Below are 56,962 nucleotides of genomic sequence, written 5' to 3'. Positions count from 1 at the left end.
CAGATTATCAGCGAAATCAGTAATTTAAGAGAAATTCGCCGGAGCTGGCAAATCGAAGGCAAAGTCATTGGCTTCGTGCCGACCATGGGCAATTTGCATCAGGGGCACCTGACCCTGGTACAAGAAGCCAGAAAAGTTGCGGATATTGTGGTGGTCTCTATTTTTGTGAACCCGCTGCAATTTGGTCCGGATGAAGATCTTGAGGCCTATCCGCGGACCATGGCACAGGACACTCAAGCGCTACAAGAGTTGGGTGTGGATGTGCTGTTCACTCCAAAGGCGCAAGATATTTATCCCCGTGGTCTTGAGCAACAGACCTTTGTGGAAGTCCCCGGCATTTCCTACATGATCTGTGGCGCCAGCCGTCCCGGGCATTTCCGTGGTGTGGCCACCATTGTCTGTAAGTTATTTAACATGGTGCAGCCTAACCATGCCTTCTTTGGTGAAAAAGACTTTCAGCAATTGCAGGTGATTAAGGCCATGGTGACCGACCTCTCCATGAACCTGCACATCCACGGGGTGCCTACGGTAAGGGACGCCGATGGCCTGGCCATGAGTTCGCGCAATCAATATTTGAAGCCTAACGAGCGTGCACTAGCACCGCTGCTTTATCAGACTCTTAAAGACATTGCTGACCTGATCCAGCTGGGGCGTCGTGATTATTCCAAGATCATTATCGAGAAAAAGCAAAAGCTGGCTGAGGCCGGTCTGAAGCCCGACTATATCGAGATCCGGGCGGCAGATACCTTGCTAATGCCTGGCCACGAAGACATGCGCCTGGTGGTGATGGTGGCGGCATTCTTAGGCAGAGCCAGGCTTATCGATAATATTCAGGTTACGCTAAAAGACTGATTTTAAGAAAGCCGGGAATGCCCGGCTTTTTTATGCGAGTTCCATCAGTTGCTGCCAGATATCCGTCTTTCTGGCTATCAACAGCTGCTCATCCAGAATATCCATTAAATCTTGTTCGCTGGTCAGCGGGTTGGCCAGTACCACCCGAAACACGTTAATAGCCTGCTCTGGATAAGGCGCCACCTGCAAACGGGTGCGCGAAACAAAGGAATGTCCTGCCTCCCTTTGCAGTTTTTGTACTATCACCGTCAGTTCATCGAGCAGAGGATTGAGCTCTTCAGCTCGCTGTGGTGATTGTGCCAGCAAGGTCTGAATGGGCGCCGGACATAAGCGGTAGGTCAGCAGGCATAAGGTTGGCTCGGTGGTCAGTTCAAAATCCGGCTGCGCCTTTAACATGGCGGCAAATTGTCTGGCCTTGGCCAGACTTTGATCAATCAACAGTTCGTAACCTTCACGGCCGAAAATATGCAGCGCAGCATACAGCATCATGGCCATGCCGTTACGAGACCCTTCCAGACTGGTCGCACCCAAATCCTTCGAACCTTCGCGCAGAATATACTGGGCATGATGACGCACTGCATTGCTGGCCTCTGGATCGCGAAACAGCACCATACCTGCGCCCATAGGCACATACATCTGCTTGTGGGCATCCAAGGTTACCGAATCGGCGCGCTCAATACCTTTTAGTAATCCGGCATGTTGGGTGGAAAAGAGTGTTGCACCGCCCCAGGCGGCGTCCACATGAAAATGGCAGCCGAGTTCTTCAGCCACATCGGCCAATTCATCGAGCGGATCAATATGGCCCGTTTCGGTGGTACCGGCGATACCGACGATGGCCATGGTACGGATCCCACGCTCTGCCAACGCTTTAGCCTGCTCACGAACCAATTGCGGCTGCAAGCGCTGCTCTGGGCAAGGAAGGGTAACCAGGGACTCCCTGCCAAGGCCCAGCAAATCCACCGCTTTACCCAGGGAATAATGGCCACGTTTGGAGCTGATCACTGCCAGGCCATTTAAATTCATGTGCTTTAAGCCGGCCATTAGCCCGTCACGGCCCACGCCACGGTATGTTCCCTGTGCACAAAGCAGGCGATTTCTGGCCACCCACAAGGCACTGATATTGGCAATGGTGCCGCCACTGCAAAAGGCGCCAAGGGCATGATGGGCACTATGTAAATGCGTGTCGTAGAAAGCATCATCGCCTTTGAAAATCAGGCGATGCATGATCCCCAGTACCTGGCGCTCCAATGGTGTAAAGGCTTTGGAGGTCTCTATCTTTACCAGATTTTGATTCAGCCCCACCATCAACTTGGCCAGTGATAAGTGGAAGTAGGGCAGAGCCGAGGTCATATGGCCGATAAAGCGCGGCGAATAAGTGTTTACCGAATGGGCGACCAGCTTATCCAACAGGTGCTGTGCATGCTCGGATACAAATTGCGGGTGCTCTGGTACCGCTGTGCGCTGAAAGTCTTGCTCAATCTGCTCCAAAGAGGTTTCGCTGGCCACTACATGACGGGACAGGAAGTCGGCCAGATTGTCAGACAAATGCTGCTCCAATTGGACAAGCTTGGAATCTTTTCCTTCGGGTTTGGTAAAGACTTTATGCAGATGGGCCAGGCTGGCTTCGGCTTTACTCACTTAAGCGCCTTGTGATCGGACAAAGGTAAATTTTACACTAGCCAAGCATTCACACAAAGTCTGCTTGTATCAAAGAGATACATGGCATTTACGGCGTTGTCGCTGCTATAGTGACAATGTTGTCCTGAAGAGATGTGCAGCATGAAAGTCAAAGAAATCCTCGACAATATCGATATCGATCGGGTGGTGCCCTATTTCCAGCCCATTATGGACCTGGAACACCATTCGGTATGGAGCTATGAGTGCCTGGCCCGCCTTGTCACGGAAAAGGAACAAACCTTCTTGCCCAGTGATTTTTTGTTTCTGGTAGAGCGAGAGCACAGCTTCGGTGAACTCACCCGCCGGGTATTTCATGCCAGCTCTGAGTATTTTCGTGACAACAACCTGGCCTGGAGCATCAATATCAGCCAGCAGGATATTATCGAGCCGACCTTAACCAAGTTTCTGAACGAGTTTGTGAAGCATTACCCCAATCCAAACCGCATTACTCTGGAGATCATGGCCTCCACTGCGTTAAATCATCGAGCGGAGTTTCAGTCATTTTTACAGGTGTGTAAGGCTTTGGATATCCGCTTACTGGTCGATCATTTTGGTGGGGTATCCGGCAATATTCTGACGATTCTGGATATGCCGGTGGATGGCATCAAAATTGACGGCTCCCTGGTCAAGCAGATGGCCAAAAGCCAGGAAGCCGCAGACTTTGTAGATCACCTCAATCAGCTGGCTAGCGAGCGTAATATTGCTGTTATTGCCGAGCATATTGAAGACAAATCCTGCCTGGATGCAGTGCGCAGTCTGGGTATTCGCTACGGTCAGGGATTCTACTTCAGCAAACCCCAGGCTTACCTTAACTGAGCCTCCAGCTGCCAGCTTTGCTGGCCGCTGGCCCAGTATTTACGCTCAAATGGGGTGATGGCTTCACTGCTGGCGTAAGGCTTTACCTCTGTATCGATGCCGGCAATGGCTAAGGCCAGGGCAAACTCCTCCACATACAACTGCCAGTTACTGCGCAGCGTCAGATGCCCTCCCAGTTTCAGCAGATCGGCAAAGGCAGCACTACCGTGCCAACGCCTTTTTACATGCATGGATTTAGGCCAGGGGTTGGGATACAGCAGATAGTGTTTTTGTAACTGCCAACCTGCCTGATGGGCCAGTCGCCAAAAATCTTTTAAGTCGGCGCGCAGCACCAGGTAGTTGGCATTGCTATTAGCGTAGTTGGCTTCATGTTTACCGGTACGCAGGGCGGATTTATCAACACCGATAACCCTGGCATCCGGGTAAAGTGCTGCCAGATTAGCCGTGCTTTCTCCCACCCCGCAGCAAGAATCGAGAATCAGCGGTCCTTGCCAGCCGTGAAGCCAAGCTTGCGCTTGCTCAAAAGCGGTGAGGGTATGCTCACTAAAAGGTTTTTGCGAAGGGCTGGCTAAATGCCGCTGCACCAATTCAGGTAGTTTTTCGTGCGGGCCATTTTGGTTGGAGGTGACCCATTTCGAGTTGCCTGTGTTCATCGATAACCCTAACTACGGATCCCAACGCCGCGCTTGAGCAGTTGCCAAGCCACGGTGAAGAGCGCAAGGTTGAACCCTATTAACACGGCTACTGACGTGGCGATACCCACATCGGAAATGCCCAGAAAGCCATATCTGAAGCCATCTACCATATACACCACCGGATTGAGCTTGCTGACTGCCTGCCAAAAGTCCGGTAGCAAGGAAAGTGAATAAAACACCCCGCCCAAATAGGTTAACGGGGTTAACACAAAAGTGGGGATCACGCTGACATCGTCAAAGCTTTTGGCAAATACTCCGTTTACCAGGCCCGCTACCGAAAACAAGGTAGCGGTCAGTACTAACGTTAGCACCAGCATCACCGGATGGTGGATGTTTAAATCTACAAAAAACAGGGAAACCACAGTGACAATGCTGCCTACCAGAAGCGCGCGCGCCACGCCACCGCCCACGTAGCCCAGGATAATAATCCAGGTAGACACCGGCGCGACCAACAACTCTTCTACGTTACGCTGGAATTTGGCACTGAAAAAAGACGAAGACACATTGGCATAGGCGTTGGTGATCACCGACATCATAATCAGGCCTGGGACAATAAACTCCATATAGCTGAAGCCACCCATCTGACCAATGCGGCTGCCAATCAGATTGCCGAAGATCACAAAATAGAGGCTCATGGTAATGGCCGGTGGCACCAGAGTTTGCACCCAGATGCGCATAAAACGAGTGCACTCTTTAATCCAGATAGTGCGCAGGGCAACAACGCTTAAACTACTCATTTCTTCTCTCCCCGCTCGCTATTGGCTCGGCCATCTTCGACCAGACGCACAAAGAGTTCCTCCAAGCGATTGGCTTTATTGCGCATGCTCAGCACCTGCACGCCTTGCTCTGATAACTGGCTGAAGACCGCATTGAGGCTGGCTGATTTGGGCACATCCACCTCCAGGCTGTGATCATCTATCATCCGGTACACAAAACCATCCAGCGTCGGCTTGACACTATTGGGGGGAAGGTCGAGCACGAAGGTTTCAATATTCAGCTTGGTCAGCAGGCCCTTCATGGTGGTGTTTTCGACGATGCGGCCCTTATCGATAATGGCGATATTTCGACACAGCATTTCCGCCTCTTCCAAATAATGGGTGGTGAGGATAATGGTGATGCCCTGCTGGTTAATTTCTTTGAGGAAGGTCCACATGGAGCGGCGGATCTCAATATCCACGCCTGCGGTGGGCTCATCCAAAATCAGCATCTTGGGTTCATGCATCAGCGCACGGGCAATCATCAAGCGCCTTTTCATCCCCCCTGACAGGGTGCGCGCTGGCACATTGCGTTTTTCCCAAAGATCCAACTGCTTGAGGTATTTCTCTGCACGTTCTTTGGCAATGCCCCTTGGCACGCCGTAGTAACCGGCCTGATTAACCACAATCTGCAACAAGGTTTCAAACTGGTTGAAATTAAATTCCTGGGGCACCAGACCGATATGGGATTTGGCTTTCACCAGATCCTGGTCAATATCATCACCGAATACCTTGACGGTGCCGCCGCTTTTGTTGACCAGGCTGCTGATGATACCGATGGTAGTGGACTTGCCGGCACCGTTGGGACCAAGCAGGGCGAAGAAATCCCCTTGGTTTACGCTGAGATCTATGCCTTTCAGTGCTTCCACGCCACCTTTGTAGGTTTTGCGCAGATCGCGAATTTCCAATGCATTCATGATGTTATTGTATTTAACCAGTAAGCAGACTAGGTTGGGATCCTTGCATCCAATTTCAAGGCAGATAAGAGGAAAACACAAAATGGCCCATATGGCTCCACTGGACAAAGACTTAAATCCAGAGCTTAAAGATGACTTCGCACTCTTTGAGCGCATTCTTGGTTTTGTGCCCAATAGTTTGCTGACCATGCAGCGCAAGCCCGAGATCGTCAAAGCATTTGGTACTCTGACCCGCGCTGTTATGGCGGAAGATGGCGAAGTGGACCCCGGCTTTAAACGTATCCTCGCTCATTTTGCCAGTCGCGCTGCCGGGTGCCGTTATTGTGAGGCCCATTCGCTTATTGCAGCCGGCTTACATGGCATCAGTCAGGAGAAAATTGATGCGGTGTGGGAGTATCAAAGCTGTCCGCTATATTCAGAGGCCGAGCGTGCCGCGCTGGATTTTGCGTTGGCTGCCGGGGCGGTGCCCAATGCTGTAGATCAAAAGCTGATGGAGAGAGTCAAACGCCACTGGAGTGAAAATCAAATAGTGGAAATGCTGGCAGCCGTCAGTCTGTACGGCTTTTTAAACCGCTGGAATGATTCGATGGCCACCGACCTTGAGAGTGCGCCGCAACAACTAGGTGACAGAGTGTTGGCAAAAGGAGGCTGGACAGCCGGTAAGCACGGTGCAAACTAGAGAAAAAACAACATAAAACCAATAACCTGACGCAAAGTGCTATAAGTATTGCTGGAACCGTAAAGGCCGCTTACATAGGAAGCCATGAAAACAGTTATTAACAGATTGACGCTGATGGGCTGGCTTGCGGTAGCGGCGGTCGTGATCTTGTGCTTGCTGGTGGCTTTTCTTAGCGGACGAATAGAACGAACCAAGGGCATCATAGAATACGATGCTTTGCTGGACAGCCAGATAGCTGTCAAATCTGATGCCTTGGTAGATGAGTTGGAAGACCTGCGTCGGGATATTAGCTTACTGGCGTCTGTTCCGCCGACCATAGGTATCGCCAGGGCTGTAGACTCCGGGATGGATCATGCCGATGGCAGCAGCCTGCCGCAGTGGTTGGGACGCTTGGAGGCCATCTTTGCGGCCTATTTGGAAGTGCATCCTAAAAGTAGTCGCGTTGACTACATCGCCTTATACGACCAGCCTAAGCTGATGTTGAGCCTGGAGAGTGAGAACGGCAAAGTCATCAATAATCCTGACCGTGGTCTATTGAATCCCAGACATATGCATATCATCAACGGTGGGGCTGATATGGCAAAGGGCGAAGTATTTATATCCCGCCCATTTTTGCAGCGAAATAGTGATGGTCCATTAAAGCCCACCAGGCCGATGATTTGGCTTTCCACACCAATATATGACGATAAGGGCAAAATCTTTGGTGTCGTTTTACTGCATTATGACGCTAGCTCTCTGTTGGCGGAGTTAAAAGCAAAGCTCCCTGCCGGATTTCTACTTTATCTCACGGACCAAAATGGTGACTTCTACATTCATCCGCGACTAGAAAAAACCTTCGCTTTCGAATGGGATCAACCCTGGCGCTGGCAGGATGAATTCTCCCCAACCACCAGTGATATCCTCCCAGAGTTAAATGACAGACTCTATGCCAGTGGTGCTGAGCAGATTGTGGTTAGTGAATATCTCTATCCCTTGTCCGGCGGAAAATTGCCCAGAGCGCTTTATTTACGCATCAGTTTCCCCAAATCGCTGTTAGATGGCAGGGTACAGAGGACCCAATACAACGTTTTGCTGACCATGGTGCTATGTCTAAGCCTGGTTGGTGCATTCTATTACCTATACAGGAAAAGCAGTAAATCCCAACATCGGGCAGAAAAGGAAATGGCTTTGCGCTCTGCCATTGTGGATAGTTCGCAGGATGCCATCATCGGGGAGGACTTAGAGGGAAATATCACCCAATGGAATCATGGTGCGGAGGAGATGTTTGGGTACTCAGCAGAGCAGGCGCTTGGTCAGAACCTGGCTCAATTGCTGGTCCCCTCAGAATACCAGGCACAATACCAGGAAGTACGAAGTGGGTTAGCAAATGGACAATCCCTTCCGCACTATGTAACGAAGCGAAGACGCGTGGACGGCCAGCTGCTGGATGTATCGATTTCCGTGGCTCCCCTTAGGGATGCAGATGGAAAGCATATTGGCAGCGCTAAAACCATCCGCGATATCAGCGAACAGATTCAAGTTCAGCATCGCATTGAAGACTTAAATGAGAATCTGGAGAAACAGGTTCAGGAGCGCACCGACCAGCTCAGTCAATCCCTGAGCATATTGCAAGCTATCACCGGCCAAGCGGGTAGTGCCATTGTTGCCACCGACACACAAGGCATTATCACCTTTTTTAACCCGGCGGCAGAACAGATGTTGGGCTACCGGGCCAGCGATATTATTGGCGTTGAAACCCCGGCCCTTTTCCATTTACAGGATGAGGTTGCCGAGCGCGCCATCGAGTTTTCTCAGGAAATCGGCAAGCGGGTAAAGCCGGGGTTTGAAACCTTTATTGTCAAATCCAAACTCGGTATGCCCAATGCCCATGAGTGGACCTATGTGTGCAAAGATGGCTCGCTGATACCTGTTTATTTGCAAGTCACGGCCTTGCGCAATGATAACAAGGACATCGTCGGTTACATGGGCATGGCCTCGGATATTACCGAGCAGAAAAAAGGCAGGGATAAGCTGGTGGCGATGCGTGATCAGATGCTTAAAGCGGCGGATTTAGCTGGCTTGGGTGTCTGGACGTGGGATGTGAAAACCGGAAAACTCAACTGGAACCGTCAGATGTTTACTATTTACCAGTTGCCAGCGGAACTGGGTAAGCAGGGCCTGAACATCGATCATTGGCGCAACTGCCTGCATCCGGACGATCTAACGGAGACGTCCAAACGGCTAGAAAGCGCCATGGATGGGCTGGATGTGTTTAATCTGGTATTTCGTATTTTGCGGCCTAACGGTGAAGTGCGCTACGTACAGGCCGGCGCCATGGTGGAAAGGGATGCAGAGGGTGTTCCAGAGCAGGTGCTGGGTATTAATCAGGATGTCACGGAACAGAGAGAGTATGAAAAGCGTTTGCAGGAAGCAAAGCAATACGCAGACCAAGCCAATCAGGCCAAATCTCTGTTCCTGGCCAACATGAGCCACGAAATTCGTACCCCTATGAATGCCGTGCTAGGCATGCTGCAGCTACTTGGGCAAACGGATATGGCTATGCAGCAGCATGATTATGTTAAGAAGGCCGAGGCAGCGGCCAGGGCCCTGCTGGGGATCCTTAATGACATTCTGGATTTCTCCAAGGTGGAAGCCGGCAAACTGGTGTTGGACCCGCAGCCCTGTGAGATAGAGAGAATTGTTCGCGATGTGGGCGATATTATTTCGGTAAACCTTGGCGACAGGAATATCGAAGTCTTGTTCGATGTGGAACCCGGCATCCCTCAGCGGATACGTCTAGATGGCATGCGATTACAGCAAATCCTGATCAATCTGTGCGGCAATGCCATCAAGTTCACCCATGAGGGTGAGGTGATGTTGTCGGTTAAAGTGGCAGAGCGTGAAGAGCAGCACCTGATATTGGAGTTTACCGTCAGCGATACCGGTATCGGTATTAGCGAAGAGCATCTGCAACGTATCTTCGATGGCTTTAATCAGGCTGAGGCCTCCACTGCCCGTCGTTATGGCGGTACGGGACTAGGTCTGGTGATTTGCAAGAGATTGATTAGCTTGATGGGCGGTCAGATGCGTGTCAAAAGTGAGGTGGGTAAGGGCAGTGAGTTCTCCTTTACCTTGCCTTGCATAGAAGAACAGGCTGAAACTGATAATTTGTATAGCTTGCCGAAAAATTTGCGCGTGTTGGTAGTGGATGATCATCGCGGTGCCAGGGATATTCTGGCCTCACTATGCACTTCCTTTGGCTGGAAAGTGGAGAAGCTGGAAAGTGGTGAGCAGGCGGTGGCGCGCTTAAGAAGCCAAGTGCAACCGGTGGACCTGGTGCTGATGGATTGGAATATGCCGGGGCTGGATGGCTGGAGGGCCAGCAAAATGATCCGCCAATCTCACGGCATGGAAACCATGCCTATGATTATTTTGGTAACAGGTACCAGCCGTGAAAAGCTTAACCGTGAGCAATCCAATTCTCCGCATTTAATTAATGGCTTTTTGGTTAAACCGGTCACGGCGTCGACGCTCTTTGATGCCGTTGCCGATGCCTTATTGTTAAAAGACAAAAAGCCCCCCCAGCCGGCTTCCAAACTGGCTCGATTGGATGGGGTCTCTATTTTGCTGGTAGAAGATAATCTTACCAACCAGCAGGTGGCCGGCGAATTGCTGAGAATGGAAGGTGCCGAAGTCAGCGTGGCGGAAAATGGGGCAGTGGCCGTAGAAATGTTACGCACTGCCAAGCCGCAGTTTGACTTGGTGTTAATGGATATCCAGATGCCGGTACTGGATGGCTATGGCGCTACCCGCGAGATTCGCACCAACCTTGGTCTGACAGACTTGCCAATAGTAGCTATGACAGCCAATGCCATGGTTTCTGATCGGGAAGCGGCCTTTGCCGTGGGCATGAACGACCATATCGGTAAGCCCTTTGAATTGGCTCATTTGATTTCCGTGATCCGAAAACATGTGTTTGCAGACGCGGAGCAGAAAGCGCCAGAACCCATAAAGTCAGAAGCTTCGCCGCCCACGGCAATCCAACCAACACAAACTCAGGGGACTGAGCCGTTGCTGGATTATCGTGATGCCATGCTGCGCTTTGGGGGCAGTGAACAAGTGTTTCAGCGGGCTACCCAAAGTTTTTTACGTGATGCACCGCCACTGATGCTGTCCTTACCGAGCAGTTGGGTACCAGAACTGGTACCCCAGGCTGTAGCCGCATTGCATAGCCTGAAAGGTATGTCTGCTACCCTTGGTGCCAAGGCGGTGGCGGTGTTATGTGCTGACTTGGAACATGATGTACGGACCGGTATTGAGCCTCTTTCCTATGCCAGTCGTGTTGAACGCTTAGGGCAAACGCTGCAACTGACCTACGTGGAAATCCAAGGTCGGCTTGAAAAGCCCACGGCAGTTCAGAATAAACCAGAAGAGACCAATTATTTTCAGCCACAGGAACTAGATGTCTTGGCGGGTTTGCTTGAACAGTCTAATCTGGAAGCGTTGAACCAATTTGAGCGTCTGAAGGAGTCCTTGTCAGCGGAGCATCCGAAGTTGGCTGTAGCGCTGTCAGATGCGATCACGCGTATGGATTTTCAGAATGCCCTGCTTCAGATAAGGGAATTCAAACAGGAGACACAGTAGTTTGACCTCTGCAATTGAACAGATTTCACTCGCTCAGAGTACCGAAGTTCGAAATCGGCGTGGACGTATATTGGTGGTGGATGATCAACCCATCAATATTCAGGCTATTCATCAGATTTTTATAAACGAACATGAACTCTTTGTTGCCACCAGTGGCCAACAAGCGTTGGACTTTTGCCAAAGTACGCCACCCGACCTGCTATTGCTCGATGTGATGATGCCACAAATGAGTGGCCTGGAAGTCTGCCGCCGCCTCAAGCAGCAAGATGCCACGGCGGATATTCCGGTTATCTTTGTGACAGGCGCTGATAGCCAGGAAGATGAAAACTCATGCTGGGAGGCCGGCGGTGTGGATTTCGTCTCAAAGCCAGTCAATGCTCAAACCCTGAAAAACCGGGTCAGAGCGCATCTTACGCTTAAGTTTCAGGCTGACTTGCTCAAGGAAATGGCCTTTCGGGATGGGCTGACCGGCGTTGCCAATCGCCGCTTTTTTGATGAAACCCTGCAGCAGGAATGGCGTCGTTGTAGTCGCTCTAACCAACCCATATCGCTAATCCTGCTGGATATCGATTTTTTTAAAAAATACAACGACACCTACGGCCATTTAGACGGTGACGAGTGCCTCAAGCATGTGGCCGCAATCATCTCTCATCAGGTCAGGCGACCTGGCGACTTAGTGGCGCGCTACGGTGGTGAAGAATTTGCAGTGATTTTGCCTAACACCCCCCTGCGCGGCGCCGTTGAGGTGGCCATGAAAATAGAAGAAGCAGTGCGGGATATGTCCATGCCTCATGAGCAGGGCGTAAATGAAAAAGTGGTCAGCGTGAGCGTGGGGGTGGCTACCTGGCACATGGACGCTGATCTTGGCCCCGATCAGTTGATAGAGCTGGCTGATCGCCAGCTCTATCGTGCCAAAGAGCAGGGCCGTGCAAGGGTCTGTTTTGAAGAGACCTAGTAGGGGCTGATACTCGACAGGGGCAGTCGCTGCCCCATTACGTCATTGCCTTTTTCATCTCTCAGGCCGAAACGAATAATTGGATCGGCCTGTTGCCAGTCTATCTCCAGATAACCGTAGTTTACATTGTGTGTGTGGTTTCCTACCCGGTGCTGGTTAGGACTCACGTCTTTCCATTCTTCAGTCAAGCCAGAGCTGGTGATTTCCCAAATTGGGTAATCCATGCCCTTTTCCAACTTGGAAAGCTCGCCCCAATGGGTATCGCCGCTGATAACGATCACGCCGTTAAGTTGGGCTTCTTTGATCAGCTTAAGCAGACGATTGCGATCGGCAGGATAATTGGCCCAGGCTTCCCAGCCGCTAAACTCAGGCAACAACTGCAAGCTGCTGGCAATAATTCGAATGGCCGCCGGCTTCTTTAGCTCCTGTTCCAGCCATTGCCACTGGGTTTCACCCAGCATACTGGCATTGGGATCCTCGCTTACCTCGTATGGCCCCATATTATGGGGGCGACGAGAGAACAGATAACCAAGTTTGCCAACGCTGGACAAGGGGGGGCGGTTCCAGCGTAAGTCCGGCATAATCACCCTTATCAGCTGCTCTCCTTCGCCATAGGTATAGGAGGTGTAGATGCCGTCGGGGCGTTGACGCCTGGCCGAATCCTGTGGTTCACCCCAAAAATCCAGCATGATTTGGCGGGACGCTTCTTTTTGTGGATATTCGGCGCCGGCATCATCTTCACCAAAATCATGGTCGTCCCAAATAGCAATTAATGGGGTTGAAGCCTTCAGGCTTCGAAAGCCGGGATTCGTCGCCAGTTTTTGATATTTGGCGGCCAACAGCGTCATGTCTTCGGTATCACCGTAGATATTGTCGCCCAGAAAGGCGAATAGATCAGGCTGCTCGGCATTGATGGCGTTGAGTATGGGCATCTGGTGATCTTGATGGGCGCAGGAGCCAAACAGGATTTTCTGTTGTGCTGCTAAGGCACCGGTACACAGAAGCAGGCTGCTGACTAAAGACAAAGCTCGGTTCATGGCATTAACTCCTTAATGGGGGCAGCGGCCTGGGCATTGAATTTGTTGGGATCTTCTCCCAACAAGGTTAGGGCGGTTGCCGCGATTTGTGCCTGGGTAGGCTCCTTTTCCGGTCTCAGTAGGCCTTGTGCCTTGATACCGGGGCCGATAGCCGCCAACCAAATCTGCTCTGAGCCCAGGATTCCCTCGGGAAAATGAGCAAGGGCCTCTGGGCTTTTCTTAGCCAGTGCCTGCCTGGATGAATGGTGCTGCCAATCGGCTACACCTTGGCCCCTGCCATGGTCGGTAGTTACCATCATCAGGGTATTGTCCTTGTAGCCTGGGGTGGATTGCAGGGTCGCCCACAGGTCGGCAATCAGGCTGTCTGCCCGGTGAATGCCATGGAGGTACTCATCGTAATTACCATCATGGGCAAAATCGTCGGGCTCTCCTAATGCCAGCATCATTACCCTGGGTTTTTGGCGTAGCAAATAGTCTTTGGAATAGTGATAAGTAAAAGCATCCAGACGTACGCTATCCCAGGGGCTCGGGATCTGTGTTTGTAACTGATTGAGAAATTGAATCTGGGCTGGCGTTTGTTTCCCCTCAGCGGTTTCAAATCCGGCATTGATATACAGACCGCTGCGCTCCCGGTTAAAAATAGCGGGAAACACATCCCAACTGGCGAATACAGCGGGGGGCGCCTCATAGCCCGGTTGGTCTTTCAAGTATTCCAGAAATGAGCGTTGAGGATTAGGGAACTTGTCATTGCTATTGATCTGCTCATCCACCACACCAGTGACCATTTCGCTGTAGCCTGGGTAGGAAAAATACCAAGGATTGGCCACCCGCATGTTGGAGCCTTGATTGCGATCACCCATATAGCTGCCTTGAGTGGCAATAGTCTCCCAGAAAAAGGGCATTAAAGCCTGACGACGGGCTTGTGCACTGCCTCGCCAGTAAGCCGCCTTTAATGTCTCTTTGTGCTTGCTGAAATCCGAATCCAACAGGGCGGCATCGGCGCCGTTAAACACCTCCTGCCAGCGTACACCGTCGATAGTCACTAAAATCAGGTTCTTGGGGGGATTGGCTTTGACCGAAAAGGCGGCCACTGCTAACAGCAGCAATAGCATTCTCATGATTTTTCCTTCTTAAACAAAAAAGGCGTGGCCAAGGCCACACCCAATCAAACGCAATGCTTCATCTTAGAAGTTAGCGGTCAGGGTCAGGGCAGCGGTACGGGGCCCGCCAATGTAGTAGCTAAAGCCATTGCCGGTGCCAGAGGACAGGTAGCGCTTGTCCATCAGGTTATTGACCACAAAGGCAATATCCACTGAATCGATCATGTTGTCGCTGTACTCCAGGGTATAGCCAACATTGATATCGATAATGGTGTAATCCTCTACCTGATTGCGCAGGCCAGGGTTGTTGAGGATATCCAGGTAGCCACCTTGACGCTCACCGGTGTATTTGGCAGAGATGCCGCCACGCAGGTTGCCGCTGTAGTAGTCCAGAGACAGGGTGATCATGTCTTCTACCGCATCGATAACGTCGGTATCGGCAACCACTTCGACGTTACGCACGCCTTCGATAACCGTCTCGATGGTATCGGTGTACTCGGACTGGTTCATGGTGTACGCCGCATAGACGCTCCATTTGTCGTCCAGGCGGTAGGTAGCGGAAAGCTCCAAGCCCTGTGACTGAATGCCGCCTTCGTTACGATAAGTACCATCGCCCTGGTCATAGACGATACCGTCCACTTCTGCGCCTGGGGCAATCAGGGTAATGCGGTCGTTGAACTGAATGTCATACAAGGTCGCTGACAGCATCAGGTCATCGGCGCGATAACGCAGACCGAAGTCGATATTTTCGGCGGTTTCCGGCTTCAGGCTGTCGACGTTAGAACCGGCGTTTTCCAATACCAGATCTTTAATGGCGGCGAAGTTTTCGCTGTAACCGGCGAAGATTTCGAGTTCAGGATTAATCTGGTAAACCGCACCAGCGCTTAACAGCACATCGGAGTCACTGTCCACTTTCTTGGTCACTGCGTTGGCGAAGCGATCAAACTTCTCAAGCTCCACCAGGTACTGTTGAGCACCCAGGTTCAGGGTCAGGTCGCCCAAGGCGATAGTGTCCTGCAGATACCATTTAAAGGTGTCGGTGGTGAAGTTGTTGTCAAACTGTGTCCAGTAAGGTGTTTGGTCGAAATGATGATAAACGCGGGCATCGATCACTTTGTGCCAATCGCGAGACTCATCACGATCGGTATTTTCCAGCCAGAATCCGGCCAGTAAATCATGGCTGCCAAGGGTCAGCTCATAGCTACCGGTGGCGCCCATACGCTCCTTACCATAGTGAGTATGGCGATAAGACATTACCGGGATAGCATCATCGGGATAGCAGGATGGGTGCAGGCCAGGGCCGGAAGACCAGGGCCAGTCAAAGCTGGCCGTGCAACCGGCGGCAGGTGCCAGGGGGGTGCCTTGCTGATCGGTAAAACCATAACGAATATTGCTGCCACCTTTATTGGTGGGGTTACCGTTGGCATCAAACACCAGGTTCAGGTATGGCGGGATCCAGTCTCCACGGCCTTTCATCTTGTGGAAATAAGGTGTGAAAGTCAGGGCGGAATCGGCGGACAGCTGATAATCAAATTTCAGATAGGCCAGGGTGTTTTCACGCAAGGTGGACCAGCCTTCGGCATACATCTGGTCGAAATGCGGAATGCCGGTCCAGTTCCAGGTCAGGCGATCCCAATCAGGGTTTTGTTCGAATTCACCAACGCTAACGGCATTGTAGTTATCTTCTTCCACATCGTCGTAGGAAATTCGGCCGGTCAGGGTCAGGGCGCCCAGTTCAGAAACAAACTTGGCTTCTATATGCTGACGATCGGCGCCACCGTTTGCACCTTCACCAATCCAGCGCTTGTTGGATGTTTGCGAATAGCTCGCGTAAGCATAGGTATTGGTGAATATCTCACCGCTTTCGTGACGGATAAAATAGCGGCTGGCGTCATGATCGCCGTTGCTGTAGGCAAAGGTGGTGGCCTGTTCGCGGGCAGGATCGCGACTGACAAAGTTGAACGTTCCGCCCAGAGCATCCAAAGACGCAGAACGAATATCTGAGGTGCCCTGAGCCACTTCCACCGTGGCCATGTTCTCGGCATCCATATAACGGTTGGCTTTGGAGCCGCCACCGTAGTTAGAGCCGCCGTTGGGCAGGCCGTCGATGGTCATACCCAATTGCTGTTGGCTGCCGTCGATACTGAAACCACGCATGCTGATGCTGGTGGACCAATCGTCACCGCCGAAGGCATCGCCTTCATTAATGCTGATACCTGGCAGGTTATCCATCACCGCCAGCACGCTGGTGATAGGTGCCTGCTGCTGGATCATGGAGGCGTCCACCAGGTTGTTAGCATAGGAAATCTTCTTGCCAACCACTGATACTTCTTCAATGGCTTTGTCGGTGGCGGCATCGTCGGCCAGCACCGGTGCGCTGATGGCGCTGCTTACCGCCAGGGCGATAAGGTTAAATCTTGTTATCTTGTTCATGGGCGTTCCGTGTTATGTGTGTTTTTGTCAGATCCAGGGAGAGGGCTGGAGCCCACAAGGGCCGCAAAAGTATGGAAAGCCAATGTGACAGTTGGATTAACGTTAATTGAACGTTCAATTAAAATAAAATGACAGTTTGGTTATCGGACCAATCGGCCATTGCCGTTGTCGTTTAAGTGGGGCTATGCTGTGCGGCTGATGTAAATTGGATCCTTGATATGCCCAAAATCGGAATGGAAGAAGTGCGTCGCCAGCAGTTGATTGATGCCACCTTAGCATCGGTAGAAGAGCACGGTCTGCAAGGCACTACCATCAGCACTATCAGCAAATTGGCGGGAGTTTCCTCCGGTATTATCAGCCATTATTTTGGTGGCAAGCAGGCTTTGTTGGAAGCCACGGTGCGCTACCTGCTTGAACAATTACGACAAGATTTGCTGGCGCAGGTTGCTCAGGGGGCAAGCCCGAAAGAGCGCTTGATGATGATAGTGGAAGCCAACTTTACCCGCCTGCAAAGCAGTGGTCGCGCCGCTAAGACCTGGCTGGCGTTTTGGGCGCAGTCTATGCACAGCGAGGATCTAGCCAGGCTGCAAAGAGTGAATGCGGCAAGGCTTGAAGCTAACTTGCGTTACTCCTTTAAAGCGCTGATCGATCCCTTCGCCGTGAAAATGGCTGCGCAGCGCACGGCCGCTATGATTGATGGATTTTGGCTTCGCAGCGCTCTTAATCGCTGCGAGGAACAGGGCTTTGATCTTGCCCGAGAGAGCTGTAAAGCCTTTATCCAGGATATGTTAAGCAAGTACGCCAAAGGAAAGCGGTGCTAAGTCAGGTTTGGCTCATTTTAGGCCTGGCGCTGGTTGGTATTGCCAGCCTGTGGGCTCTGCTGCGCTGGCACAATCGTGCTTGTTGGGGCGAGCATCCTGTGGGCTTGTTTAGCCTGATCGCTATCTTGTTTACCACTGGACTGGATATCGGCTTGATAATGCTGCCGCTGACGGAGTTTAAAGGCTATACAGACCAACCGCACTTCGCTTTCACCAATCCCCTGGCCCTGGAATTCGGATTCTGGGGTTTTCTTAATTGGGGATTGTATTTTCTCAGCTGTCTGTATTTTTGTCTGCTGGAGCCGAAACTGAAGTTTTTCAGTATTGTGTGGGTCAAGTGGCTCAATAGCCTTGTTATTATCGGCACCTGTGCCTTTACCCTGCACCTTTTTTACACCAATCTGCCTTGGTATCTGCCGCAGCTTGAACAGCCATGGCAAGTCTATTTGTTGTTGGGGCTGGTGTTGTTGCTTGCGCTTTATTCCAGCATGGATATCAACAGGTTAAAGCATCTCAGCCTGATCAGTATGGTTTTGTTTTTCGGCCTGATTCTTCTGCTATGGTGGCAGAGTGATATCACCGTGCTCGGTTATGGCAGTCACCTGCTTGAATTAAGTGATTATTTTTCCTCCTTGCCGCACTTCTTATTGCCGATTAACGATCACCATGAGTTTTATCTTTATTGGTGGTTTGCCTGGAGCATCATGGTGGGGCAATTTACTGCCCGCTTTGTTGCTGGTTTAAAGCCCCGGGCATTACTGGCGGCTATGTTGATACTGCCTTCTATCCCCATCGCCTTATGGTTTGCCTTGCTATATCACTTTGAGCTGCATCCGCAGGGCATGACCCCTCTGGTATCTATGGCCATGGTGTTGGTAGGGATTTTATTTGTAATCAACTCGCTGGATTCCCTGATCCGGCTTTATGCTGACAACCTGTCGGTGAATGTTGAGCGCTTGGGCAGCAAAACCTATATCGCCTTTCATTTCAGCCTGCTTTTTGTCCTGAGTGTGCTTTATGACTCAAACCTTATTCAGATCCACGTTTTTGGCGCCCTGGCCATTGGCTTGCACCTGTTAACTCTGATTTATGCCCTGAGACAGCATAGACATCAAGATGGGCTGCTTTACCGCCGTCAGCCTGTCATAATAGAGCCCATTGAACATGAATCTTGTCACTAGATCTTTGATGATTTCCCTGAGGATTTTTATGAAAAACCTGCGTATCGCCGGCGTTTCCCTGTTGGCGCTATCTTTACTGTCCGCCTGTGTGATGACCCAGCCGGGTACTGCCCAGCAAGGCCCGGGCAAGGTAAAAAACCTGATTTTGATGATTGGCGATGGTATGGGCCCACAGCAGGTCGGCCTGCTTGAAGAATATGCCCGCCGTGCGCCCCACTCTCGCTATCAGGGCAGTGCGACTGCTATTAGTACCTTTGCCTCTGCGGGCATCACAGGTTTCTCTTTGCATGGTCCCTATGATGCTCTGGTGGTGGATTCGGCCTGTTCGGCCACGCAGCTGGCCACCGGTCTCCCGTCGCGCAGCGAAATGATTGGTTTGGACGCCGAAGGGAATCCGGCCAAAACCCTGCTGGAGCGCGCCAAAGCCATGGGCAAGTCAACCGGTTTGGTCTCCGATACGCGCATGACACACGCCACCCCGGCGGCTTTCATTGCGCACCAGGCTCACCGCTCGATGGAAAACGAGATTGCTGAGCAGATGGTCATGTCCAATCAGGCCGATGTTTTGATGTCCGGCGGTGTAGGTTATTTCCTGCCTGCGGATGCCGCCCAGCGCCATGACCCCATTTTGCAGCGTATTCGTAACGCCGGGATCAGCACCAAATCCAAGCGTGATGACAACAAGCACTTGTTACAAGAGGCCGAGAACCTGGGCTATCAATTTGCCTTTAACCGTGATGAGTTGATCAGTAACAGCCCGAATAAACTAATCGGCCTGTTTGCTTCCTCGGCAATGCAGGATGGCATTACCTACCATGGACGCGACGCCAATATTAACGAACCCAGCCTGCGCGATATGACCGTTAAGGCCCTGGAAATTCTGTCCAGAGATCCCAATGGATTCTTCCTGATGATCGAAGGCGGACAGATTGACTGGGCAGGTCATAACAACGATGCGGGCATGATGTTGCATGAGATGCTTAAGTTCGATGAAGCCATTCAAGCGGTGTACGATTGGGTTCGCTATCGCAATGACACCCTGGTGGTGATCACGGCCGATCATGAAACCGGTGGTTTTGGCTTTAGTTACAGCCGTAAGGATGTGGCACCACCCTCAACCCTTCCTGGCAGCGCCTTTGAAGATAAGGCATTCTATCCCAACTTTAATTTCGGCGACTTGTCGGTGCTGGACAAGCTCTATGCGCAAAAGAAAAACTTTTACGGTATCTGGCGCGAGGCTCATGGGAGCAACGACTTTCCCACTGTGGAAAGCCTGATGCAGGCCGTCAATGCCAATACCGAATTCCCGATCAATGAAGCCGACGCCAAGCGGGTGCTTGAACGAGAGGCCAACGAGTATCAAATCGACGGCCACAAAACCCTTTCCGGTGATGCTTTCCCCAAGGTCTATGACTTTAAGGAATTCTATGTTTATGGCGATGATGTGCATCAGAACCTGATTGGTCGGGTGCAGGGTAAGTATCAGAACATTGTCTGGAGTACCGGTACTCACACCCATACACCAGTGCCGGTGATCGCCTGGGGACCTATGCGCGCTGCCAGCCAGTTCCGTGGCATCAATACCCATGTAGAGCTGGGTAGTCGCATGGCTGCTCTGCTGGAAGGCACCACTAAATAAGCCAGTGGGACGAAAGCGGGGAATTGATGTACAATCCCGCTTTATTTTTTTGCCCTGGCGGTGGTGACGCTCTTTCATCAGCTGCCGCCAGGTACAGTGACTAGCAAAGACCGAGGTTTACCATGCCAAAAGTGGCGATAGTAATGGGTTCTCAATCTGATTGGCCGACCATGCAGCAAGCTGCTCTGATGCTGGAACAGCTGGGCGTTAAATATAGTGCCAAAGTGGTTTCCGCCCACCGTACACCGGATTTGCTGGCAGAATTTGCCCGTACCGCCCATGAGCAGGGAATCGAAATCATTATTGCCGGCGCCGGCGGCGCAGCCCACTTGCCTGGTATGATTGCCGCGCATACCCATTTGCCGGTGTTCGGTGTGCCGGTAAAGTCTAAAGCCTTAAGTGGCATGGACTCGCTGCTTTCTATCGTGCAAATGCCAAAAGGCATTGCCGTGGGCACGCTGGCTATCGGTGAAGCCGGTGCGGCCAACGCCGGCTTGATGGCTGCTCAGGTTCTGGCACTACATGATGATGTGGTACGCACCAAGCTGCAAACCTTTCGTGCCGAGCAAACCGCCGCGGTGCTTGCCAATCAGACCCTGGAGCTGCCTCAATGAAGGTGCTGATCCTCGGCTCAGGTCAGCTGGCGCGGATGATGTATCTGGCCGCTGCGCCCCTGGGTATTCACCTGACCGCAGTGGATGTGAGCAATGGTAAGGTGGTCAATCCGCTGACCAAACGCGTGCTGACGCAAAGCCTGCAAGACGCGATGGACGATGCCGACGCCATTTCCGTGGAGTTCGAGCATATTCCGGAGCCGTTATTAGAGCAGGCGCAGATGACCGGTAAATTTTACCCCAGCATGACCGCCATTCTGACCGGTGCCGATCGTGTCCGCGAAAAACGTCTGCTGGATAAGCTCAATATCGCCAATTGCCCCTACGCCATCGTGACCGATGTGGCCCAGCTCGATGACGTCATGGCCAAGTTGGGCCAGGAACTTATCTTAAAGGCCAGTCGTGATGGTTATGACGGCTACGGACAATGGCGTTTGCGCAGTGCCGATGAATTGGCGGCGCTTAAACAGTCTTTGGCCGAGCTGGATCTGCAAAAAGTACCGCTGGTGGTGGAAAAGAAACTGGATTTCCAGCGCGAACTGTCAATTGTCGGCATGCGTGGCAAAAACGGCGATCTGGCTTTCTATCCGCTGGCGGAAAACCTGCACCATCAGGGACAACTGCATGTCTCTGTGGCGCCAGCTCCAGCGCTGGACGATAAGCTTACAGCACAGGCCAGAGAGGTCTTTACCAAGTTGACCGAGGCCCTGGATTACGTGGGTGTGCTGGCGGTGGAATTTTTCCAGATGGGCGATCAACTGTTGGTCAATGAAATTGCGCCAAGAGTGCATAACTCCGGACATTGGACCCAACAAGGCGCCGATACCAGTCAGTTTGAAAATCACCTGAGGGCGATTTGCGGCCTGCCGTTAGGCAGCACCCAGTTGCTGGGAGTCAGTGCCATGATCAATATCATCGGTTATGGCTCCTTTAACCGCGATATGCTGGCGGTGGAAGGTTGTCATCTGCATTGGTACGGTAAAGAAGTCCGGCCAAAGCGTAAGATGGGGCATTTTAACCTGCGCGCCAAAGACTATACCCAGCTGGCTGCTGCCATGACCGCGCTGAGCGGTTATTTACCGCAAAGTCACTTCCCGATGCTGGCAGATAAGGCCGCAGAATTATCCACGCTATAATCCGCTTGAGATAAAAACGGGGCCATACAGGCCCCGTTTGCTTTTGCACCTTGCTTGCAAATCCCCTATTCGCCCCCATAACATTGGCATTGAACTCTCTCATGCCATGGAATCGACAGTGAATAACATTGTAAATATGAATTTGGACAACTTTCAGCAGTTGGTCCTGGAAACCTCTAAAGAAAAACTGCTGGTCGTGGATTTTTGGGCCGATTGGTGTGAGCCCTGCAAAACCTTAATGCCCATCCTGGAAAAGCTGGCCAAAGAAAATGAGCAGCATTTGGTGCTGGTCAAAGTGGATTGCGATGCCGAGCAGCAAATTGCCATGCAATTTGGGGTGCGTAGTCTGCCCACCGTGATCTTGGTGAAAGATGGTCAGCCGGTAGATGGTTTTGCCGGCGTGAAGCAGGAATCGGAAATCCGTGCGATGCTCGAGCAGCACCTGCCAAGTCCCGCCGATGAGCTATTGTCCGAGGCGCAGCAACTGTTGGCCGCAGGCGAAGCCGAGCAAGCCTTTACTCTGGCCAAGCATGCCCATGACCTTGATAAAGAGCGTGCCGATATCAAATTTGTGATGATTGAGGCCTACCTGGATTTGGGGCAGTTTGAGCCGGCCAAGACCCTGCTCAGTACCATCGGTATGGTGGATCAGGACGCGACCTATCAAAGCCTTAAAGGGCGCATTGAGTTGGCTGAGCAAGCTGCCGACACTCCTGAAATTCAAGCCTTGCAGCAAGCCCTTCAGGCGCAGCCGGACAGCCTTGATGTCAAAGTACAGTTAGCGGTCCAATTGCAGCAGGCCGGTCGTGCCGAAGAAGCATTGGCACTGTTGCTGGAAGTCCTGCAAAAAGATCTGAATTTCGGCGAGGCTAAAAAGTTTATGCTGGATACTATTAATGCTTTGCCCAAAGGCGATCCATTGGCCAGTCAGTATCGTCGCAAAGTCTATAGCTTGTTGTACTAAATTTCGATTTGCCGCTAGCCTTTGCCAACTCAGAAACAGGCCACTGATTGTGGCCGTTTTTTTAAATTGATAGAAACGTGAAGGTGTTGTGATACTTCTGCGATAATTTCCTCCCATGCTTTTCCTCGCGTATTTAACTTTGCGAGGAATCATGCAATGAAATCATATTTGTCCTGCACCGCTGGTCTGGCGATGCTGATGGCCGCCCCGGTCTATTCCGCACAACTGAGTATTCAGGTGCAGAATCTTACCCAGGGGATCTATTTCACCCCTTTGCTGATCACTGCGCATACCCCGGATATCAGTCTGTTCAACAGTGGCGAAGCCGCTTCTTCTGAACTGCAGGCCATGGCTGAGGGCGGTGACATTTCTGCGTTGGTGAGTCTGGCCAGCGGACTGAACGCCAATAATCTGGAGAACCCCGCTGGCGGCTTGCTGGCGCCAGGTCAAAGCGCAAGTGGCAGCCTGGCCACGGATGATGCCAATAGCCGGTTGTCTTTAGTTGGTATGATCCTGCCCAGCAACGATGGTTTCGTCGGCTTAAATAGCTGGACCATTCCCACTGAGCCCGGCACTTACAGCGTTTATCTTAATGCCTATGACGCCGGCACTGAGGTTAATGATGAGATTCGTGGTGGTGGTGCGCCCGGAGAGGCCGGTATGCCGGTACCACCGCCATTGGAAGCCTTAGTTGGCACCGGCGGTACTGGCGTTGCCAGTAGTGAAAGCAACAGCACGGTACATATCCATCGCGGAAATCTCGGTGATGACAATCTTAGCGGTGGGAGCAGCGATATTCAGAATCAGGTGCAGCGCTGGCTGAATCCGGTCGCCAAAGTCACCATCGTCGTGAACTAGGAGGGCTTATGTCTACTTTGAACACATGCCCAACAATACCTCGCCAGTTGTCGATGTTGGCGGTTGTTATCGGTCTGACACTGGGTCTTAGCGCCTGTGGCGATGATGATGACCCTGTGACGATGACACCAACTCCCACGCCTACGCCAACCCCAACACCGGTGACTTATCGTTATGAAGTCAGTGTGACCAACCTGACTCATGAACAGCCCCTTTCCCCCATTGCGGTGGTGTTGCATGAATCCGGGCAGCTTTGGCAGGTGGGGGAGAGCGCTTCTGAAGCATTGGAAATGCTGGCCGAAGGGGGCGATAACAGTGCGCTGTTAGCACTGGATATGGTGGTCGCCTCCAGCAGTGGTGAAGCGCCGTTGGCACCCGGTGCCAGCCAGACATTGCAGATCAGCATTGATGATAAGGATATGGCACTGATGTCGATTGTGACCATGTTGGTGAATACCAATGACGCTTTCACCGGTCTCAATGGCATCCCCTTATCGGAATTGGCGGTAGGCCAAAGCTGGACCGGTACGTCTTTTGTATATGACGCCGGCACCGAAGCCAATTCTGAAGCGCAGGGAACCATACCCGGTCCAGCCGATGGCGGTTCGGGCTTTGAAATGACCAGAGACGATGTGGATTTTGTTGCCATGCACCCGGGTGTTGTGGGCAGCGACGATGGATTAACCGGCTCGGTTTTGAGTCATGTCCATGACTTTGATAATCCTGCTATGTCAATTCGCATCACAAGGACAGAGTAACAGGAAAAAGACCATGACCGACAAGGTGCTGATCGTTGAGGATGATGCCGATATTGCCGACTTGCTCAGGGTAAACCTGATGGAGCTCGGTGTGCACACTGAACATCAGGTCGATGGCCAGTTGGCGCTGGAGCGAGCATTGGATGAAGATTTCGCCTTGTTGGTCCTGGATCTGATGTTACCGGGGAAAAGTGGCCTGGAGGTGTGTCGGGAACTGCGTCAAGCCAAACCGGCTCAGGCCATACTGATGTTAACGGCCAAAAATGCGGAGATGGACAGAGTTCTGGGGCTGGAGCTTGGCGCTGACGACTACATGACCAAACCTTTTAGTGTCCGCGAGTTGCAAGCGCGGGCTAAAGCCCAGCTTCGAAGAGTCCACCTGCTGGCAGATACCGTGCAGGATCAGCAACACATGCTGTCTTCACAGCCTCTGGAGCTGGGGCGGTTAAGAATCGATCCCAGCCGTCGCCAGGCGAGCCTGGGTAATCAATGTCTTGATTTGACGGCCACTGAATTTGAGCTGCTCAGCTTTTTTGCGCGCCATCCCAATCAGGTGTTCAGCCGCAGCCAGTTGCTTGAATCGGTATGGGGTTATCACCATAGTGGCTACGAGCATACGGTAAATTCCCATATCAATCGTCTGCGTGCCAAGGTGGAAGTGGATGCCAACACCCCAGCGATTATTCAAACGGTCTGGGGTGTGGGTTATAAGTTGAATGAGCAGGGGGTTCAGCCATGGGCATGACCCTCTATCAGCGACTGGCGCTGTCCTTGCTGGCCGTGTTTATGACCATGGCTCTGCTGCTGTTCTGGTATAGCGGCGAATTGCGCCTGCGCTCTCAGCAGGAAGCCGAACAGCGCCTGCACCTTGGCCTGGCAGGGCATTTAGTGCATGACAATCCTTTGCTTTCACAGGGGCTCTACGACCATGATGCACTGGAAAACCTCTTTCATACATTGATGCTGTTGGGGCCGAGCTTTGAATTTTATTATCTGGACGCCAGGGGAGAGATCCTGGCCTATTCTGCAGAGCCGGGCAAAGTTAAACGGGATAGGGTCGATCTGGCGCCGATTCAGCAATTACTAGTCGAAGGCAGTTCTTTACCCGTACTGGGCGATGATCCCCGTAATCTGGAGCGTCGCAAGATATTCTCTGCTGCTCCCGTGTACCAGGGTGAGAGCCTGCAAGGCTATCTATACATGATCATCGGCGGCGAGCGATTGGATTCGATCTTCGCTGAGGTCAGTAGACATCAATCACTCAAGAAGTATGCACTCTTTGGCATCAGCACCTTGTTGCTTTTACTCGCTTTACTGCTGCTGTTGTTCAGGCTTTTTACCAAGCCACTACAACGTCTCAGCCGTGATATGCATGCCTTTCGCCAAGGCGGATTTTGGCTGGATACCAATAATAAATCCCAGTGGCATGCCGATAGCCACAATGAAATACAACAACTCGGCTGTGCCTTTCATCAAATGGCATCGCAAATCCAGCAACAAATGGAACAACTCAAAAGCATTGACGAGCATCGGCGGGTGTTACTGGCGGATCTGTCCCATGACTTACGTACACCCCTGGCCAATCTGCAAGGCTATATTGAAACCCTGGCATTAAAGGACAATGCGCTTGCAGATACTGACAGACGTCGCTTCCTCGATATTTCACTGCGTAATGCGCAAAATTTAAAAACCCTCATCGATCAAATATTTGAGTTGGCTTATCTGGAAGGCGGTCAAGTCACACTGAAAAATGAGGCATTTGCCTTGGCTGATTTGCTCTACGATGTGGTGGCCAAGTTTACCCTCAAGGCGCAGGAGAGAAATATTCGGCTGGCAGTGGAACCTACCGAGTTCCAGGGGCTGGTCGTTGCCGATATCGAAAAGCTGGAACGGGTGCTCACCAATCTGCTGGAAAATGCGATCCGTCATACGCCCAAGGGTGGGCAGATCACCTTAAGGGCGGCATTTCAGGGGGAGCGGGTCCGTGTCGATGTGCAGGATACCGGGCAAGGCATCAGCCAACAGGAGTTGGCTTATATTTTTAATGCCAGGTATCAGGCATCCAACACCAGGTCGGATAAGGTCAAGCATGTGGGATTGGGACTGGCTATCAGTAAAAAGCTGATGGCCCTGCTGGATTCAGAATTGACCGTGCAAAGCGAAGTTGGCAAAGGCACTTGTTTCAGTTTTGAGCTTCATCCCGCACGCGGAGCCTGATACCACATCCATTTGACATGTGCGCGAAATCTAGGCAGTTTGAGAACTTGTGTTTAGTTTTCCTGATGGGGCCTTGGATCTTTTCAGGAAGGCCCTTCTGAAGGGGAGTTCTCGCTACTTATGACGTTGACAGGCGTCCTGCGGATCGCATTTTTATTGGTTGTTTTGTGGCCATGTACAGGCTTAGCCGGTGACGGTCGCTTAGTCGACTTCTTCCGTGAAAGTTGGACTACTCGCGATGGACTTCCCCATAACACCATTAACGGCATTGCCCAGTCGTCAGACGGCTATTTGTGGCTGTCGACCTGGGAAGGTGCGGTGCGTTTCAATGGTCGCGAATTCAAGTCTTACGGGCGCAGTCCCGAAACCGGCCTGTTGGACAATGGTGTGTTTACTTTAAAGGTCTGCAGTGAAAACATGCTGCTGGCTGATGCCCGGGGCGGTGTCAGTCGCATCCGTAACAATCAATGGCAAAGAATTGCTGAAGCCGGCGTGCTGATCCGTAGCATTCATTGTGATGCCAAAGGCAATTTGTGGTTGGGCACGGAGGGCGAAGGGGTTTACGTGCAGCGCGTCGATGGTGAGCGATTGCATTACGATGCCACATCAGGTCTCACTGACCAAAGCATCTATCAGTTGCTCGAAGATAACACCGGACGTGTCTGGATTGGTACCGCGCAAGGACTGTTTGTGCTGGACAATGGTCATATCAAGCTGATCGAGCCGAGCTCCGGTTTACCGCTGGGCCCCGTATTTGATTTGGTACATGACCCGCAAGGACGACTGCTGGCGGCCACAGAATCGGGTATTTACCGATTGCAAGAAGACCACTTCCACATCCTCACTCCCGGTCTGCAAGATGTCGCCGTGCTGAGATTATTGGTCGACACAGATGATCAGCTCTGGATTGGTACTGTGGGTGACGGACTTTATCGGTTAAGCCCCTTAGGGTTGGAGCATTTGGGCACCGAAATGGGCCTGCCGAACAGCCGGGTGACGGCCCTGTTTAAAGATCGCGAGAACAGCTTATGGGTTGGTACCAACGGCGGGTTGTTTCGCCTTCGCGAAGCGCCGTTTCGGGCTGTCGGAAAAACAGAAGGGTTGTCCGACAATTTTGTGCGTGTGGTAATGGCACATCAAGATGGCACCCTCTGGATTGGCAATAGTAAAGGCGTCGATATTCTTAAACGGGATGAGATTCAAAGGCTTGCGGGACAGTCCACAGAGCAAACTATTCTCAGTCTGGCCCAGGAAACTGATGGTAGCGTATGGGTCGGCACTTTCACCAATGGCTTATTCAAATGGCAGGATGGTCAACAGACTGTCCAACTCAATCGTGAGCATGGGCTGGTATCCAATGAAGTCAGAGCGCTGTTACCGGCAACTGATGGCAGCCTGTGGATCGGTACATCCCGCGGTTTAAATCGGCTTACCGAATCTGGCCTTGAGACTTTTACCCGGGCCCAGGGACTGCCCTCCAACTTCATCGCCGCCTTACACGAAACCGATGATGGGCGTATCTGGATAGGAGGGGCCACCGGCTTTGCCTTTTGGCAACAAGGTGAGATCCAGGTCGTGGATATCAATCCTTTTGAAGCCGCTGAGTTTGTATTTGGCTTTTATCAAGATAGAGGCAGCGACGCTCTTTGGCTGGCAACAGACCGTGGTTTGATTCGGTATCACTTACCCAGTGGTGAGATGCAGTCGATCGGCCGAGCTCAGGGTCTGCCCTTCGATAAGTATTTCCAGATGCTCGGCGATGAGAGAGGGAATTACTGGGTAAGTAGCAACAGGGGGATTTTGCGTTTAGAACGTCAACAAGTGGATGACCTTGTGAAGGGGCTGCGCCAGCAAGTGGATGTGGAACTCTTTGGTGAATCTGATGGCATGTATAGCGCCCAGGCAAATGGTGGCTCCATGCCGGCTGCGACTCTGGCGCAGGATGGCTCCTTATGGTTCGCCATGGCCAAGGGATTGGCGAGCATACAGCCTGAGAGTTTAAACCAGTTTTCCAGAGTCAGCCCACCAGTGGTGGTGGAAGGGGTGGTTGTCGATGGTCAGGTGTTGATGCCTCAAGCCAAGCTGACGCTAAGCCCGGGTATCAGTCGCATACAGTTCGAGTTTGCCGGATTGGGCTATATCATGCCCCAGCGCATTCAATATCAGACGCGACTCGATGGTTTCGACAGCCAATGGGTGTTGCGGAATAACCAAACTGTCACCGAATTCACCAATCTGTCGCCTGGAGACTATCGTTTCCGGGTCAGAGGCCGCTATCCCAATGGTCAATGGTCTGAACAGGAAGCCACCATAGATATTCATCTGCGTCCCCATTTATGGCAACGAAAGGGGTTTTGGTTTGCTGTTTTTGTTATTTGCGCATCGCTGATTCTTGTGGCAGTACGCTTACGCTTGCGGGTACTGCATCGCTTCAATCGCTTGTTGCAAAAGCAGGTGGCCAGACAAACCCAGGAGTTGCGGCGTACTGCCGATTCGCTGCGCCAAGCTGATACTGAAAAATCCGCTTTGCTATCACAACTCAAGCTTCAGTCTGAAGCCTTTGAGCGCCAGGCCCGCCAAGACCCGTTGACTGGATTGGCAAACCGGCGAGCCTTTGATGAGGTATTGCAGCGCGAGTTTGCCAGGGCTACAAGACAGAAATCATCTCTTTGTTTACTGCTTTTGGATTTAGACCATTTCAAACGTATCAATGATCAGTGGTCCCACAATGTGGGTGACAAAGTGCTGAAACGGGTGGCCAAGACAATTCAGTCTGCTTGCCGCGAAACCGATTTTGCTGCGCGATGGGGCGGGGAAGAGTTTGTTATCCTCCTGCCTGACACCGATCTCGCCAGCGCAGAAATATTAGCCAATCGGATATGCCACAACCTTAGTCAACTGGACCTCTCCTCCTTGGCCCAGGGACTGCATCTCACAACCAGCATTGGCCTTGCCACCATCGTTGGTTGCGACAAAGCCGATGAAATTTTACAGCGCGCTGACACCGCCCTCTATCAGGCAAAAGAGGCCGGTCGCAATCAGGTGTGTCTGGCGGGCTAGCCTTTTAGCTTCTCGGCAAATTTTTTCTTAAATTTTGCCAGTTTGGGGGCGACCACCATATTGCAATACTGATTTTGCGGATTATTGTTGAAGTAGTCCTGATGATAGTCTTCTGCCTGATAGTAATTATTCACTTCCACTATCTGGGTAACAACCGGCTCAGGCCAGACTTGCTGCTCACTGATTTCTGCAACGATTTTTTCTGCTTCGGCTTTTTGCTCAGCATCGTGATAAAAAATGGCGCTGCGGTATTGCTCACCAATGTCGTTACCTTGACGATTCAGTTGGGTCGGATTATGCAAAGCAAAAAAGATTTCCAGCACATCCCGATAGCTGAGTTTGTCGCTATCAAAAATGACTCTTACAACTTCTGCATGTCCGGTATCGCCCTTACAAACTTGTTCATAAGTGGGGTTTGTCACATGACCACCGGCATAGCCGGAATAAGCCGATTCCACACCATCTACTGAATTAAAGGCCGATTCAATACACCAGAAACAACCACCGGCCAGAGTGGCCTGTTGAAGATTTTTCGCCATTTTTTTAAAAGCCAATTTCATAAGAGAATCTAAATGTGCGTCCAAACGCGCTCTGCTTCAAGTCATCCAAAAGAATATCTATTGCGTAATCATTCTAAAGATTCAGGACCTATCCATGATCAAACTCACGCTCTTTTATGACGGCAACTGCCCTTTATGCAATTTTGAGGTTCGCCACCTTCGTCGTTGGGACAGTTGCGATGAAATTCGCTTTGTGGACATTAATAATGACGAATTCACTGCGTGCTACCCGGATCTGGATAGGGCAAAGCTTGACGCGATACTGCATGCCCAATGGGCAAACGGCACCTGGGTTTCCGGTTTGGACGCGACGTTGGCAGTCTGGCGTGTGGTCGGCAAAGGTGGCTGGATTGCGCCTTTGCGCTGGCCGCTTATTCGGCCGTTTGCCGATGTGTTGTATGGCCTCTTTGCCCGCTATCGCCACCAATTGACAGGCCGTGCTGACATATCGGATTGCAGCAAATGCCAACTAAAATGAACAATGTCCTGATCATCGGTGCCTCCAGTGCCATCGCGCAGGCCATCACCAAGCAACTTTGCCAAACGGATAACTGCTCAATCGACCTGGTCAGCAGACGTTTGATAGTCCATTTACCCGGCCAGGTGCGAAGCTGGCAACTGCAGCAACAGGATGATCAGGCTATCGGCGCACTCTGCCAGCAACTGGCAAAAGAGGGGAGACGCTATGACTTAGTATTGTGTTGCAGCGGCATATTGCATGGTGAGCAGCTGAAGCCGGAGCGGCGCCTGGAAGATATTCAATCGTCCTCCCTGCAGCAGTACTTTCATGTAAACTCGGTCCTGCCAGCGCTGTGGCTTAAGCATCTGTTGCCATTGGTGAAAGGGAATACTGCTGCTACTTGTGTGTTTTTCAGTGCCAGAGTGGGCAGCATCAACGACAATCGTCTTGGCGGCTGGTACGGCTATCGTGCCTCAAAGGCCGCTCTAAACATGCTGATCAAGACGGCTCAGGTGGAATATGCGCGACGCGCGCCAAATGTGCGCTTGGTCAGCTATCATCCCGGTACCGTGGATACGCCCCTATCTAAGCCCTTTCAATCTAACGTCCCAGCAGACAAGCTGTTCAGTTCAGAGCAGGCGGCGGGCTATTTGCTGTCGGTGCTTGGGGCATTGCCCGACAAAGGGGCTCCCTTTTATTTGGATTGGCAAGGTCAGACCATTCCCTGGTGAGGCAGGGCAAGCTTTACAGCCTGTATAGGGATGAATGCGCGATTAATTCAGCTGGCGGTCAAGACTTTTTGTTATCTCACTGTTAACATCCTGTTCCTTCGAGCGACAATAACAACCATAAAATCAGGGAGTGCGCTTAGGAATGAAACGCGAAGAATTCAGCTCCAGCTTGGGCTTTGTATTGGCTGCGGCCGGCTCAGCGGTTGGCATCGGTAATTTAGTGGCTTTCCCGGTGATGGCCAGCAAAAACGGCGGTGCCGCCTTTTTAATCATGTACGCGGTTTTTGTGTTCTTTATCTGTTTGCCGGTGATGCTGGCAGAGATGAGTCTGGGTCGCCATACCCGCCAAAATCCATTAGGTGCCTACACTGAAATCGGCCAAAACCGTGCCTGGCGCACTGTTGGCTGGATGTCGGTGATCACGCCTTTCATGATTGCGGTGTTTTATCTGGTGATCACCGTGTGGATTTTCGGTTATCTGGCCAAATCAGTCATGGGGCAACTGGAATGGCTGGCGGCGCCCAGCAGTTTCGGCGAATTTATTAATAGCAATGAACTCTTTGTTTATATGGCGATGGTTATCGGCCTGACGTTCTTTATCCTTCAGGGCGGGGTCAAAAAGGGCATCGAAAAGGCCGCCAGAGTGCTGATGCCGCTGCTGTTTTTAATGTTGATTGCGTTGGTCGCCTACGTCATGACCCTGGAGAACGCCTCTTTGGGTGCAAAGTTCTTCCTGATCCCGGAATTTGAGAAGATGACCGGTAAGGTGCTAAACGGTGCCCTGGCCCAAGCCTTTTTCTCTTTGTCACTGGCCATGGGCATTCTGGTCACCTACGGCTCTTATATTCAGAAAGACAACAATATTGTGCACGCCGGTAAGATGGTGGCGGGGTTGTCATTGTTGGTAGCGGCTTGCTCAGGTCTGTTGATTTTGCCCGCGGTGTTTTCATTTAACCCCGATGTGCAGATTAGCCAGCTTTCTGAGTCCAGCATCAGCATGATTTTCACCTTCTTACCCAAAATCTTCCTGGCCTTGCAGACGGATATTGGCTACTTCGGTGCGTCCTTTATCGCCAGCTTCTTCTTCTTGTTGGTATTCTTTGCCGCGCTGACCTCTTTGGTCTCCATTATCGAAGTACCGGTGGCTTGTTTGATGGATGGCAAGGGCGTCAGTCGTCGCACTGCCTTGTATTCACTGGGAGCGGCCATGATCACCTTAGCCGTTGTCTGTGCCTTGTCCTTCGGCCGGGTGGAGATTTTCAGCAGTCTCACGTCCTACGGGCTGGACAGCAATGGTGTGCCGTTGAATAAGTCTGTCTTTGACCTGGTCTATGACATTTTCTACGAGACCATTCTGCCGTTAAATGGCTTGTTGCTATGCCTGTTTGTGATTTATCGCTGGAAGAAGCACAACTTCGATGCCGAAATCAGCCAGGGTAATGATCAGTTTGCCGGCTCGTTGCTGCAGAAGTATGTGAACTTCTCACTGGGCACCTTTATTCCGGTGATCCTGGCGGTGATTTTCGTCAATACCGTCTCCACTATATTCCTAGGTAAGAACTTGTTGTTCTAACCAAATTGCATGCAAAAAAGGGCAGCCATCGGTTGCCCTTTTTATTCATTTAACAACTCAGCAAATATATTTTGCATATGTGCTGAATAACCCTATGTCCTATAGGGATCCTAGTGGGTATTTCTTTAAGAAGCTGAGTAAAATACTAGGCAAGCTGGTTTTTGATTGAATTACCACAAGTCTCCTACACGCTGCGGTATCTTAGACTAGAGCTCAACGGGCATGTGAAATGGATTGGGATACTTTAGCGTTATTTCCAATCTTTCGATGGTCTTGCTGGCATCCACTTTTTTGCTGTTGCTGCCAGTATGGTCAGTAAAGCTAGGTAATGACATTCCCGCTTGCTTAGCGGCAAAGATGTAGAAATCTGCTCTTGAAGGATGCTCCGTAGCCGCCAGATGAAATACCTGACCAATATGACGGGGATGCAGCGCGGCGATGATGGCCTGAATAACATCATCCAGATGGATCAGGTTTACTCCTTGACCACCCTTGTTTACCTGCCGTCCTGCAAGATGTTTTACTGGATGACGGCCGGGGCCGATTAATCCGGCCAATCGCAAAATACTGGCGCGCCCGGTCTGCAATAGTCTGTTTTCCAACATAAGGTGCGCCAGACCTGATTCGGTATTGGGAATGGGTTGCGTCGTCTCGTTGACAATGCCGTCCATATCACCATAGACAGAGGTGGTACTGACAAAAAGGATATGCCGGCAAGGGCCAGCCAGAATACTATCGATCATTTGATTCATCTGTGTCAGGAAGCGCTCGGGGCTGAAGTTTCGCCTACCGGGTGGAATATTTAGCACCACATAGTCTGACTTGGCTAAGGCTGTTGGCAGTGATTCCCCTAATTGGTAAGTCCAGGCTGAAATGCCCAGGCTATGCAGCTGCTGCTTTTTCTCTTCGCTGCGACAACTGCCTGCAACCAAATATCCCTGACCTGACAGTGTCTTTGCCAGCGGCAGGCCCAGCCAGCCGCAACCCAAAATAGATATAGATGACATGGATATAGCCCAATAAAAAAGCGGCCGAAGCCGCTTCTGCGAATTCTGAGCAAAGCTTACATTGCCTGCTGGTAATCGGAAACCTGAAGCATATCCATGGACGCCAGTTCAGGGATGTCGCGGCGGATTTCATTTTCAAGACGATCCAGTTCCAACATATCGCTGCAAAGGGCCGTTGCTTTGGCTTCGATGATATCCGCTTTTATTTCCATTTCCTGCTCCAGCTGGTCGCCAAAATCCTCCATGCGTCGTTCAAATGCCTGCATATCGCCACCACTGAAAAGCATCTCGGTACCGATGGCAATCATTAATTTACCCATGGAGTTGGCAACCAGTTTTTCTATTTTCTCTTCCAGTCTGGATTCAAACTCAGTATCCAAAAACTGGCCATCCTCGAAGGTTACTGAATCGAATACAGGATTACCGTCTGGTCCATAGAATTTGCTGCGTAAATCCATGCTCAGTTGCGACAGTTCCTGAGACAGTTCCAGTACGCCCTCATCGTCCTTACCTAATAGTTCTCCAAAAGCACGACTGACCCCCTGATTGGCTAAATCTACAGCCTCAATCACAATATCTGCGATCTTGGGCACTAAGCCTCGCACTTGTTGGTGGTAACTGTTCAGCAGATGTTGTTGATCGTAGCCGAGGGTTAGCGGCTGGTTATCCAACCACACATTTTGACCGTCCAGCACCAGTTGGTTGCCTTTATCGAGGGTCACCTGCAGTCTGTTTTGCTGCAGTGACATATGTCCGTCGAACTTAACATGGCAATCGTTGGCCATTACGCTGGTAGCGGTAAGCAGCGTGGCAGCAATCAATACTCTCATGGTGGATCCTTATCTTATTAGCGGTTGCTAAACTCACATGGCAAGTGCTGTGCCAAAATAAAAAGTCATAAATAACAATAATATAGATATTTATTCGTAACGTTTTTTGGCTCGTGGTTGAGTGAATTCACCATAATTTGGTGAATTTCGCCTTGATGGCATCTATCCTTGCTTGGCTTGAACCCTGAAAAAGTTGATCCAACACAGTGATTCTTAGTGGTTTTTTCGGGCATAATAGCGCCACTGAATTTATGCATGAGGTGTGACATGAGCAATTGGGCGGAAGCAATACTGTTCGGATTTGCCCTGATGGCAATGGTACTGGGTGTAAGCAGCCTGATTATGGCAATGCTCCAGTCGCCGGTCGCTGAGGGTGAAAGCCCCGTTAAAGCGAAGATAGAATACGGCTTTTTCGGCGCTGCCGGGGTCGTGTTGTCGGCGCTGTTTATTTACGCCATGTAGTTCCTGTCTTCAGACAACATAAAGGGCGCTTCAGGCGCCCTTTGTTTTTTGGTGAATCGGCTATTAGTGGGCCCCACCATGATGGTAGGTATCAATTCCCAGCATTCTGTAGATCATGCAAACGCCGGAAGAGACCGATATCCAAAGCGCCAATCCGGCTACAACCAAGGCTACACTCACAACAGGTGAGAATATTCCCTCTACTGCCAGGGTCAGTAATACAACCGCTATAATGGAGCGGATGGCGCTATCAAGAATGCCTACATTGTCGTTCATGTCCGTATCTCCGTTATTTAACTCATGGTCAGTATGTCGTGATAGTGCCGTTTCCGACTTGATAAGGGTCAAACTTGAGACAAGAATAATTTGTTCCAGATCAAACTTGTTTCGCCGCTCCTCTTCCCTAATATCTGCATGTGGTGAAGCCGCTTCTGATTGCCAATAAGGAGGCAATGCATGCACGACTCTGAAACCAAGCCCGGTCGATTCAATGCATTGCTGATTGAAGACGATGGCACGACTACCGAGATCCTCTCCCATATCTTAAGAAATCTCGGTGCAGAGCAGGTCAGCGCGTTTGATACGGCCGAACGTGCCACTAAACATTTAAATGGCGTGGATGTGAGTCATTATGATGTGCTTATCTGCGACTGGCATTTGCCCGGAATGTCGGGACTGGAGTTTTTAAAATTGATAAGGTTAAGTCATCCTGATCTTCCCATACTGATTATTACCGCCGATGCCACCCTAGGTAGGGTGATGGAAGCTAAAGAAGCGGGGGCATCTGACTTTATCGCCAAGCCTTTTAATCGCAATCAAATAGACAAGAAGATCCTGCATCTGGTTAACTCAACCTCATCTTAAAAGTGCAAAAACTGAGAAAATTTAATGGATTTCAATGAGCTGATAGACCGAAGTCAAACCTATGCCTTTAAATGGGAAAAGTACCGCGATCAAGACGTACTGCCCATGTGGGTCGCCGATACCGAATTTCGTTGTGCGCCAGCCATTCTGGATGCATTGCATAATCGCGTGGCTCACGGCGTCTTGGGTTACACCCTGCCAGCTCAATACGAACCGGGCAAACAGGCTATTGCTCACTGGTTGGCAAACCGCCATCAGTGGCACATTGCGCTGGATTGGATCCTGTGGACACCGGGTGTGGTGCCTGCTTTCAATGTGGCCTGTAAAGCCTTTTGTGAACCCGGAGACAAGGTTTTGGTGCAGGTACCTAACTATCCTCCTTTATTGGCCGCGCCCGGGCTGAACTCCCTTGAACGGGTGGATATTCCCACCGTGGAACAACATGGCCGCTGGATGCTGGATTGGGATGCATTGGAGACCGCCGCAGCCGACCCTAAAGCTAAATTGCTGATCCTTTGCAATCCCATGAATCCCGTCGGCTCGGTATTGAGCGAAAATGAGTTACTCAGGCTTGCTGATATTTGTGAGCGTCATGACCTGATACTTTGCAGCGACGAAATCCATTGTGATTTGATATTGGATGATAAGGCCAAACATGTTCCGGCAGGCAAGCTGGATGCACTGCGTGAGCGTTCTTTGACACTAATGGCAGCCAGCAAAACCTTCAATATTGCGGGGTTAGGCGCTTCTTTTGCGGTGATCGAGAATGCCGTCTTACGCCGCCGCTTTAGCCAGGCGGCCATGGGGATTGTGCCTTGGGTCAATGTACTCGGACTGGTGGCTACCGAGGCGGCATTTACCCGCTGTGATGAATGGTATCAAGCACAACTACAATATTTGCGCGACAATCGTGATTATTTGGTGGATGAAATTAATAAGGTTCCAGGTTTGAGCTTACTCAAGCCGCAGGCAACGTACCTGGCCTGGGTTGATGCTAGCGGGTTGGGCGTAGAAAACCCGCAGCATTGGTTTGAAAACAAAGGTGTTGGACCCTCGCCCGGTGCTGATTTCGGTGATCCACAATTTGTGCGAATAAATTTTGGTTGTCCCCGTCGCCATTTAGAAGAGGCTATCCAACGGATCAATGCTTAGATTTCAGCTTTTTTCAGTTTGGCCGATAACAGGGCAAGAATGAGGGAATTCAGATGTTCAAATCACTTTTTCCACTGATGCTTTTATCGGCCATGGCTGGGTTTGCGTCTGCCCAGGAAGAACTAAAGGCCGTTCAACTGTACTCGCAGGACGAACTGATCCGCATGATCAACAATAACGCCCATTTAGACAGGGTAGTGCAGGATCGTTGCCAGTTGGTTCAGGATATCGAAGCCAGGGCCAAAACCCTGATGGTGCCCGCCTACCAGTTTCTGTGGGGGGACATGTTGGCCTGGGGTGTTTGTGTAAAACGCGATGTTGAGAAAGGTATCTACTACATGAACGAGGCAGCTGAGCAAGGACTCCCGGCGGCATTGGAGCAGCTTGGTCGCTATCATGCACAAGGCAAACTGGTTCAGCAGGATAAGGAACGGGCCGTTGTGATGTTGCGTGAAGCGGCGAGCTTGGGCAATCTCAAAGCACAGATCCAGTTGGCCGACTTGTTTATCGAAGGCTATGGCAGTCCCTATGATTTTGTGGATGCCTACCATTGGCTGTATAACGCCGTGACCGGGGATGATGCCACCCACAAGAAAATCGCCAATTGTCTTGCCGGTCTGGAAAAGCTGATGCATCCCAAGGCGGTCAGAGAAGCCAGGCGTCCGCTAGATAGTTGACGCCTGTATAGGTATAAAACTAGTGTCCAATAGTGACATTAATTTTGCTTTCTGTTTTGGCAATGTCCTTAATGTCAACGCGTCCTGCGCTCAAAATATTGGCCGTTCGTGTTGCGCTGTGTGTCAGTGCGAACCTGTAAGGTGATTCCGAGTTGCACAACAACTTTTCATTGATCGTAGGTACATCCAAGCGATGCTCTCTCAGCGTATCTTTTAGCTTAAACGGCTTATTGCTCATCACCGATTCACACACTTCAATAAGGGCTGCCTCAATATAATCATCAGTCATCGCTGCTGCATTCGCTGAAACTCCCAAGGCAACGGCTGAAAATAATGTGATCGCTTTCATAGTCCTCTCCTGCATAAAAGTATTCGATGCGTTTATGCACGATGGTGTGCAGATTACGCTCTTAATATCTAGGCGCAGAAATTGAGTTCAGCCTGTCATAGTTGTGTCCAACTATTGCTAAAAAGTGCTTTGTTCAGCCTCTGTTACAACTGGCAGAAATACTGCTGTCTGGCTCAATATTTGTACTCTTTGTCGATGAGATGAAAGAATATTTGTACCGGACACCAGAGAGAATTGGCTTAGCAGGCAAGCATTCTCAATTGCGCACAAAATTACCGAATATATATCAGGCACTTCGTTATAATGAGGGCTGATAAGCCAAGCCACTCAGATGAAAGGGCCAATGAGCGACGATCCTAATTACCAACGCGAAAAAGAAAAATACGACAATCCGGTAGCCAGCCGGGAATACCTGTTGCAGGTTTTGCAGCAACAAAATAAACCCCTCTCTCTGATGGAAATCTGCGAACTGGTGGATGCCCGAGATGAAGACAGCCGCGTAGGGATCCAGCGCCGACTGCGTGCCATGGAGCGCGAAGGACAAGTCCTCTTTAACCGCAATAAAAAATATGGCCTGGCCGAGAAGATGGACCTGATCAAAGGCAAAGTTATCGGCCATCGCGATGGTTTTGGCTTTCTAAAAAGAGAGGATGGTAAGCCAGATCTCTTTATTCACAGTACCCCTATGCAGACCCTGCTACACGGCGATGTGGTGTTGGTTACCGAAAGTGCTTCTGATTTTAAAGGTAAGAAAGAAGCGCGGATCGTGCGCGTTGTGGAAACACGCAGCGAACCCATTGTCGGCCGCTATTTCTTTGAAAATGGTATGGGTGTGGTGGTGCCAGATGATAGCCGTATCTGTCAGGACATTATCATTCCCCCCGAGCATACCAAAGGCGCCAGACAGGGCCATGTGGTGGTAGTGGAAATCCTCGAACGCCCGCAACGCCGGGTCAACGCGGTCGGCAAGATAGTTGAAGTGCTGGGTGAGCATATGGCACCCGGCATGGAAATCGAGATGGCGCTGCGTACCTTCGATATTCCCCACGCCTGGCCCAAAGAAGTAGACAAGCAAATCAAAGGGCTGACCGAAGAGGTGCCGGAAGAAGCCAAACACGGGCGTATTGATCTGCGCACCATGCCGCTGGTGACCATAGACGGTGAAGATGCCCGTGATTTTGACGATGCGGTGTATTGTGAACCTTTGGATGACGGTGGCTGGAAACTGTGGGTGGCCATTGCCGATGTCAGTTATTACGTGCGTCCTGGCACGGCACTGGACAAAGAAGCCATTGAACGCGGTAACTCGGTGTATTTCCCCGAGCAAGTAGTGCCAATGTTACCAGAGGTGCTGTCCAACGGCTTGTGCTCACTCAATCCGCAGGTAGACAGGCTATGTATGGTCTGTGAAGTGACCATCTCCAAGTCCGGCATCCTCAAAGAATATCGTTTTTATGAAGCGGTGATGAATTCCCATGCACGTCTCACCTATACCAAGGTGTGGGACATATTGCAGGGTGATAAAGATCTGTATCAGCGCTATGAGCCCCTAGTACCTCACCTTCGCAACCTGCATGATCTCTATCGCGCGCTGAAAAAAGCCCGAGGCCGCCGCGGTGCCATCGAGTTCGAGACGCAGGAAAGCAAATTTATCTTTAATGCCCAGCGCAAGATTGACCATATCGTGCCGCTGGTCAGAAACGATGCCCATAAGATTATCGAAGAGTGCATGATCCTGGCCAATGTCAGCACCGCCAAGTTCTTGCAAGAACACAAAGCCGAAGGGCTGTATCGTGTGCATGACCAGCCCGACAGCGATCGTCTTCGCAGTTTCTTGAGTTATCTCGCGGAAGTGGGCATTCCCCATGGCATTGGCAAGGAGCCAAGCCCCGAGGATTTCAGCAACGTGGTGGCGAAGATCCAAAATCGCCCGGATCAGGAACTGATCCAAACCATGTTGTTACGCTCCATGAAACAAGCGGTCTATGATCGCGAAAACATCGGCCACTTTGGTTTGGCGCTCGATGCTTATGCCCACTTTACTTCGCCTATTCGCCGCTACCCGGATTTGGTGGTGCATCGCGCCATCAAAGCGGTGCTGGATAGACAGGCCAAACGTAAGGGCAACACCGGCGGAAAAGCCTATGAAGCCGATGAAGTCTCGCAATTGGGTGAGCAGTGTTCGATGACCGAGCGGCGTGCCGATGACGCCACCCGCGATGTGGCCGACTGGCTGAAATGTGAATTTATGCTCGACCATGTTGGGGACAGTTTCGATGGTGTGATTGCCTCAGTCACCAACTTTGGTTTCTTTGTCCGACTTACTGAGTTTCATATCGATGGTTTGGTGCATATCACTGCGCTTGAGAATGATTACTACCATTTCGACGAAATCAAACAGTACCTGATTGGCGAGAATTTGGGGATCATCTACCGCCTCGGGGATCAGGTCAGGGTTAAGGTGGCGTCGGTTAACCTGGACGATCGGAAAATTGATTTTGTCCTGGACCAACCTCAAGGCAAAGGGAAGGGCGGACGCAAGGTCTCGGTTCGTCAGATCAGCAAAACCAAAAGCAAGCGTTCCAATGCCAAGTCCCGGAACGATAACATCGGTCTGGAAAATCCTCCCTCTGCCGGTTCAGCGACCGAAGAGCAACCAGGGGACAATGTGTGGGGCAAACGTGGCAAGTCCACTGGTGACGCTTCTCCAAAGCGAGGACGCTCGGGCAAACCGGCTGCAAGCAAAAAACGCCCTGGGTCAGCCGATAAAAGGAAGAGGAAGTAAGATATGGCCCAACAAGACTGGGTATACGGCATTCATGCACTGGAGTCTTTATTGCAGCGTGAGCCAGAGCGACTCATTGAACTCTTTGTTTTAAAGGGGCGCGAAGACGACAAACTCCTCAATATTATCAATCAAGCCAGGCGTTTCGGCGCCTCTGTGCAGTTCTGTCAACGCAAAACCTTGGATGACAAGGCTCAGGGGGAGCAACATCAGGGGGTGGTGGCCAAGGTTAAACCTGGTCGTCAGTATGATGAGAAAGATCTGGACGACATTATTTCTGCCAATGCACAGCCATTTTTGCTGGTCCTCGATGGTGTGACCGACCCCCATAACCTCGGCGCTTGTCTGCGTACGGCCGATGCTGCTGGGGTGCACGCATTGATTGTGCCCAAAGACAAATCGGCTTCTTTGACACCAACAGTGCGTAAAGTAGCCTGTGGGGCGGCCGAAGTGGTCCCCCTTATTCAGGTCACCAATTTGGCTCGCACTTTAAAAGAGCTGCAGCAAGCTGGTGTATGGATAGTGGGGACTGCCGGTGAAGCACAGCAGGATATTTACCAGTCGAAGTTGACCGGACCCATTGCTTTGGTAATGGGGGCGGAGGGCAAGGGTATGCGTCGTCTCACACGTGAGCATTGTGACGAACTGATCAAACTGCCCATGGCCGGCTCGGTATCCAGTCTCAATGTGTCGGTGGCCACCGGCATTTGCCTCTACGAAGTGGTGCGTCAACGCCAGGGCTGATTGCGGCTTCATAATTGCGATTGATAAAGGCGGTGAGATACATATTTCACCGCTATTTTCTGTACATGACACAGTATTTAACCAAATTCTTATTGGTTAATCCTTAACTCCTCGGTTAGCTTGTCCTTTTTGTTGGCAACCCCTGCCCACAGCAATAAGGAATTTTCTATGCGCTTGCGAGGTAACATCGCATTGTTTGGATTGCTGCTGACCATACTCAGCCTGAGTTTGTCGGCTAATCCAGAATACCAACTACCTGGAACTATCACGCCCAGTTTCCAAAAGATCCATCTGAAGCTGGATCCCGATAGCCCCGATTTTAGTGGGGAAACCTGGATCACTATCCAAATCGCCAAGCCCACAAATGTGCTGGCTTTCTATCAGATAGACCTGGACCTGCAGAAAGTTGAGCTACTGAAAGGTGAGGAAGCTATCCCCCTTAGCGTCACTGCTGGTAACTATGATATTCAAACCGCCAGAGCCGACAAAACCTTAGCTGTGGGGGAATACCGCCTGCACATTATTTACTCTGGCAAAGTGAATACCAGCTCTGATGGTTTGTACCTGTCGAGATTTGAAGACAGAAATTATCTGTTCACCCAATTTGAAGATATGGAAGCCCGTCGGGCATTCCCAAGTTTCGACCAGCCTAATTATAAAATCCCATATCAAGTCACTATTGAGGCGCCACAAAAGCAGGTGGTGTTGTCAAACACCCCAGTTGCAGAACGCACCGTCGAGAACGGTTGGCAGAAGGTGGTATTTAAACAGACCAAGCCAATGCCGACTTATTTAGTCGCCTTTGCGGTAGGTGAATTGGATTCTGCGGAAATCACCGGTTTATCTGTACCTGGTAAAATCTATACCCCCAAGGGTAAGGCGGCGCAAACCAAGTTTATCGTTTCTCAAACGCCACAGATCCTCAACGCGCTGGAAAACTATTTCGGCATGCCCTACCCCTACGAGAAGCTGGATTTTATTGCCGTGCCTAACTTTACCCACGGGGCAATGGAAAATGCCGGCCTGATTACTTATCGCAGCAGCTTACTGTTGCTTGAAGACGAGCCCGGACTGGCAGAGCGCAGCGGGCCCCTGAATACAGTGACCCATGAAATTGCCCACCAATGGTACGGCAATTTGGTGACGATGGCCTGGTGGGATGACCTATGGCTGAACGAAGCCTTTGCCTCGTGGATGGCGAGCAAAATAATGATGCAGCTATATCCTGAGCTGAATTTCCAAAACCGTCTGGAACAGGAAGGGGCCTTTATCGCGGATGCCAGTCCCACTACTAAGCCGGTGAAAAAAGTGGTTCGCTCTTCCGCCGATGTGATGGATGGTCTTGGACTTAACTACAGCAAGGGTGAGTCCATTCTCAATATGATCGAGTCGCTGATTGGCGAAAAACCGGTACAACAAGCCATTCAGAAGTACATGCAGAAGCACAAATGGGGTAATACCACCGCCGATGACTTATGGGCAGTGTTTGCCGATGTGGCCGATTTCGATGTGCCGGCCATGATGAAAACCTATCTGGAGCAGCCCGGTTACCCGCTTGTAGAATTCAGCGATGAAGGAAAGATTGTGCAGAAGCGTTACCGTTTGGCGGGTGCCGATGTGGAAGAGCAAATATGGACTGTTCCTTTGGCCATCAGCTACAAGAAGAACGGAAAAATACATCACCAGAAGCTGTATCTGAATGCCAAGGAATCTTTCGCCAGTCAATTGGCTGAAGCCGACTGGATTTATCCCAACGACAATGCCATGGGATATTTTCGTTGGAAAACCTCGGCGAAACAGCGTCAGGCTCTACTGGCCGATGTACTTGCCCTCAGCAGCCGCGAGAAAAAGGAATTGCTGTACAACTCAGGCGCCCTGTTGCAGGCCAATGAAATTTCCTTGGATCAACATATGCAGGTGCTTAACAGTCTCGCCCAGGTAGATGATCCCGACGTAGTGCGTGCCGTTATCGGTTCACTCAGAGACTTAACTTATCTGGTTGATGACAGCAACACAGCGGTCTTTGCTCACTTTGTACAAGCTAAAATGCTGCCTTGGTATGAGAAGCTGGGTGTAAGGGGACAGGACGACGACGCAGAGAATGTGATTCGTTTGCGCCAGTCCGTCTTCTCTATCCTGAGTGAATATGGCCACACTCAGGCGATCGACAAGCAAAGCCGGCAGCTAACTGAACAGTACCTGGCAGATCCCGCCAGCGTTTCTAAAGGCATCGCGACGTCGGCATTGAGCAATGTGGCTAAATACGGCGATGCCAGTTGGTTCGAGAAATACCGTCAGGCCTATCTCAAACATACCGACGCTAATATTCGATACACTATTATGGCCGGCATGGATTTTCCGCAGGACAGTAATCTGAGCAAATTGATGGCGTTCTCTTTCGATGAACAGATGAGCCCCGCTGATGTGATTTATAACTTGCGGGTGGCTTCGCAGGCGCAGGAAAAACAGGATCTGTTCTACCAGTGGCTGGATAAAAACTTCGATAAGCTGGTGGCGCGCATGCCCAGTTATCACGTGGCCCGTATGCCCGAGTTTGTCTCCAGCAGTTGCGATACGCACAATATGGAACTGGCAAAGGCCTTTTATCCCAAGGTGATGGATAAGTTTGACGGCATGACCAGAAGTTTCGAAGTGGCCATGGATGGAACGGCCCAGTGCATTGCTCTAAAGGAGCGTTTCCAGCCTGACTTTACCCGCTATTTACAACAAGTCGATACGCAACATTAAGTTTGCCCAAAGGCCCGTTACCGGGCCTTTGTTTTTTTGCGCTTTCAAGACACAGCTATTCAACAATTCGATGCCGAATGTAAAGGCTTGTAAAGATTGGTAAAGAATCGGAATCCTCAAGAACTCGGTGATTGTCCTTGTGTCTGTGATGAGTCAGTCACAACACAAGGACAATAAATGAAAACCATGAACATGCTTCTTCCACTTGCCGCAGCGATCGCACTGTCGGCATGTGGAGGCTCTGACGGTGGTAACAGCAATTACCCCGATGCCTACCTGCAGTTTTATAATGCGTCGCCCAATAGTGCCGAGACCGAGCTGTTGTTGGATGATGTCAGTAAAGGCAGTGCCAGTTATGGTGATGCCACCAGTCTATTAACGCTTGACGCAGAGCAAATGGATCTAACCCTGCAACGCACCGACGCCGACAACAAGGTGATTGAAATCCTCTCAAAGAGCATTGAGACCTCAAGTGGACACAAATCTCTCTACTTGTTGCTGGGGGATTATGACGCGCCAACCCTGCTCGAGCATAAATACGAACGTCAATCCTTAGACAATCACTTCATCCTTAATGGTCTGTCTGCTATCGAAGGACAAAGTTACGACCTCTATGTCGCGGAATCCGGTGCTCCTTTTGAAGATGCCCATCTGGTTTCCACCCTGGATTTTGCCAATGTTTCCGAGGCTGAATATTGGGATGGCGACACAGACAGTAGTGACTGGGATCTGGACGAATATGTCATTTACCTGACTGCGCCAGGAGAGACCGAAGTTGTATATGAAAGTGACAGCATCAACTTCATCTATGCCACTGAATACACGCTGGTAGTGAGGTCTACGGCCGGTGCGGTGAAGAACAATCTGGTCGTGGACCTGGTGATCAACTCAACCTCTATTCCCTCATATAAAGATGTGCGAGCGGGAGCGCAATATCGTTATTACAACAGTCTGAAGGAGGAAGGATCGGTTGATGCCCGTCTGTCCGGCACCGACGTGCAACAGGACATGGCCGTGGGGGCTGGGCAACTATCAAGCTACGGGCTGGTGAAATATGGTGACTACCAACTTTCGGCCTCAGCCTCTGATGCCAATATGGCTTTTGCCAATAAGTTGCTCACCCTTAACCAGGGTGAGAGCAAGACGGTGGTGTTTTATCGCAATAAAGAAGACAAGCTCAGTTCTTTGGCGTTTTTAGACAGTGATTTGCCTCAGGTGTACGAGCATGAGATTAACGCGGTCAATCTGGTCAAAGACTATGACGAGATTGAAATCTACTTTGTGCGTCAGGACGAAACTGTGGAAACGGCAGAGTTTAAGCTGACCCGCTTAGAGTTTGCCGAATCTGATGATTTGGTGTTGCCAAGCGACTACTACGAGATTATTGCCTTGTATGACGATAACAGTGGCAATGAGACCTTGCTGTATCGAACTCAGGCCATGGCCATTAATGAGGAAACGTCTTATGTGGTGGTAGTGGAGCCTGATAGCAGTTCTGCCAGCGGGTATAAGGTGTCTTTGATGTCTGAGACTGTGGAAGAGTGAGGATTTTTCGATTTTGAGTTTAGAAAAGCGCCTTTTGGCGCTTTTTTGTTTTATGCCGGCTGATATTTAGTGTTTCTCCAGAGAGTTATATGGGCTAGTGGCATTGTTTTGATTGGCGTTTTTTTCTTCGGGCTATCCCTGCCCTGCGCCCTGAAGGGCCGTTGGCGGGGTGACACTCGCCCCTTAGGGCTAAGGTTAACTTAACGTCACGCTTTGAGAGTGTCGCGGCTGACCGTGGATGGTCAGGCTCCGGCTCCAGGGAGGGATTATATTAACGAGTTCTTAGTATCCACGCAGATTTTGAGCTGGTTTCGGGATGCGTTTTTTTGTTCATCCCATCCCTGGGATTCACCCCCTTCGGCGGCCGTTGGCGGGTACGCCAACGTCAAAAAACGCTCCCGGCGTTTTTTTCAACATTTCAGGTATCACTGCATTTTCTTTTCTGTTATTATTTCGCGCCCTTTTTATAGGGGTATGACTATTAAAGCAGCAGAATGGCCTGAGAAGGCCGTAACAACAGCGGAGCACTAACAATGATCCAAATGCAAACTAGCCTGGACGTGGCCGATAACTCCGGTGCGCGCAGGGTAATGTGTATTAAGGTTCTTGGTGGCTCGCATCGCCGTTATGCACATATCGGTGACATCATCAAAGTTACCGTCAAGGAAGCAATTCCTCGCGGTAAAGTTAAAAAAGGTGACGTACTGAATGCAGTGGTGGTGCGTACTAGAAAAGGCGTTCGCCGTCCTGACGGATCTATCATCCGTTTCGACAGCAACGCAGCCGTGTTGCTAAACAACAACAAGCAACCTATTGGTACGCGTATCTTTGGACCGGTAACCCGTGAGCTTCGTGGAGACAAATTCATGAAGATCATCTCACTGGCCCCTGAGGTACTGTAAGGAGTCACGATAATGGCTAGAAAAATTCGTCGTGATGATGAAGTAGTAGTATTGGCCGGTAAAGACAAAGGCAAGAAGGGCAAAGTCCTGAAAGTGCTGGTTGAGTCTGACCGTCTGGTAGTTGAAGGTGTGAATGTGATGAAGAAGCACCAGAAGCCTAACCCACAGTTGGGCGTTGCTGGTGGCATCGTAGAGAAAGAAGCATCCATTCATGTATCGAATGTAGCGATCCTGAACCCTAAAACGGGCAAGGCTGATCGCGTCGGTTTCCGTCTTGAAGGCGACAAGAAAGTACGTTTCTTCAAGTCTGACGGCGAACTGGTTTAATAATTGGAGAAAATCGATGGCGAAACTGCATGATTTCTATAAAGAAACAGTAGTGGCTGAACTTGCGAAGCAGTTCGGCTACAAAAGCGTCATGCAAGTCCCTCGGATTGAAAAGATCACCCTGAACATGGGTCTGGGTGAGGCTGTAGCGGACAAGAAGGTGTTGGAAAACGCCACTGCTGACATGCAGGCGATTGCTGGTCAAAAGCCTGTTGTTACCGTTGCACGCAAATCCGTAGCGGGTTTTAAAATCCGTGAAGGTTATCCGATTGGCTGTAAAGTAACCCTACGTGGCGAGCGTATGTGGGAATTCCTTGAGCGTTTGGTTTCAATCGCTATCCCACGTATCCGTGACTTCCGTGGCCTGAATAGCAAGTCTTTTGACGGCCGTGGAAACTATAGCATGGGTGTTCGTGAGCAAATCATCTTCCCCGAAATCGACTTTGATAAAGTCGACAAGGTGCGTGGTATGGATATTACTATCACTACTACTGCAACTACGGATGAGGAAGGTCGCGCTCTGCTGGCTGCTTTTAACTTCCCATTCAAGAAATAAGGTGTAGGGTTATGGCAAAACAATCAATGAAAGCGCGTGAAGTAAAGCGCGCCAAACTGGTAGCCAAGCACGCTGAAAAGCGCGCCGAGCTGAAAGCCATCATCAGCAGCGTAAATACTTCTGATGAAGAGCGCTGGGATGCAGTGCTTAAGCTTCAATCACTACCTCGTGACTCCGCCCGTACGCGTCTGCACAACCGTTGCCGCATTACAGGTCGTCCCCATGGTTTCCTGCGCAAGTTCGGCTTAAGCCGTATCAAACTGCGTGAGGCCGCCATGCGTGGTGAAGTCCCTGGTCTTAAGAAAGCCAGCTGGTAAGGAGTAGCTTATATGAGCATGCAAGATCCTATCGCGGATATGTTTACCCGCATCCGTAACGGTCAGTTGGCCGGCAAAGTATCTGTGTCTATGCCTTCTTCCAAACTGCGCGTGGCTATCGCCAAAGTGCTTAAGGATGAAGGTTATATCACTGACTTCGCTGCTTCTGGTGACGTTAAGCCTTCTTTGGAAGTTACTTTGAAGTACTTCGAAGGCAAAAAAGTTATTGAAACCATTGAGCGTGTCAGCCGCCCTGGTCTGCGCATCTACAAAAAGAAAGATGAGCTGCCAAAAGTAATGGGTGGTTTGGGTGTCGCTATTGTTTCAACATCCAAGGGTGTGATGACTGACCGTGCGGCTCGTAAAGCCGGTATGGGCGGTGAGATCATCGGCTATGTAGCGTAACGGAGGATTATCGATGTCACGTGTAGCAAAAGCCCCGGTTGAAATCCTGTCTGGTGTAGAAGTCACCATTAAAGGCCAGGAAGTCACCCTTAAAGGTAAAAACGGTACGCTGAACCGTACCTTCAACAGCGCTGTTGAAGTAGTAAAAGAAGAGAACCTGCTGAAGACTCTACCTCGTGAAGGTGCAGTTGATGGTTGGGCTCAGGCTGGTACTGCTCGCGCTCTGCTGAACGGCATGATGATCGGTGTTACCGCAGGATTCGAGAAGAAACTGCAGTTGCAAGGCGTTGGTTACCGTGCTCAGGCACAGGGCACCAAACTGAACCTGTCACTGGGCTTCTCTCACCCTGTAGCCTACGAGATGCCTGCCGGCATCACCGTAGAAACTCCTACCCAAACTGAAGTCATCGTTAAAGGCGCTGACAAGCAGCTGGTAGGCCAGGTTGCGGCCAACATCCGTGGTTATCGTCCACCAGAGCCTTACAAGGGCAAAGGTGTGCGTTATGCCGATGAAGTTGTGCGTCGTAAAGAAGCTAAGAAAAAGTAAGTGGGTGATACGATGGATAAGAAAACAGCTCGTTTGCGCCGCGCCACTCGCGCCCGCAAAAAAATCGTTGAACTGGGATCGCATCGCTTGGTTGTACACCGCACACCCCGCCATATTTATGCACAGCTGATTGCCCCTACCGGCTCAGAAGTGCTGGCGGCAGCTTCTACCGTGGAAGCAGATCTGCGTAAGGACCTGTCTGTGACAGGTAATGTCGCTGCAGCTGCTGCCGTTGGTAAAGTGATCGCGCAACGTGCAATCGAGAAAGGCATTACTGAAGTAGCCTTTGATCGCAGCGGTTTCAAATATCACGGTCGTGTGAAGGCACTGGCCGACGCTGCTCGCGAAGCAGGTCTTCAGTTCTAGGAGTAGATTATGGCTAAAGTAGAAGTTCAACAAAACGGTGAACTGTTAGAGAAGCTGATTGCCGTAAACCGTGTAGCCAAGACTGTTAAAGGTGGACGCATCATGAGCTTCACCGCCCTGACAGTAGTGGGTGACGGTGCCGGTCGTGTAGGCTTCGGCTATGGTAAGGCCCGCGAAGTTCCAGCCGCTATTCAAAAGGCGATGGAAAAGGCGCGTCGTAACCTGGTAACCGTTGGTCTGAATGGTAATACCCTTCAGCACCCAATCAAGGGACGTCACTCAGGCTCCCAGGTATACATGCAGCCAGCATCTGAAGGTACCGGTATCATTGCCGGTGGTGCGATGCGTGCAGTACTGGAAGTTGCTGGCGTTCACAACGTACTTTCAAAATGCTACGGCTCTACAAACCCAATCAACGTGGTGCGTGCAACTATCAATGCTCTGACTGATATGAAGTCACCTGAGCAAGTTGCTGCTAAGCGTGGCTTGTCCGTAGAACAGATTTTGGGGTAATTGGACATGGCTAAGACTATTAAAGTAAGACAAACCAAGAGCGCGATCGCCCGTCTGCCAAAGCACAAGGCGACCCTGACTGGTTTGGGACTGCGTCGCATTGGTCATGTTCGTGAGCTGGAGGATACCCCTGCAGTTCGTGGCATGATCAATAAGGTCAGCTACATGGTTGAGATTGTGGAGGAGTAACCATGCAATTAAATACGCTTGCTCCTGCACAGGGAGCCAAAAAATCTCCTAAGCGTCTGGGCCGTGGTATCGGTTCTGGCCTGGGTAAGACTGGTGGCCGTGGTCACAAGGGTCAAACCTCTCGTTCTGGTGGCAGCATTCGCCCCGGTTTCGAAGGTGGTCAGATGCCTATCCAACGCCGTCTGCCAAAGTTCGGTTTTATCTCTCGTAAGTCTCTGGTTTCTGACCAGGTTAACCTGAGTGAAATCGCCAAGGTAGAAGGTGAAATCGTTTCTCTGGAAACTTTGAAAGCAGCAGGTCTGGTTAAGAAAGACGTGCTGTTCGTTAAAGTGATGAAGAGTGGCGAAATCGCCCGCGCGGTTACAGTTAGTGGCTTGAAGGTAACGAAAGGCGCCCGTGAAGCTATCGAAGCTGCCGGCGGTAAAGTAGAGGAATAAGCTAGATGGCTAAACCAGGATTGGATTCAAGCGCCAAAGGCGGATTGAGCGAGCTTAAATCAAGACTGTTGTTTGTCTTGGGTGCGATTATCGTATTTAGGCTTGGTTCTTTCGTGCCTATTCCTGGTATTGATGCTGCGGTGCTGGCTGATTTGTTCAACCAGCAAAAGGGTACCATCGTAGAAATGTTTAACATGTTCTCCGGTGGCGCCCTGGAACGCGCATCAATCCTGGCGCTGGGTATCATGCCCTATATCTCGGCTTCGATTATCATGCAGTTGATGACCGTTGTGCATCCTGCCATGGCGGAGTTGAAGAAGGAAGGCGAAGCAGGCCGTCGTAAGATCAGTCAGTACACTCGTTATTTAACGCTTGTATTGTCTATCTTCCAGGCCATTGCTATTGCGACCGGCTTGCCCAATATGGTGCAAGGTCTGGTGCTGAATCCTGGCTTTGGCTTCTACTTTACGGCAGTTGTCAGCCTGGTCACCGGAACCATGTTCCTGATGTGGCTGGGTGAGCAGATCACAGAAAGAGGTATCGGCAACGGTATCTCTATTCTGATCTTCACCGGTATCGTTGCAGGTTTGCCATCAGCTATCGGTCAAACAGTAGAGCAAGCGCGTCAGGGCGACCTGAATATGCTGCTGCTACTGTTGATTGGTGCTATTGTCATCGCCGTGACCTACTTCGTGGTATTTGTGGAGCGTGGCCAACGTCGTATCGTCGTTAACTACGCAAAGCGTCAGCAAGGCCGTAAGGTGTTTGCTGCGCAAAGCACCCATTTGCCGCTGAAGGTCAACATGGCTGGTGTAATTCCACCAATTTTCGCCTCCAGTATCATCCTGTTCCCCGCTACTGTGGCGAACTGGTTTGGTTCGAGCGAAACCATGTCTTGGTTGCAGGATGTATCCATGATGTTGTCCCCTGGACAACCTCTGCACGCGTTGTTGTACGCTGCGGCGATTATCTTCTTCTGTTTCTTCTATACTGCGCTGGTTTTTAACCCACGCGAAACAGCAGATAACCTGAAGAAGTCAGGTGCTTTCGTACCTGGTATTCGCCCTGGTGAGCAGACATCTCGTTACATCGACAAGGTGATGACTAGACTGACTCTGGCTGGTGCCCTGTATATTACCTTTATCTGTTTAGTGCCTGAATTTATGATGATTGCCTGGAACGTGCAGTTCTATTTCGGTGGTACTTCACTGCTGATTATTGTGGTGGTAATCATGGACTTCATGGCGCAGGTGCAGACCCATTTGATGTCTCATCAATATGAGTCTGTTCTGAAAAAAGCCAATCTTAAAGGCTTCGGCCGTTAAGATTGGGCATTAGCGGAGTGACGAAATGAAAGTTCGTGCATCTGTAAAAGCGATTTGCCGTAACTGCAAGATCATCAAGCGCAACGGTGTTGTGCGCGTGATCTGTAGCAGCGAGCCAAAGCATAAGCAAAGGCAAGGCTAATCAACCAAACGGCTCGAAAGAGCTAAATTTGCAATTTTGTCGTTGGATAAGTATCCTAGCGGGCTTTTTAGGCTGACGACAATTTAACTATAGGAGTGCTGTTAGTGGCCCGTATCGCTGGCATTAACATCCCTGAACACAAGCATGCCGTTATCGCTATCCAAGCGATCTTCGGTATCGGTGCTACACGTGCTAAGAGCATTTGTGCAAACGCTGGTGTTGCAGAAGAAACCAAGATCAAAGATCTTGATGAAGCGCAAATCGACAAACTGCGTGACGAAGTTGCCAAGTTCACTGTTGAAGGTGACTTGCGTCGTGAAGTGTCGATGAGCATTAAACGTTTGATGGACCTAGGTTGCTTCCGTGGCTTGCGCCACCGCCGTAGCCTGCCTGTACGTGGTCAGCGCACTAAAACTAATGCGCGCACCCGTAAAGGTCCTCGTAAGCCGATCAAAAAGTAAGCGGGGGTAATCATGGCAAAGGCACCAGTACGTAGTACTCGTAAGCGCGTAAAGCGCCAGGTCGCTGACGGTATGGCTCATATCCATGCCTCTTTCAACAACACAATAGTGACTATCACTGACCGCCAGGGCAATGCATTGTCTTGGGCGACTTCCGGTGGCTCGGGTTTCCGTGGCTCTCGTAAGTCTACTCCGTTTGCTGCGCAGGTTGCTGCCGAGCGTGCGGGTACTGCGGCTCAGGAATACGGTCTGAAAAACCTAGAAGTGTTCGTAAAAGGTCCAGGACCAGGCCGTGAGTCTGCGATCCGCGCCCTGAACGCGGTAGGTTACCGTATCACTAACATTACCGATGTGACGCCTATTCCTCACAACGGTTGTCGTCCACCGAAGAAACGTCGCGTTTAATCGACGGACTGTTGGAGAAAGATCATGGCAAGATATTTGGGTCCAAAACTCAAGCTTAGCCGTCGCGAAGGAACAGATCTGTTCCTGAAAAGCGGCGTTCGAGCAATTGACTCGAAATGTAAAATTGATACTGCACCTGGTCAGCATGGCGCCCGTCGTGGCCGTCTGTCAGACTACGGTGTGCAGTTGCGTGAAAAGCAAAAAGTTCGTCGTACTTACGGCGTACTGGAAAAGCAATTCCGTAACTACTACAAAGAAGCGGCACGTCTGAAAGGCAACACAGGTGAAAACCTGCTGCAACTTCTGGAGCAGCGCCTGGACAACGTCGTTTACCGTATGGGATTCGCCTCTACTCGTGCTGAAGCACGTCAGATGGTGAGCCACAAAGCCATCATGGTAAACGGCCAGGTTGTGAACGTTCCTTCTTTTAGCGTTTCTGCTGAAGACGTTGTGTCTGTTCGTGAGAAGGCCAAGAAGCAAGCACGTATCGTGGCTGCCTTGGAACTCGCTGACCAGCGTGAGAAGCCTACTTGGATAGAAGTGGACAGCAACAAGATGGAAGGCGTGTTCAAGCGTATTCCTGAGCGCGGTGACCTGTCTGCCGAAATTAACGAACAGCTGATCGTCGAACTTTACAGTAAGTAAAGAAGGTCAAAGAGAGGAAACAATGTCGGGTTCTGTAACTGAATTCCTAAAACCAAGGTTAGTCGAGATAGATAACGTATCCAAGACTCGTGCGAAGGTCACTCTCGAGCCCCTCGAGCGTGGTTTTGGCCACACCCTTGGCAATGCGCTGCGTCGTATCCTGTTGTCATCCATGCCTGGTTGTGCGGTGACTGAAGTCGAGATCGACGGCGTGCTGCACGAGTACAGCACCAAAGAAGGTGTTCAAGAAGACGTTATCGAGATCCTGTTGAACCTTAAAGGTTTGGCAGTACGCCTCGAAGGAAAGAGCGAGGCCATGCTGACTCTGGTGAAATCAGGCGCAGGTCCGGTAGTGGCTGGTGATATCCAGCATGACGGTGATGTGGAGATTACCAATCCCGAGCATGTGATTTGTACCCTGACTGGCGACGCTTCTATTAGCATGCGCATCAAGGTAGAGACAGGTCGCGGCTATATCCCAGCCGCCACCCGCCGCACCTCTGAAGAAGACGACAGACCAATTGGTCGTCTGCTGGTTGATGCTTCCTTCAGCCCTGTAGAGCGTATCGCCTACAGCGTCGAGTCGGCCCGTGTTGAACAACGCACCGACTTGGACAAGCTGATTATTGATATGGAAACCAATGGCACTATCGATCCCGAAGAAGCCATCCGTCGCGCTGCCACCATCCTGGCAGAACAACTGGATGCCTTCGTTGAACTGCGGGATATCAAAGAGCCAGTGGCGAAAGAAGAGAAGCCGGAATTTGATCCGATTCTGCTTCGTCCTGTTGATGACCTGGAACTCACCGTGCGTTCGGCCAACTGCTTAAAGGCAGAAGCTATCCAGTATATTGGTGACCTGGTACAGCGTACCGAAGTCGAGCTGCTGAAGACTCCTAACTTGGGTAAGAAGTCTCTGACAGAAATCAAAGACGTGCTCGCTTCCCGCGGTCTTTCTCTGGGCATGCGCCTGGAAAACTGGCCGCCTGAGAGCATTGCTGAGAAAGACTAATCAGGTCGCAAGTTAAACTGATCTGTTAAGAAGGAAAGAACCATGCGCCATCGTAAGAGTGGTCGTCAGTTAAATCGCAACAGCAGCCATCGTCAAGCGATGTTCCGCAATATGGCAGGTTCTTTGGTGAAACACGAAATCATCAAAACCACTTTGCCTAAGGCGAAAGAACTGCGTCGCGTTATTGAGCCTCTTATCACCCTTGCTAAGCAAGACAGCGTAGCAAATCGCCGTTTGGCTTTTGCCCGCACTGGTGACAAAGAGGTAGTAGGTAAACTGTTCAACGAGCTGGGTCCTCGTTACACCGAACGTCCTGGTGGCTACATTCGTATTCTGAAATGTGGCTTCCGTACCGGTGACAACGCCCCTATGGCTTATGTTGAGCTGGTTGACCGCCCTGTGACTGAAGTCGAAGCGACTGAAGAAGCAGCAGCGGAATAAACTACCGCAAAATAAAAAACCGGGCCTGGCCCGGTTTTTTATTGCCTGCAATCCGTGATTGCCGGTGTCACCTGTATTATTGTCCGTGCATCAGTGCTGCAACTTCTTCCTCAGACGCGCCGCCTTGGATAGCATACTGAGTGATCTCTTCTTCTGACAATCCGGCACTTCTGGCTGTTTCAATAATCTTCTCCAGTTGACCTTCCTGATGACTAGATTCGCGCACCGCGGTGCTGACAACATTCTCTGCATCATTTGGATAAGCAGCTAACAATGCCTCTACTATATATTCACCAACGAAAGGTACAGCTTCCATGGCAGTGGTGATGATCTGGATAAGCTTGTTAGGATGCACTTTGGCAACGGAGCGAACGATAGAGTCAGCTGAGTTAGGCTCAGTCAACACGGCCACCCGGACAATGTCATCTAATTCTTCAGGAGTGGAGTGCGCTGCCACATTCACGACGAAGTCCACATAACTTGGCTCTGCCTGAATGGCGGTCTCCACCACACTTGAGCAGGTGCTGACCCCTTTATCCAAAGCAATACGAACCACATCCTCTGTCAGCGCTGGCTGAGCAGAGATAGCTGCATGAATAACTTCTTTATATTGATCCGGATATAAATCCAAAGCAGTACTAACGACAATCTCTACATCCTGGGGGTAATGGCTGACTATACTTTTGATCGCACGGCCAATAGACATATTTTGATTGACTTGTCGTTGGATAAAGTCGGACGTTTCCTTATATTTATCTGCCTTGGTATGCTCTTCCTGAGACAGGCACTGACCCGAAGCCCCGCACATGGCGATGACAAAGGCCGACAGTAGCATCTTTTTCATGAATAACGTTCCGAAACTGACTTAGCTGCATTCAGACCATTATTTGGACTGGTGTTCCGCTAAAGAGTTCAAGATTAACAAAAAATACACAAAGAGAAACACTTATTAACCGTTTGATTCAAAATTAAGCGGTCAGCGCCGGATTTGCAAAAAAGATCAGGTATGGGTGTTGACGCTTGCATATAAATCTCTACAATGCGCCCCACTTCGAACGGCAAGCCAGACAGGCGAAGCCGGGCAGACCAGGAAGGTCGGGATCGGGGGGTAAGTCAGGGAGAGGCAGGCAACGAAAAGATAAAAAAGTTGCTTGACACAGACGAGGGATGACGTAGAATGCGCGTCCCGCTTGAGAGAGGTTCTACGGAACGAATCAAGCCGCCTGAACAGGCACAGCTCTTTAACAATTAGCAACGAGACAATCTGTGTGGGCACTCATTAAGAGTGTCAGCGCAAAAATTCATGATTTTGAAATTAATTGAAGAGTTTGATCATGGCTCAGATTGAACGCTGGCGGCAGGCCTAACACATGCAAGTCGAGCGGTAGCACAGAGGAGCTTGCTCCTTGGGTGACGAGCGGCGGACGGGTGAGTAATGCTTAGGAACTTGCCTCTTGGAGGGGGACAACAGTTGGAAACGACTGCTAATACCGCATGATATCTACGGATCAAAGGGGGCTTCGGCTCTCGCCAAGAGATAGGCCTAAGTGAGATTAGCTAGTTGGTGGGGTAAAGGCCTACCAAGGCGACGATCTCTAGCTGTTCTGAGAGGAAGATCAGCCACACTGGGACTGAGACACGGCCCAGACTCCTACGGGAGGCAGCAGTGGGGAATATTGGACAATGGGGGCAACCCTG

General features: G+C 50.9%; 57 protein-coding genes and 1 rRNA gene (1 of these 58 cut by a window edge). 45 read left to right on the top strand and 13 right to left on the bottom strand.

Annotated elements, in window-relative coordinates; genetic code table 11:
- Positions 1–852 carry the 3' portion of a pantoate--beta-alanine ligase gene (gene panC, locus P2G88_RS06040; protein WP_275794869.1) on the top strand. The gene continues 3 nt to the left of window position 1, outside the view, so only the last 852 of its 855 coding nucleotides appear in the window; its start codon lies beyond the left edge, outside the window; the stop codon is at positions 850–852.
- A 30-nt stretch (positions 853–882) separates the two neighbouring features.
- Here panC and panP read toward each other — a convergent pair whose 3' ends face one another.
- Positions 883–2,490: a pyridoxal-dependent aspartate 1-decarboxylase PanP gene (panP, locus tag P2G88_RS06035; protein ID WP_275794868.1), complete on the bottom strand. Its 1,608-nt coding sequence runs from the start codon at positions 2,488–2,490 to the stop codon at positions 883–885.
- Positions 2,491–2,631: 141 nt separating this feature from the next.
- Between panP and P2G88_RS06030 the strand changes: the two genes are divergently transcribed.
- A complete protein-coding gene (locus tag P2G88_RS06030; RefSeq protein WP_275794867.1) occupies positions 2,632–3,345 on the top strand; it encodes an EAL domain-containing protein in 714 nt (237 codons plus the stop codon).
- Here P2G88_RS06030 and P2G88_RS06025 read toward each other — a convergent pair.
- Genes P2G88_RS06025 through P2G88_RS06015 form a run of 3 tightly spaced genes read right to left on the bottom strand, consistent with a single transcriptional unit; the run spans position 3,333 to position 5,712 of the window.
- Positions 3,333–3,998 (bottom strand): methyltransferase domain-containing protein, encoded by a 666-nt coding sequence (locus P2G88_RS06025; protein WP_275794866.1) that lies wholly within the window; start codon positions 3,996–3,998, stop codon positions 3,333–3,335. The genes P2G88_RS06030 and P2G88_RS06025 overlap by 13 nt on opposite strands.
- Positions 3,999–4,006: 8 nt before the next feature.
- Positions 4,007–4,777 (bottom strand): ABC transporter permease, encoded by a 771-nt coding sequence (locus P2G88_RS06020; protein ID WP_275794865.1) that lies wholly within the window; start codon positions 4,775–4,777, stop codon positions 4,007–4,009.
- Positions 4,774–5,712: an ABC transporter ATP-binding protein gene (locus tag P2G88_RS06015; RefSeq protein ID WP_275794864.1), complete on the bottom strand. Its 939-nt coding sequence runs from the start codon at positions 5,710–5,712 to the stop codon at positions 4,774–4,776. Before P2G88_RS06015 ends, P2G88_RS06020 begins: the two co-directional genes overlap by 4 nt.
- A gap of 82 nt (positions 5,713–5,794) precedes the next feature.
- On the opposite strand from P2G88_RS06015, the gene P2G88_RS06010 reads away from it, so the two are divergent.
- The 3 genes from P2G88_RS06010 to P2G88_RS06000 all read left to right on the top strand — a co-directional run bounded on the left by P2G88_RS06010 (position 5,795) and on the right by P2G88_RS06000 (position 11,969).
- Positions 5,795–6,391 carry a carboxymuconolactone decarboxylase family protein gene (locus P2G88_RS06010; RefSeq protein WP_275794863.1) on the top strand — a complete coding sequence of 199 codons (597 nt, stop codon included), beginning with the start codon at positions 5,795–5,797 and terminating at the stop codon, positions 6,389–6,391.
- Positions 6,392–6,475: 84 nt separating this feature from the next.
- Positions 6,476–11,014: a PAS domain S-box protein gene (locus P2G88_RS06005; RefSeq protein ID WP_275794862.1), complete on the top strand. Its 4,539-nt coding sequence runs from the start codon at positions 6,476–6,478 to the stop codon at positions 11,012–11,014.
- Between the two features lies 1 nt (position 11,015).
- A complete protein-coding gene (locus P2G88_RS06000) occupies positions 11,016–11,969 on the top strand; it encodes a diguanylate cyclase (protein WP_275794861.1) in 954 nt (317 codons plus the stop codon).
- On the opposite strand, the gene P2G88_RS05995 is transcribed toward P2G88_RS06000, so the two are convergent.
- The 3 genes from P2G88_RS05995 to P2G88_RS05985 all read right to left on the bottom strand — a co-directional run bounded on the left by P2G88_RS05995 (position 11,966) and on the right by P2G88_RS05985 (position 16,539).
- The gene (locus tag P2G88_RS05995; RefSeq protein WP_275794860.1) at positions 11,966–13,006 is read right to left on the bottom strand and encodes an alkaline phosphatase D family protein; all 1,041 of its coding nucleotides are present in this window, start codon (positions 13,004–13,006) and stop codon (positions 11,966–11,968) included. The two genes, P2G88_RS06000 and P2G88_RS05995, sit on opposite strands and share 4 nt — an antisense overlap.
- Complete coding sequence (locus P2G88_RS05990) at positions 13,003–14,124, bottom strand: alkaline phosphatase family protein (protein WP_275794859.1); 1,122 nt, start codon at positions 14,122–14,124, stop codon at positions 13,003–13,005. The genes P2G88_RS05995 and P2G88_RS05990 overlap by 4 nt, the downstream gene beginning before the upstream one ends.
- 66 nt (positions 14,125–14,190) lie before the next feature.
- The gene (locus P2G88_RS05985; protein ID WP_275794858.1) at positions 14,191–16,539 is read right to left on the bottom strand and encodes a TonB-dependent receptor; all 2,349 of its coding nucleotides are present in this window, start codon (positions 16,537–16,539) and stop codon (positions 14,191–14,193) included.
- Positions 16,540–16,757: 218 nt separating this feature from the next.
- On the opposite strand from P2G88_RS05985, the gene betI reads away from it, so the two are divergent.
- The 11 genes from betI (at position 16,758) to P2G88_RS05930 (ending at position 29,787) form a co-directional block, all read left to right on the top strand.
- A complete protein-coding gene (betI, locus tag P2G88_RS05980; RefSeq protein ID WP_275794857.1) occupies positions 16,758–17,360 on the top strand; it encodes a transcriptional regulator BetI in 603 nt (200 codons plus the stop codon).
- Complete coding sequence (locus P2G88_RS05975) at positions 17,354–18,541, top strand: BCCT family transporter (RefSeq protein ID WP_275794856.1); 1,188 nt, start codon at positions 17,354–17,356, stop codon at positions 18,539–18,541. The genes betI and P2G88_RS05975 overlap by 7 nt, the downstream gene beginning before the upstream one ends.
- Before the next feature lie 28 nt (positions 18,542–18,569).
- Entirely contained in the window at positions 18,570–20,180 is a 1,611-nt protein-coding gene (locus P2G88_RS05970; RefSeq protein ID WP_275794855.1) for an alkaline phosphatase, read from the top strand.
- 122 nt (positions 20,181–20,302) lie between these two features.
- Complete coding sequence (gene purE, locus P2G88_RS05965; RefSeq protein ID WP_275794854.1) at positions 20,303–20,794, top strand: 5-(carboxyamino)imidazole ribonucleotide mutase; 492 nt, start codon at positions 20,303–20,305, stop codon at positions 20,792–20,794.
- Positions 20,791–21,930, top strand: coding sequence for a 5-(carboxyamino)imidazole ribonucleotide synthase (locus P2G88_RS05960; protein ID WP_275794853.1), 1,140 nt, complete (start codon positions 20,791–20,793; stop codon positions 21,928–21,930). The genes purE and P2G88_RS05960 overlap by 4 nt, the downstream gene beginning before the upstream one ends.
- Positions 21,931–22,036: 106 nt before the next feature.
- On the top strand, positions 22,037–22,894 hold the full coding sequence (gene trxA, locus P2G88_RS05955; protein WP_275795072.1) for a thioredoxin: 858 nt from the start codon (positions 22,037–22,039) through the stop codon (positions 22,892–22,894).
- A 156-nt stretch (positions 22,895–23,050) separates the two neighbouring features.
- On the top strand, positions 23,051–23,752 hold the full coding sequence (locus P2G88_RS05950; protein ID WP_275794852.1) for a spondin domain-containing protein: 702 nt from the start codon (positions 23,051–23,053) through the stop codon (positions 23,750–23,752).
- An 8-nt stretch (positions 23,753–23,760) separates the two neighbouring features.
- Entirely contained in the window at positions 23,761–24,510 is a 750-nt protein-coding gene (locus P2G88_RS05945) for a spondin domain-containing protein (RefSeq protein WP_275794851.1), read from the top strand.
- A 13-nt stretch (positions 24,511–24,523) separates the two neighbouring features.
- Complete coding sequence (locus P2G88_RS05940; protein ID WP_275794850.1) at positions 24,524–25,255, top strand: response regulator transcription factor; 732 nt, start codon at positions 24,524–24,526, stop codon at positions 25,253–25,255.
- Complete coding sequence (locus tag P2G88_RS05935) at positions 25,246–26,727, top strand: HAMP domain-containing sensor histidine kinase (RefSeq protein ID WP_275794849.1); 1,482 nt, start codon at positions 25,246–25,248, stop codon at positions 26,725–26,727. The genes P2G88_RS05940 and P2G88_RS05935 overlap by 10 nt, the downstream gene beginning before the upstream one ends.
- 120 nt (positions 26,728–26,847) lie before the next feature.
- Complete coding sequence (locus P2G88_RS05930; protein ID WP_275794848.1) at positions 26,848–29,787, top strand: ligand-binding sensor domain-containing diguanylate cyclase; 2,940 nt, start codon at positions 26,848–26,850, stop codon at positions 29,785–29,787.
- Here P2G88_RS05930 and msrA read toward each other — a convergent pair.
- On the bottom strand, positions 29,784–30,326 hold the full coding sequence (gene msrA, locus P2G88_RS05925; RefSeq protein ID WP_275794847.1) for a peptide-methionine (S)-S-oxide reductase MsrA: 543 nt from the start codon (positions 30,324–30,326) through the stop codon (positions 29,784–29,786). The two genes, P2G88_RS05930 and msrA, sit on opposite strands and share 4 nt — an antisense overlap.
- Before the next feature lie 115 nt (positions 30,327–30,441).
- Between msrA and P2G88_RS05920 the strand changes: the two genes are divergently transcribed.
- The 3 genes from P2G88_RS05920 to P2G88_RS05910 all read left to right on the top strand — a co-directional run bounded on the left by P2G88_RS05920 (position 30,442) and on the right by P2G88_RS05910 (position 33,111).
- Positions 30,442–30,825 (top strand): DUF393 domain-containing protein, encoded by a 384-nt coding sequence (locus P2G88_RS05920; RefSeq protein ID WP_275794845.1) that lies wholly within the window; start codon positions 30,442–30,444, stop codon positions 30,823–30,825.
- Positions 30,810–31,538 carry an SDR family NAD(P)-dependent oxidoreductase gene (locus P2G88_RS05915; protein WP_275794843.1) on the top strand — a complete coding sequence of 243 codons (729 nt, stop codon included), beginning with the start codon at positions 30,810–30,812 and terminating at the stop codon, positions 31,536–31,538. Before P2G88_RS05920 ends, P2G88_RS05915 begins: the two co-directional genes overlap by 16 nt.
- Before the next feature lie 142 nt (positions 31,539–31,680).
- On the top strand, positions 31,681–33,111 hold the full coding sequence (locus P2G88_RS05910) for a sodium-dependent transporter (protein WP_275794841.1): 1,431 nt from the start codon (positions 31,681–31,683) through the stop codon (positions 33,109–33,111).
- Positions 33,112–33,317: 206 nt separating this feature from the next.
- On the opposite strand, the gene P2G88_RS05905 is transcribed toward P2G88_RS05910, so the two are convergent.
- Both P2G88_RS05905 and P2G88_RS05900 read right to left on the bottom strand, forming a co-directional pair.
- On the bottom strand, positions 33,318–34,118 hold the full coding sequence (locus tag P2G88_RS05905) for an SDR family oxidoreductase (RefSeq protein WP_275794839.1): 801 nt from the start codon (positions 34,116–34,118) through the stop codon (positions 33,318–33,320).
- Between the two features lie 56 nt (positions 34,119–34,174).
- The gene (locus P2G88_RS05900; RefSeq protein WP_275794837.1) at positions 34,175–34,948 is read right to left on the bottom strand and encodes a DUF2884 family protein; all 774 of its coding nucleotides are present in this window, start codon (positions 34,946–34,948) and stop codon (positions 34,175–34,177) included.
- Between the two features lie 267 nt (positions 34,949–35,215).
- On the opposite strand from P2G88_RS05900, the gene P2G88_RS05895 reads away from it, so the two are divergent.
- Positions 35,216–35,410, top strand: a complete 195-nt coding sequence (locus P2G88_RS05895; RefSeq protein WP_275794836.1) for a hypothetical protein — start codon at positions 35,216–35,218, stop codon at positions 35,408–35,410.
- 63 nt (positions 35,411–35,473) lie between these two features.
- Here P2G88_RS05895 and P2G88_RS05890 read toward each other — a convergent pair whose 3' ends face one another.
- The gene (locus P2G88_RS05890) at positions 35,474–35,686 is read right to left on the bottom strand and encodes a DUF2892 domain-containing protein (protein WP_275794835.1); all 213 of its coding nucleotides are present in this window, start codon (positions 35,684–35,686) and stop codon (positions 35,474–35,476) included.
- Between the two features lie 180 nt (positions 35,687–35,866).
- Here P2G88_RS05890 and P2G88_RS05885 point away from each other — a divergent pair, with 180 nt between their 5' ends.
- The 3 genes from P2G88_RS05885 to P2G88_RS05875 all read left to right on the top strand — a co-directional run bounded on the left by P2G88_RS05885 (position 35,867) and on the right by P2G88_RS05875 (position 38,103).
- Complete coding sequence (locus P2G88_RS05885; protein WP_275794833.1) at positions 35,867–36,274, top strand: response regulator; 408 nt, start codon at positions 35,867–35,869, stop codon at positions 36,272–36,274.
- A 24-nt stretch (positions 36,275–36,298) separates the two neighbouring features.
- Complete coding sequence (locus P2G88_RS05880; RefSeq protein WP_275794832.1) at positions 36,299–37,426, top strand: PatB family C-S lyase; 1,128 nt, start codon at positions 36,299–36,301, stop codon at positions 37,424–37,426.
- Between the two features lie 77 nt (positions 37,427–37,503).
- The gene (locus P2G88_RS05875; RefSeq protein ID WP_275795070.1) at positions 37,504–38,103 is read left to right on the top strand and encodes a tetratricopeptide repeat protein; all 600 of its coding nucleotides are present in this window, start codon (positions 37,504–37,506) and stop codon (positions 38,101–38,103) included.
- Between the two features lie 19 nt (positions 38,104–38,122).
- Here P2G88_RS05875 and P2G88_RS05870 read toward each other — a convergent pair whose 3' ends face one another.
- Complete coding sequence (locus P2G88_RS05870) at positions 38,123–38,452, bottom strand: DUF3718 domain-containing protein (protein WP_275794831.1); 330 nt, start codon at positions 38,450–38,452, stop codon at positions 38,123–38,125.
- A gap of 343 nt (positions 38,453–38,795) precedes the next feature.
- Between P2G88_RS05870 and rnr the strand changes: the two genes are divergently transcribed.
- From rnr to rplQ, 21 genes are all read left to right on the top strand, one after another.
- On the top strand, positions 38,796–41,237 hold the full coding sequence (gene rnr, locus P2G88_RS05865; protein WP_275794830.1) for a ribonuclease R: 2,442 nt from the start codon (positions 38,796–38,798) through the stop codon (positions 41,235–41,237).
- A gap of 3 nt (positions 41,238–41,240) precedes the next feature.
- Positions 41,241–41,981, top strand: coding sequence for a 23S rRNA (guanosine(2251)-2'-O)-methyltransferase RlmB (rlmB, locus tag P2G88_RS05860; RefSeq protein ID WP_275794829.1), 741 nt, complete (start codon positions 41,241–41,243; stop codon positions 41,979–41,981).
- Between the two features lie 168 nt (positions 41,982–42,149).
- Positions 42,150–44,729, top strand: a complete 2,580-nt coding sequence (locus P2G88_RS05855) for a M1 family metallopeptidase (protein WP_275794828.1) — start codon at positions 42,150–42,152, stop codon at positions 44,727–44,729.
- A gap of 177 nt (positions 44,730–44,906) precedes the next feature.
- Positions 44,907–46,274: a DUF4397 domain-containing protein gene (locus P2G88_RS05850; RefSeq protein ID WP_275794827.1), complete on the top strand. Its 1,368-nt coding sequence runs from the start codon at positions 44,907–44,909 to the stop codon at positions 46,272–46,274.
- A 533-nt stretch (positions 46,275–46,807) separates the two neighbouring features.
- Complete coding sequence (gene rplN, locus P2G88_RS05845; protein WP_275794825.1) at positions 46,808–47,176, top strand: 50S ribosomal protein L14; 369 nt, start codon at positions 46,808–46,810, stop codon at positions 47,174–47,176.
- Between the two features lie 12 nt (positions 47,177–47,188).
- Positions 47,189–47,503, top strand: a complete 315-nt coding sequence (gene rplX / locus P2G88_RS05840) for a 50S ribosomal protein L24 (RefSeq protein WP_275794824.1) — start codon at positions 47,189–47,191, stop codon at positions 47,501–47,503.
- A gap of 16 nt (positions 47,504–47,519) precedes the next feature.
- Positions 47,520–48,059, top strand: a complete 540-nt coding sequence (gene rplE, locus P2G88_RS05835; RefSeq protein ID WP_275794822.1) for a 50S ribosomal protein L5 — start codon at positions 47,520–47,522, stop codon at positions 48,057–48,059.
- 11 nt (positions 48,060–48,070) lie between these two features.
- Positions 48,071–48,376, top strand: a complete 306-nt coding sequence (gene rpsN, locus P2G88_RS05830; RefSeq protein WP_275794820.1) for a 30S ribosomal protein S14 — start codon at positions 48,071–48,073, stop codon at positions 48,374–48,376.
- A gap of 12 nt (positions 48,377–48,388) precedes the next feature.
- On the top strand, positions 48,389–48,781 hold the full coding sequence (gene rpsH, locus P2G88_RS05825) for a 30S ribosomal protein S8 (protein WP_275794819.1): 393 nt from the start codon (positions 48,389–48,391) through the stop codon (positions 48,779–48,781).
- Between the two features lie 13 nt (positions 48,782–48,794).
- Positions 48,795–49,328, top strand: coding sequence for a 50S ribosomal protein L6 (gene rplF / locus P2G88_RS05820; protein WP_275794818.1), 534 nt, complete (start codon positions 48,795–48,797; stop codon positions 49,326–49,328).
- A gap of 12 nt (positions 49,329–49,340) precedes the next feature.
- Positions 49,341–49,694, top strand: coding sequence for a 50S ribosomal protein L18 (gene rplR, locus P2G88_RS05815; RefSeq protein WP_275794817.1), 354 nt, complete (start codon positions 49,341–49,343; stop codon positions 49,692–49,694).
- A 9-nt stretch (positions 49,695–49,703) separates the two neighbouring features.
- Positions 49,704–50,207 (top strand): 30S ribosomal protein S5, encoded by a 504-nt coding sequence (gene rpsE / locus P2G88_RS05810; protein ID WP_275794815.1) that lies wholly within the window; start codon positions 49,704–49,706, stop codon positions 50,205–50,207.
- A gap of 6 nt (positions 50,208–50,213) precedes the next feature.
- Positions 50,214–50,396, top strand: a complete 183-nt coding sequence (gene rpmD, locus P2G88_RS05805; protein ID WP_275794814.1) for a 50S ribosomal protein L30 — start codon at positions 50,214–50,216, stop codon at positions 50,394–50,396.
- 2 nt (positions 50,397–50,398) lie between these two features.
- Positions 50,399–50,833, top strand: coding sequence for a 50S ribosomal protein L15 (gene rplO / locus P2G88_RS05800; protein WP_275794813.1), 435 nt, complete (start codon positions 50,399–50,401; stop codon positions 50,831–50,833).
- Positions 50,834–50,838: 5 nt separating this feature from the next.
- Positions 50,839–52,158 (top strand): preprotein translocase subunit SecY, encoded by a 1,320-nt coding sequence (gene secY, locus P2G88_RS05795; RefSeq protein WP_275794812.1) that lies wholly within the window; start codon positions 50,839–50,841, stop codon positions 52,156–52,158.
- A gap of 25 nt (positions 52,159–52,183) precedes the next feature.
- The gene (gene rpmJ, locus P2G88_RS05790) at positions 52,184–52,300 is read left to right on the top strand and encodes a 50S ribosomal protein L36 (protein WP_275794811.1); all 117 of its coding nucleotides are present in this window, start codon (positions 52,184–52,186) and stop codon (positions 52,298–52,300) included.
- 104 nt (positions 52,301–52,404) lie between these two features.
- Positions 52,405–52,761, top strand: coding sequence for a 30S ribosomal protein S13 (rpsM, locus tag P2G88_RS05785; protein ID WP_275794810.1), 357 nt, complete (start codon positions 52,405–52,407; stop codon positions 52,759–52,761).
- Between the two features lie 12 nt (positions 52,762–52,773).
- The gene (gene rpsK, locus P2G88_RS05780; protein ID WP_275794809.1) at positions 52,774–53,166 is read left to right on the top strand and encodes a 30S ribosomal protein S11; all 393 of its coding nucleotides are present in this window, start codon (positions 52,774–52,776) and stop codon (positions 53,164–53,166) included.
- Positions 53,167–53,190: 24 nt separating this feature from the next.
- A complete protein-coding gene (gene rpsD, locus P2G88_RS05775) occupies positions 53,191–53,811 on the top strand; it encodes a 30S ribosomal protein S4 (RefSeq protein ID WP_275794807.1) in 621 nt (206 codons plus the stop codon).
- A gap of 22 nt (positions 53,812–53,833) precedes the next feature.
- The gene (rpoA, locus tag P2G88_RS05770; RefSeq protein WP_275794806.1) at positions 53,834–54,823 is read left to right on the top strand and encodes a DNA-directed RNA polymerase subunit alpha; all 990 of its coding nucleotides are present in this window, start codon (positions 53,834–53,836) and stop codon (positions 54,821–54,823) included.
- 42 nt (positions 54,824–54,865) lie between these two features.
- The gene (rplQ, locus tag P2G88_RS05765) at positions 54,866–55,264 is read left to right on the top strand and encodes a 50S ribosomal protein L17 (RefSeq protein ID WP_275794805.1); all 399 of its coding nucleotides are present in this window, start codon (positions 54,866–54,868) and stop codon (positions 55,262–55,264) included.
- A 76-nt stretch (positions 55,265–55,340) separates the two neighbouring features.
- On the opposite strand, the gene P2G88_RS05760 is transcribed toward rplQ, so the two are convergent.
- Complete coding sequence (locus tag P2G88_RS05760; protein WP_275794804.1) at positions 55,341–56,108, bottom strand: hypothetical protein; 768 nt, start codon at positions 56,106–56,108, stop codon at positions 55,341–55,343.
- Positions 56,109–56,580: 472 nt separating this feature from the next.
- Between P2G88_RS05760 and P2G88_RS05755 the strand changes: the two genes are divergently transcribed.
- Positions 56,581–56,962, top strand: a 16S ribosomal RNA gene (locus tag P2G88_RS05755); the annotation flags it as partial.

Origin of the sequence: Aliiglaciecola sp. CAU 1673 (assembly GCF_029223185.1) — a bacterium.
Classification (GTDB): Bacteria; Pseudomonadota; Gammaproteobacteria; order Enterobacterales; family Alteromonadaceae; genus Bowmanella.
Note: the sequence above shows the minus strand (reverse complement) of the source record. Positions and strands in the feature narration are given on the sequence as shown.

Bases quoted from the DNA above. Each gene is read 5' to 3' on its own strand.
- P2G88_RS06030 (WP_275794867.1), top strand. From the start codon at position 2,632: ATGAAAGTCAAAGAAATCCTCGACAATATCGATATCGATCGGGTGGTG.
- P2G88_RS06025 (WP_275794866.1), bottom strand. From the start codon at position 3,998: ATGAACACAGGCAACTCGAAATGGGTCACCTCCAACCAAAATGGCCCG.
- P2G88_RS06020 (WP_275794865.1), bottom strand. From the start codon at position 4,777: ATGAGTAGTTTAAGCGTTGTTGCCCTGCGCACTATCTGGATTAAAGAG.
- P2G88_RS06015 (WP_275794864.1), bottom strand. From the start codon at position 5,712: ATGAATGCATTGGAAATTCGCGATCTGCGCAAAACCTACAAAGGTGGC.
- P2G88_RS06010 (WP_275794863.1), top strand. From the start codon at position 5,795: ATGGCCCATATGGCTCCACTGGACAAAGACTTAAATCCAGAGCTTAAA.
- P2G88_RS06005 (WP_275794862.1), top strand. From the start codon at position 6,476: ATGAAAACAGTTATTAACAGATTGACGCTGATGGGCTGGCTTGCGGTA.
- P2G88_RS05995 (WP_275794860.1), bottom strand. From the start codon at position 13,006: ATGAACCGAGCTTTGTCTTTAGTCAGCAGCCTGCTTCTGTGTACCGGT.
- P2G88_RS05990 (WP_275794859.1), bottom strand. From the start codon at position 14,124: ATGAGAATGCTATTGCTGCTGTTAGCAGTGGCCGCCTTTTCGGTCAAA.
- P2G88_RS05985 (WP_275794858.1), bottom strand. From the start codon at position 16,539: ATGAACAAGATAACAAGATTTAACCTTATCGCCCTGGCGGTAAGCAGC.
- betI (WP_275794857.1), top strand. From the start codon at position 16,758: ATGCCCAAAATCGGAATGGAAGAAGTGCGTCGCCAGCAGTTGATTGAT.
- P2G88_RS05970 (WP_275794855.1), top strand. From the start codon at position 18,570: ATGAAAAACCTGCGTATCGCCGGCGTTTCCCTGTTGGCGCTATCTTTA.
- purE (WP_275794854.1), top strand. From the start codon at position 20,303: ATGCCAAAAGTGGCGATAGTAATGGGTTCTCAATCTGATTGGCCGACC.
- P2G88_RS05960 (WP_275794853.1), top strand. From the start codon at position 20,791: ATGAAGGTGCTGATCCTCGGCTCAGGTCAGCTGGCGCGGATGATGTAT.
- trxA (WP_275795072.1), top strand. From the start codon at position 22,037: ATGGAATCGACAGTGAATAACATTGTAAATATGAATTTGGACAACTTT.
- P2G88_RS05950 (WP_275794852.1), top strand. From the start codon at position 23,051: ATGAAATCATATTTGTCCTGCACCGCTGGTCTGGCGATGCTGATGGCC.
- P2G88_RS05945 (WP_275794851.1), top strand. From the start codon at position 23,761: ATGTCTACTTTGAACACATGCCCAACAATACCTCGCCAGTTGTCGATG.
- P2G88_RS05940 (WP_275794850.1), top strand. From the start codon at position 24,524: ATGACCGACAAGGTGCTGATCGTTGAGGATGATGCCGATATTGCCGAC.
- P2G88_RS05935 (WP_275794849.1), top strand. From the start codon at position 25,246: ATGGGCATGACCCTCTATCAGCGACTGGCGCTGTCCTTGCTGGCCGTG.
- P2G88_RS05930 (WP_275794848.1), top strand. From the start codon at position 26,848: ATGACGTTGACAGGCGTCCTGCGGATCGCATTTTTATTGGTTGTTTTG.
- msrA (WP_275794847.1), bottom strand. From the start codon at position 30,326: ATGGCGAAAAATCTTCAACAGGCCACTCTGGCCGGTGGTTGTTTCTGG.
- P2G88_RS05920 (WP_275794845.1), top strand. From the start codon at position 30,442: ATGATCAAACTCACGCTCTTTTATGACGGCAACTGCCCTTTATGCAAT.
- P2G88_RS05915 (WP_275794843.1), top strand. From the start codon at position 30,810: ATGCCAACTAAAATGAACAATGTCCTGATCATCGGTGCCTCCAGTGCC.
- P2G88_RS05910 (WP_275794841.1), top strand. From the start codon at position 31,681: ATGAAACGCGAAGAATTCAGCTCCAGCTTGGGCTTTGTATTGGCTGCG.
- P2G88_RS05905 (WP_275794839.1), bottom strand. From the start codon at position 34,118: ATGTCATCTATATCTATTTTGGGTTGCGGCTGGCTGGGCCTGCCGCTG.
- P2G88_RS05900 (WP_275794837.1), bottom strand. From the start codon at position 34,948: ATGAGAGTATTGATTGCTGCCACGCTGCTTACCGCTACCAGCGTAATG.
- P2G88_RS05895 (WP_275794836.1), top strand. From the start codon at position 35,216: ATGAGCAATTGGGCGGAAGCAATACTGTTCGGATTTGCCCTGATGGCA.
- P2G88_RS05890 (WP_275794835.1), bottom strand. From the start codon at position 35,686: ATGAACGACAATGTAGGCATTCTTGATAGCGCCATCCGCTCCATTATA.
- P2G88_RS05885 (WP_275794833.1), top strand. From the start codon at position 35,867: ATGCACGACTCTGAAACCAAGCCCGGTCGATTCAATGCATTGCTGATT.
- P2G88_RS05880 (WP_275794832.1), top strand. From the start codon at position 36,299: ATGGATTTCAATGAGCTGATAGACCGAAGTCAAACCTATGCCTTTAAA.
- P2G88_RS05875 (WP_275795070.1), top strand. From the start codon at position 37,504: ATGCTTTTATCGGCCATGGCTGGGTTTGCGTCTGCCCAGGAAGAACTA.
- P2G88_RS05870 (WP_275794831.1), bottom strand. From the start codon at position 38,452: ATGAAAGCGATCACATTATTTTCAGCCGTTGCCTTGGGAGTTTCAGCG.
- rnr (WP_275794830.1), top strand. From the start codon at position 38,796: ATGAGCGACGATCCTAATTACCAACGCGAAAAAGAAAAATACGACAAT.
- rlmB (WP_275794829.1), top strand. From the start codon at position 41,241: ATGGCCCAACAAGACTGGGTATACGGCATTCATGCACTGGAGTCTTTA.
- P2G88_RS05855 (WP_275794828.1), top strand. From the start codon at position 42,150: ATGCGCTTGCGAGGTAACATCGCATTGTTTGGATTGCTGCTGACCATA.
- P2G88_RS05850 (WP_275794827.1), top strand. From the start codon at position 44,907: ATGAAAACCATGAACATGCTTCTTCCACTTGCCGCAGCGATCGCACTG.
- rplN (WP_275794825.1), top strand. From the start codon at position 46,808: ATGATCCAAATGCAAACTAGCCTGGACGTGGCCGATAACTCCGGTGCG.
- rplX (WP_275794824.1), top strand. From the start codon at position 47,189: ATGGCTAGAAAAATTCGTCGTGATGATGAAGTAGTAGTATTGGCCGGT.
- rplE (WP_275794822.1), top strand. From the start codon at position 47,520: ATGGCGAAACTGCATGATTTCTATAAAGAAACAGTAGTGGCTGAACTT.
- rpsN (WP_275794820.1), top strand. From the start codon at position 48,071: ATGGCAAAACAATCAATGAAAGCGCGTGAAGTAAAGCGCGCCAAACTG.
- rpsH (WP_275794819.1), top strand. From the start codon at position 48,389: ATGAGCATGCAAGATCCTATCGCGGATATGTTTACCCGCATCCGTAAC.
- rplF (WP_275794818.1), top strand. From the start codon at position 48,795: ATGTCACGTGTAGCAAAAGCCCCGGTTGAAATCCTGTCTGGTGTAGAA.
- rplR (WP_275794817.1), top strand. From the start codon at position 49,341: ATGGATAAGAAAACAGCTCGTTTGCGCCGCGCCACTCGCGCCCGCAAA.
- rpsE (WP_275794815.1), top strand. From the start codon at position 49,704: ATGGCTAAAGTAGAAGTTCAACAAAACGGTGAACTGTTAGAGAAGCTG.
- rpmD (WP_275794814.1), top strand. From the start codon at position 50,214: ATGGCTAAGACTATTAAAGTAAGACAAACCAAGAGCGCGATCGCCCGT.
- rplO (WP_275794813.1), top strand. From the start codon at position 50,399: ATGCAATTAAATACGCTTGCTCCTGCACAGGGAGCCAAAAAATCTCCT.
- secY (WP_275794812.1), top strand. From the start codon at position 50,839: ATGGCTAAACCAGGATTGGATTCAAGCGCCAAAGGCGGATTGAGCGAG.
- rpmJ (WP_275794811.1), top strand. From the start codon at position 52,184: ATGAAAGTTCGTGCATCTGTAAAAGCGATTTGCCGTAACTGCAAGATC.
- rpsK (WP_275794809.1), top strand. From the start codon at position 52,774: ATGGCAAAGGCACCAGTACGTAGTACTCGTAAGCGCGTAAAGCGCCAG.
- rpsD (WP_275794807.1), top strand. From the start codon at position 53,191: ATGGCAAGATATTTGGGTCCAAAACTCAAGCTTAGCCGTCGCGAAGGA.
- rpoA (WP_275794806.1), top strand. From the start codon at position 53,834: ATGTCGGGTTCTGTAACTGAATTCCTAAAACCAAGGTTAGTCGAGATA.
- rplQ (WP_275794805.1), top strand. From the start codon at position 54,866: ATGCGCCATCGTAAGAGTGGTCGTCAGTTAAATCGCAACAGCAGCCAT.
- P2G88_RS05760 (WP_275794804.1), bottom strand. From the start codon at position 56,108: ATGAAAAAGATGCTACTGTCGGCCTTTGTCATCGCCATGTGCGGGGCT.